This is a genomic window from Prevotella sp. C561, assembly GCF_000224595.1.
Classification (GTDB): domain Bacteria; phylum Bacteroidota; class Bacteroidia; order Bacteroidales; family Bacteroidaceae; genus Prevotella; species Prevotella jejuni.
The window spans coordinates 316,660-362,932 of sequence record NZ_JH114140.1 but is presented as its reverse complement, the minus strand read 5'-3'; the positions used below and the strand labels follow the sequence as shown (position 1 = coordinate 362,932).

Annotated in this window: 34 protein-coding genes and 2 pseudogenes; 18 read left to right on the top strand and 18 right to left on the bottom strand. The window is 41.1% G+C overall.

Annotated elements, in window-relative coordinates:
• Positions 1 to 67: 67 nt before the first annotated feature.
• Positions 68 to 253, top strand: a pseudogene (locus HMPREF0666_RS17855) (hypothetical protein).
• 63 nt (positions 254 to 316) lie between these two features.
• Here HMPREF0666_RS17855 and HMPREF0666_RS17215 read toward each other — a convergent pair.
• The 3 genes from HMPREF0666_RS17215 to rfbC form a co-directional block, all read right to left on the bottom strand.
• The gene (locus tag HMPREF0666_RS17215; RefSeq protein ID WP_009010828.1) at positions 317 to 484 is read right to left on the bottom strand and encodes a hypothetical protein; all 168 of its coding nucleotides are present in this window, start codon (positions 482 to 484) and stop codon (positions 317 to 319) included.
• A gap of 457 nt (positions 485 to 941) precedes the next feature.
• Positions 942 to 1,733, bottom strand: a complete 792-nt coding sequence (locus HMPREF0666_RS02960) for a DUF4738 domain-containing protein (protein WP_042855940.1) — start codon at positions 1,731 to 1,733, stop codon at positions 942 to 944.
• Between the two features lie 103 nt (positions 1,734 to 1,836).
• On the bottom strand, positions 1,837 to 2,391 hold the full coding sequence (gene rfbC / locus HMPREF0666_RS02955) for a dTDP-4-dehydrorhamnose 3,5-epimerase (RefSeq protein ID WP_009010825.1): 555 nt from the start codon (positions 2,389 to 2,391) through the stop codon (positions 1,837 to 1,839).
• Positions 2,392 to 2,493: 102 nt separating this feature from the next.
• On the opposite strand from rfbC, the gene HMPREF0666_RS02950 reads away from it, so the two are divergent.
• Both HMPREF0666_RS02950 and HMPREF0666_RS02945 read left to right on the top strand, forming a co-directional pair.
• Positions 2,494 to 3,525 carry an SPOR domain-containing protein gene (locus tag HMPREF0666_RS02950; RefSeq protein WP_009010824.1) on the top strand — a complete coding sequence of 344 codons (1,032 nt, stop codon included), beginning with the start codon at positions 2,494 to 2,496 and terminating at the stop codon, positions 3,523 to 3,525.
• A gap of 188 nt (positions 3,526 to 3,713) precedes the next feature.
• The gene (locus HMPREF0666_RS02945) at positions 3,714 to 4,247 is read left to right on the top strand and encodes an FHA domain-containing protein (protein WP_009010823.1); all 534 of its coding nucleotides are present in this window, start codon (positions 3,714 to 3,716) and stop codon (positions 4,245 to 4,247) included.
• Between the two features lie 332 nt (positions 4,248 to 4,579).
• Here the strand turns inward: HMPREF0666_RS02945 and HMPREF0666_RS02940 are convergent, their stop codons facing one another.
• Positions 4,580 to 4,966: a DUF1573 domain-containing protein gene (locus HMPREF0666_RS02940; protein ID WP_009010822.1), complete on the bottom strand. Its 387-nt coding sequence runs from the start codon at positions 4,964 to 4,966 to the stop codon at positions 4,580 to 4,582.
• Between the two features lie 294 nt (positions 4,967 to 5,260).
• On the opposite strand from HMPREF0666_RS02940, the gene aspS reads away from it, so the two are divergent.
• The 5 genes from aspS (at position 5,261) to HMPREF0666_RS02915 (ending at position 10,571) form a co-directional block, all read left to right on the top strand.
• Complete coding sequence (aspS, locus tag HMPREF0666_RS02935; protein ID WP_009010821.1) at positions 5,261 to 7,018, top strand: aspartate--tRNA ligase; 1,758 nt, start codon at positions 5,261 to 5,263, stop codon at positions 7,016 to 7,018.
• 245 nt (positions 7,019 to 7,263) lie between these two features.
• The gene (locus HMPREF0666_RS02930; RefSeq protein ID WP_009010820.1) at positions 7,264 to 7,545 is read left to right on the top strand and encodes a winged helix-turn-helix domain-containing protein; all 282 of its coding nucleotides are present in this window, start codon (positions 7,264 to 7,266) and stop codon (positions 7,543 to 7,545) included.
• A 63-nt stretch (positions 7,546 to 7,608) separates the two neighbouring features.
• The gene (locus tag HMPREF0666_RS02925) at positions 7,609 to 7,938 is read left to right on the top strand and encodes a hypothetical protein (protein WP_009010819.1); all 330 of its coding nucleotides are present in this window, start codon (positions 7,609 to 7,611) and stop codon (positions 7,936 to 7,938) included.
• A 126-nt stretch (positions 7,939 to 8,064) separates the two neighbouring features.
• Positions 8,065 to 9,132, top strand: coding sequence for a mannose-1-phosphate guanylyltransferase (locus HMPREF0666_RS02920; RefSeq protein WP_009010818.1), 1,068 nt, complete (start codon positions 8,065 to 8,067; stop codon positions 9,130 to 9,132).
• 407 nt (positions 9,133 to 9,539) lie between these two features.
• Positions 9,540 to 10,571, top strand: coding sequence for an esterase-like activity of phytase family protein (locus tag HMPREF0666_RS02915; protein WP_009010817.1), 1,032 nt, complete (start codon positions 9,540 to 9,542; stop codon positions 10,569 to 10,571).
• Between the two features lie 23 nt (positions 10,572 to 10,594).
• Here the strand turns inward: HMPREF0666_RS02915 and HMPREF0666_RS02910 are convergent, their stop codons facing one another.
• From HMPREF0666_RS02910 to HMPREF0666_RS02895, 4 genes are read right to left on the bottom strand one after another with little or no spacing between them, the layout of a single operon-like run.
• On the bottom strand, positions 10,595 to 11,281 hold the full coding sequence (locus HMPREF0666_RS02910) for an RNA polymerase sigma factor RpoD/SigA (protein WP_009010816.1): 687 nt from the start codon (positions 11,279 to 11,281) through the stop codon (positions 10,595 to 10,597).
• 42 nt (positions 11,282 to 11,323) lie between these two features.
• On the bottom strand, positions 11,324 to 11,968 hold the full coding sequence (locus HMPREF0666_RS02905) for a DedA family protein (RefSeq protein WP_009010815.1): 645 nt from the start codon (positions 11,966 to 11,968) through the stop codon (positions 11,324 to 11,326).
• 31 nt (positions 11,969 to 11,999) lie between these two features.
• Positions 12,000 to 13,193: a tetratricopeptide repeat protein gene (locus HMPREF0666_RS02900; protein ID WP_009010814.1), complete on the bottom strand. Its 1,194-nt coding sequence runs from the start codon at positions 13,191 to 13,193 to the stop codon at positions 12,000 to 12,002.
• A gap of 17 nt (positions 13,194 to 13,210) precedes the next feature.
• Positions 13,211 to 14,929: a glutamine--tRNA ligase/YqeY domain fusion protein gene (locus HMPREF0666_RS02895; protein ID WP_009010813.1), complete on the bottom strand. Its 1,719-nt coding sequence runs from the start codon at positions 14,927 to 14,929 to the stop codon at positions 13,211 to 13,213.
• Between the two features lie 755 nt (positions 14,930 to 15,684).
• Between HMPREF0666_RS02895 and HMPREF0666_RS02890 the strand changes: the two are divergent.
• A pseudogene (locus HMPREF0666_RS02890) lies at positions 15,685 to 16,948 on the top strand (Nramp family divalent metal transporter).
• 421 nt (positions 16,949 to 17,369) lie between these two features.
• Here HMPREF0666_RS02890 and HMPREF0666_RS02885 read toward each other — a convergent pair.
• Entirely contained in the window at positions 17,370 to 17,591 is a 222-nt protein-coding gene (locus HMPREF0666_RS02885; protein ID WP_009010810.1) for a hypothetical protein, read from the bottom strand.
• 120 nt (positions 17,592 to 17,711) lie between these two features.
• Here HMPREF0666_RS02885 and nth point away from each other — a divergent pair, with 120 nt between their 5' ends.
• Positions 17,712 to 18,359 (top strand): endonuclease III, encoded by a 648-nt coding sequence (gene nth / locus HMPREF0666_RS02880; protein WP_009010809.1) that lies wholly within the window; start codon positions 17,712 to 17,714, stop codon positions 18,357 to 18,359.
• A 48-nt stretch (positions 18,360 to 18,407) separates the two neighbouring features.
• Positions 18,408 to 19,118 carry a DUF2461 domain-containing protein gene (locus HMPREF0666_RS02875; protein ID WP_009010808.1) on the top strand — a complete coding sequence of 237 codons (711 nt, stop codon included), beginning with the start codon at positions 18,408 to 18,410 and terminating at the stop codon, positions 19,116 to 19,118.
• A gap of 94 nt (positions 19,119 to 19,212) precedes the next feature.
• On the opposite strand, the gene HMPREF0666_RS02870 is transcribed toward HMPREF0666_RS02875, so the two are convergent.
• On the bottom strand, positions 19,213 to 21,906 hold the full coding sequence (locus HMPREF0666_RS02870) for a valine--tRNA ligase (protein ID WP_009010807.1): 2,694 nt from the start codon (positions 21,904 to 21,906) through the stop codon (positions 19,213 to 19,215).
• Positions 21,907 to 22,051: 145 nt separating this feature from the next.
• On the opposite strand from HMPREF0666_RS02870, the gene mazG reads away from it, so the two are divergent.
• The 3 genes from mazG (at position 22,052) to HMPREF0666_RS02855 (ending at position 24,555) form a co-directional block, all read left to right on the top strand.
• A complete protein-coding gene (gene mazG / locus HMPREF0666_RS02865; RefSeq protein WP_009010806.1) occupies positions 22,052 to 22,933 on the top strand; it encodes a nucleoside triphosphate pyrophosphohydrolase in 882 nt (293 codons plus the stop codon).
• Positions 22,934 to 22,970: 37 nt separating this feature from the next.
• Positions 22,971 to 23,528: a hypothetical protein gene (locus tag HMPREF0666_RS02860; protein ID WP_009010805.1), complete on the top strand. Its 558-nt coding sequence runs from the start codon at positions 22,971 to 22,973 to the stop codon at positions 23,526 to 23,528.
• 112 nt (positions 23,529 to 23,640) lie between these two features.
• Positions 23,641 to 24,555 (top strand): ribonuclease Z, encoded by a 915-nt coding sequence (locus tag HMPREF0666_RS02855; protein ID WP_009010804.1) that lies wholly within the window; start codon positions 23,641 to 23,643, stop codon positions 24,553 to 24,555.
• 819 nt (positions 24,556 to 25,374) lie between these two features.
• Here the strand turns inward: HMPREF0666_RS02855 and ccsA are convergent.
• The 8 genes from ccsA to HMPREF0666_RS02815 all read right to left on the bottom strand — a co-directional run bounded on the left by ccsA (position 25,375) and on the right by HMPREF0666_RS02815 (position 38,796).
• Positions 25,375 to 27,540, bottom strand: a complete 2,166-nt coding sequence (ccsA, locus tag HMPREF0666_RS02850; protein WP_009010803.1) for a cytochrome c biogenesis protein CcsA — start codon at positions 27,538 to 27,540, stop codon at positions 25,375 to 25,377.
• Positions 27,541 to 27,619: 79 nt separating this feature from the next.
• Positions 27,620 to 29,317, bottom strand: coding sequence for a di-heme oxidoredictase family protein (locus HMPREF0666_RS02845; protein ID WP_009010802.1), 1,698 nt, complete (start codon positions 29,315 to 29,317; stop codon positions 27,620 to 27,622).
• A gap of 103 nt (positions 29,318 to 29,420) precedes the next feature.
• Entirely contained in the window at positions 29,421 to 30,782 is a 1,362-nt protein-coding gene (locus tag HMPREF0666_RS02840) for an imelysin family protein (protein WP_009010801.1), read from the bottom strand.
• Positions 30,783 to 30,829: 47 nt separating this feature from the next.
• The gene (locus tag HMPREF0666_RS02835) at positions 30,830 to 32,134 is read right to left on the bottom strand and encodes a hypothetical protein (RefSeq protein ID WP_009010800.1); all 1,305 of its coding nucleotides are present in this window, start codon (positions 32,132 to 32,134) and stop codon (positions 30,830 to 30,832) included.
• A 923-nt stretch (positions 32,135 to 33,057) separates the two neighbouring features.
• The gene (locus HMPREF0666_RS02830) at positions 33,058 to 33,810 is read right to left on the bottom strand and encodes an ABC transporter ATP-binding protein (protein ID WP_042855911.1); all 753 of its coding nucleotides are present in this window, start codon (positions 33,808 to 33,810) and stop codon (positions 33,058 to 33,060) included.
• Positions 33,791 to 37,150 (bottom strand): preprotein translocase subunit SecA, encoded by a 3,360-nt coding sequence (gene secA / locus HMPREF0666_RS02825; RefSeq protein WP_009010798.1) that lies wholly within the window; start codon positions 37,148 to 37,150, stop codon positions 33,791 to 33,793. The genes HMPREF0666_RS02830 and secA overlap by 20 nt, the downstream gene beginning before the upstream one ends.
• Before the next feature lie 94 nt (positions 37,151 to 37,244).
• On the bottom strand, positions 37,245 to 37,613 hold the full coding sequence (locus tag HMPREF0666_RS02820) for a hypothetical protein (RefSeq protein WP_009010797.1): 369 nt from the start codon (positions 37,611 to 37,613) through the stop codon (positions 37,245 to 37,247).
• A 19-nt stretch (positions 37,614 to 37,632) separates the two neighbouring features.
• Complete coding sequence (locus HMPREF0666_RS02815; RefSeq protein ID WP_042855909.1) at positions 37,633 to 38,796, bottom strand: DUF4105 domain-containing protein; 1,164 nt, start codon at positions 38,794 to 38,796, stop codon at positions 37,633 to 37,635.
• Positions 38,797 to 40,079: 1,283 nt separating this feature from the next.
• Between HMPREF0666_RS02815 and HMPREF0666_RS02810 the strand changes: the two genes are divergently transcribed.
• The 4 genes from HMPREF0666_RS02810 to HMPREF0666_RS02795 all read left to right on the top strand — a co-directional run bounded on the left by HMPREF0666_RS02810 (position 40,080) and on the right by HMPREF0666_RS02795 (position 45,562).
• The gene (locus HMPREF0666_RS02810) at positions 40,080 to 41,387 is read left to right on the top strand and encodes a hypothetical protein (RefSeq protein ID WP_009010794.1); all 1,308 of its coding nucleotides are present in this window, start codon (positions 40,080 to 40,082) and stop codon (positions 41,385 to 41,387) included.
• Between the two features lies 1 nt (position 41,388).
• Positions 41,389 to 42,039, top strand: a complete 651-nt coding sequence (lptC, locus tag HMPREF0666_RS02805; protein WP_009010793.1) for an LPS export ABC transporter periplasmic protein LptC — start codon at positions 41,389 to 41,391, stop codon at positions 42,037 to 42,039.
• A gap of 9 nt (positions 42,040 to 42,048) precedes the next feature.
• Positions 42,049 to 43,314: a hemolysin family protein gene (locus tag HMPREF0666_RS02800; RefSeq protein WP_042855907.1), complete on the top strand. Its 1,266-nt coding sequence runs from the start codon at positions 42,049 to 42,051 to the stop codon at positions 43,312 to 43,314.
• A gap of 100 nt (positions 43,315 to 43,414) precedes the next feature.
• A complete protein-coding gene (locus HMPREF0666_RS02795; protein ID WP_009010791.1) occupies positions 43,415 to 45,562 on the top strand; it encodes a peptidylprolyl isomerase in 2,148 nt (715 codons plus the stop codon).
• Positions 45,563 to 46,273: the final 711 nt, after the last annotated feature.

Genomic DNA, 46,273 nt, shown 5'->3' with positions numbered 1-46,273 from the left:
TATCTATACCTGTAATTATGCTTACGCAGATGTTTTCCAGACTGATTTTGGATAGTGCCTACAACTTATGGGAATGATATTGTGTATTGCCTCAAGTCACATTGTGGGGTAAGGGGATATTGTAGGCAGAAGTGGGTGCTTCAAGTTCAAATTATCTGCAAATTCAGTAATGAGAGGACGTGTAAACGCAATAAGAACCTTCAAGGGCTTAGTTGCGGATTTGAGGTTAAATAAAATATATGAGAACTGCTAATATCGAATTGAATACATTGTTCAATGCCGATGTCTTTGGCCTGAAAATGTACCAAGTTATTTTTTAATCATTACTTAGTCGGCTCTCGTTTCCGCCAACTATCTCCAGTGCTATTGCTTTAGGATACTTCATTAGCTTTCGCTTCTCAAACATCTCACTCAGTAGTCGCTGTTCGCGTGAGAGTGTTTTGGTAAGTTCTTCTATTGTTCTAAAGTGTGACAGTATGTCCATGTGCTTGTTTTATATATCAACAGTGTGACAGTCTTTGACTCTCTTATTATATTAAGGTGGAAATTAGCAAAACTTCTTACTGTACCAATCTTGCATGAGTAAGATTTTTCTTACTACTTGGTCAGCACCTTATACTTTAGGTATTAAAGCAGATACAAATATAATAATAACTTTTGAAGAATGTGGTCAATTCTCGATAAAATCTTAGTAACATACGGTAAACTTGCCCTATACGAGTCTTATCATGGGCATATTCGTATGATAAGAGTACTAAAAGTCAATCTTTTATGGCTCGTGATATAACATTAAAGTTATATGTTTACCAGTAAGTTATATGACATTCTCTTTATTTTAAGTTTAATAAGAGTGTAATAAAAAACCGCACTTAGTCACAATCATAACTAAGTGCGGATTAGTCTTTAATCTCCTTTTGATTATCCTTTCACGGCAGTCAATATTACTTCAGTTTCTTACTCATTCTTCCATCAGGCGTCACCCTCAGCTCGATAACGTATGTTGTGTCAGCATCAGGAATACCAATGATGACATAGTAGTAGAGAGCCTTGGCATCAGCATGGGTGAAATACATCTTACGAAGGATGCTTCGAGAGAGAAAGTCCTTCGGGATGAGCGACTGAAACTCTTGTTTACGGAAATCGTGTGCGAAGACTGGTGTACCGTGATTGTACAACCGCAAGGCTGCAACATTGTCCAGATACATGTTGTCTACTTCAACTCCATTGTCGTTGTACGTAGACTTCACTACCTTATCAGATGTCGTTTGCACATGTACCTTGCTCTCGAAATAGCCCAAGTCAGTGCGGATAACCGTGTCTTGCGATTGCTCTAAGAAAGTGTTCATCGCATAGACATGATAGTTGAAAGCTGAGTAGAGCGCTTTGTCATTTGTTTTTGTAAGTTTTACTTCATCACCATTTTGATTGGCAAACTTAAACAGATGAGGTGCTTGTTTCTCTATCTTATATCCATGGACATTCTGACCTTGCAGATAGATAGTGTCTTGATAGATCCAGAAGCGCACAGGCACACTCGCTGAGTCAGGGTAGAAAATACTATCACCCTTTACTAACATGGCAGGGTCACTATTCTCACCATTAGTCCATAAGCCCTGCAACATCTCTTTAGCCTGCTTGTCCTCGTTTTGTTGCTGATAGTCGGCTCCACGATTGCGACAGGCTGTCAAGAGAATTAACAACACCAATATGCAGGTAAATAACTTCCGTTTCATCTTTACAGATAGATAATAGAACACATTATCCATGCGTTCGTAAATGATTGATTTATGGCGGATACACAACCGTTGTGCCCGCTATTGATAAATCGATTGATACTTATTCGAATACTTTAGCCTCTTTCAAAGCTAAGCCTTTATTAAGGTCTTTGTCTGAAAGGATAACATCCTTCGCATCAATAGGCCATGTAATCCCTACGGTCTCATCGTTCCATTTAATGCTGGCCTCAGTCTTTGGATTATAAACATTGTCCACCTTATAAGTAAAGACAGCCTCGTCAGAGAGAACAAGGAAACCATGTGCAAAGCCACGTGGTACAAAGAATTGACGCTTATTGTCCTCAGATAGTTCTACCATGACATACTTGCCGAAGGTAGGAGAACTCTTGCGAAGGTCGACAGCCACGTCAACAACCTTACCTTTAATGACACGCACGAGTTTAGCCTGTGCTGTGTCGCCCTCTTGATAGTGCAGACCACGGAGAACACCATAGCTTGACTTAGACTCATTGTCCTGTATGAAATCTACATGGTAACCAATGTGTTGGTCAAATTCTGCCTGTTTGAATGATTCGAAGAAATAACCTCTTTCGTCATTAAATACTTTAGGTTCTATAATCCAAACACCATCAATTTCTGTTTTAATAAACTCCATAGCTTTATTTTTAGTTCTTATTGCAAAGATAAGAAGTTTTATCGATTATCAGAAGGATTATTTCCTTTTTCATATATTAAACAGGATTTTAACGTCACGGACTTGCCTCTTCCAAATAATTTATTTAATTTTGCAAACGTGATAAAACTCGACCGACATATTGAAATCCTGCTTTTGGAGAATGACTGTGTCATTGTTCCAGGCTTAGGCGGCTTTGTTGCGCATCGTATTCCTGCTCGATACGATGAGCAGGATGGGTTATTCCTGCCACCTTATCGTACACTTGGCTTTAATGCACAGCTCAGAATGAACGACTCTTTGTTGGTTCAGTCTTATGTTGATGCGTATGATTTAAGTTACCCTGAAGCGTTACAGCAGATTGAGAACGAGGTAGAAGAGATTTATCAAGCATTGGGCGAAGAGGGCGTTTTTGAGTTGAATGACCTTGGAAGCCTATCGAGGAACAGTGATGGTAACTTAGCATTCGAACCTTTCGAGAGTGGTATTCTGACGCCATTGTACTATGGCTTGAGTAGCTATGAGCTCCCTAAGCTTATCAGTAATAATCAGTCTGCTACCTCGATTGCTGATATTAAGTCGCAAAAGCAGGGTGTTGTTTTCGTTGACGATACTGACGCTACGAACAAACGACTTAGCATTAGCATGCGTGCAGTACGTAATGTCGCGGCTGCAGCGATCTTCCTTACAGCTGTCTTCCTTGTTGCTTTCCCTGGTTCAAACCGTAATGGCATCGCTGATAAGCAGCAGATTAAGAGCGGTGTGCTCTATAATATATTCGATTCTGACGACACCTCCAACACTTATAAGCAACTTGATGCACTGACTTCTAATAGTCACCCTATGGGTATAAAGCATCAGCAGGAGGCTACAATCGTTGCTTCTCATTATTGGTCAATCGTTATGGCAAGTCATATTACGGAGAGTAATGCGCGTGCCTTTGTAGCGAAACTGAAGAAGAACGGCCTTACTGACGCACGTGTCTATGATGGTCCTGAGAGTATAAAGGTGCTTTATGGTTATTTCTCAAGTCCTAAAGAGGCTACTGAAAGGATGAAGGTAATCAATAAGACTACTGAATTTAAGGAAGCGTGGGTGATTGAGATAGGGAAGTAAGAGCAATACTTGTTTGTGTAACGAGCGTTTACTTGATTATTTTCTTATTATCATTGTTTGTCAAGAAAGATATATGAATGAAGGCTAATCATAATCCTTTAATGTCTTAGTCTTATTCATTTTTCATAGCTCCTCTTTCTCTTTTTCCATGAAGTGAGGGGTGTTTTTATTAATAATACTTTTATTATATGAAGCGTGTTAGATGTCCGAAGTGTGATAACTTCATAACTTTCGACGAAACAAAATATAAGTCTGGACAACGACTTGTATTCCAATGTCCTCAGTGTGGGAAGGAGTTTGGAATCCGTATCGGTGTCTCTAAACTACGTAAGACACAAAAGGAAGAGAACAATTCGCCTATTGATGAGAATGTAGAAAGCCAATATGGCTCTCTTCATGTGATAGAGAATGTGTTTCATTTCCGCCAAGTCATCCCCCTACAAATGGGTGAGAATGTTATTGGTCGATACATGAAAGGGAATCCTATTAACTGTCCGATAGAGACGGTCGACCCGAGTGTTGACATGACGCATTGTACTATTACGGTTAGTAAGGACAAGAATGGCAAACTACAGTATGTATTGCGTGATGGTCCTTCTTATACTGGTACTTTCGTTGATAATGTTATCCTTGGCGACCGCGAACGGCGTGTGATAGAAGGTGGTACACTTTTTACGATTGGTGCTACGAGTATTATTCTTCAAACCCCAGACGGAGATTGATATAAGAAAATAGTTTACAGTCGAGAGGGTTGGTTGTTCTTGAATACCTACATGACGTCTCTTTTAATTGACTCTGTAACTGGCAGGAATACAATTAGTTGTGATGTCGGTTTGAGAGAAGGCTTAGTAAGGTTCAAGAAGGGCGTTAGTAAGATGCAAGAAGGGCGTCTTCTAAATGCTTGTCAAGGCTTGTCTTGAATGTTGTAAAGCCTTGTTTAAAATGTACTCGTGAATTTTTATTACAAAAGATAACGATTGAGCAATGGTGATAAAACAATAGAGCCAGCTTTTACAGATGCGTAAAAGTTGGCTCTATCATTTGTGTCTATAAGTTATTTACCCGTCATGACACCTTCTATATAGAGTCGTGTCATCTCCACTTTTCCGTTAGTACGAACGGTAATACTCTTCTTGAAGTGTCCAGGGAACTTACCTGTTCCGTTGTAAGTCACGTCAATCGTACCCTTCTGACCAGGAGCAATCGGACGCTTGTCATAGTTAGGTATGGTACAACCACAGCTTGCAACGATCTGATTAATTACCAATGGCGCCTTACCAACATTAGTGAATACAAACGTTGTCTTGTGCACTGGGTTGTCATCAGAGAATGTTCCGAAGTCGTAAGTCAACTTATCAAATTTAATTTCTGCCTGATTCTGTGCTGCTGCAAATGTCAGTCCGAAGACTAACATAAGTGTCATTAATAAGAACTTCTTCATGTCGTTTTAATTTAATTGATATTTATTAAGTTCGATGCAAAAGTAATCAGAAAGTTTATAGATACACTATAATTTTACAATAATTAAGGAGATATTGTTATTTTAATGACTTTCTATATGTTATCTTAACAATAAAACCAACGGTAGTCCTTTATATTTTTAATAAGGTGATACCCTTTTTTAATATAAAGTTCGTATCTTTGCAGTAGATTAATTAAACCGAACAGTTGGGGATAAGATTTCCTTTTTTGTTAATTGAAACGGCGAAATATAATAAAACATATAATATAAGGTATGTATAGAACAAATACTTGTGGAGAGCTGCGCCTGTCGGATGCAGGCAAGGAGGTAACCCTCGCGGGATGGGTACAGCGCGCACGTAAAATGGGAGGTATGACTTTTGTCGACCTTCGCGACCGCTATGGTATTACCCAGTTAGTCTTCAATGAGGCCGATAATGCAGACCTTTGTGGCGAAGCTAATAAGTTGGGACGTGAGTATTGCATCCAAGTTAAGGGTGTTGTCAACGAGCGTCAGAGTAAGAACAACAAGATTCCAACAGGTGATATTGAGATTATTGCTAAGGAACTGAAGGTGCTTAGCAGTTCTCAGACTCCTCCTTTCACAATAGAAGAAAACACAGACGGTGGTGATGACCTTCGTATGAAGTATCGCTACTTAGACCTTCGTCGTGAGGCAGTGCGCAAGAACTTGGAGCTGCGTCATCGTATGACGATACTTATTCGTAATTTCCTTGATGCTGAAAAGTTCATGGAAGTGGAGACTCCTATCCTCATTGGGTCTACCCCTGAGGGTGCACGTGACTTCGTGGTACCATCACGTATGAACCCAGGTCAGTTCTATGCACTACCACAGAGTCCACAGACTTTGAAGCAGTTGTTGATGGTAGCGGGTTTTGACCGTTATTTCCAAATAGCGAAATGCTTCCGTGATGAGGACTTGCGTGCCGACCGTCAGCCAGAGTTTACACAGATAGATTGTGAGATGTCATTTGTTGATCAGGAGGATGTTATCAACTTGTTTGAAGAAATGGCACGCCATCTTTTCCGTGAGATTCGCGGTGTCGAACTACCAAAACTTGAGCAGATGAAATGGCATGATGCCATGAAACGCTTTGGTTCTGATAAGCCTGACTTGCGCTTCGGTATGGAGTTTGTTGAGTTAATGGACGACCTAAAGGGTACTGGTTCATTCTCAGTATTTAATGAGGCTGCCTACATCGGGGGTATTGTTGTTTCTGGTTGTGCTGATTATAGTCGTAAGCAGCTAAATGAATTGACCGATTTTGTTAAACGTCCACAGGTAGGTGCTCAAGGCCTTGTCTTTATCAAGTATAATGCAGACGGTACAGTTAAGAGTTCTATTGATAAGTTCTATACAGAGGAGCAGTTGCTGAAAGTTAAGGAAACAACTGGTGCAAAGGATGGCGACCTCGTGTTGATTCTCTCTGGTAACAACGCTAACAAGACACGTGTACAACTGTGTTCTTTGCGTCTTGAAATGGGCGATCGCTTAGGACTTCGTGATAAGAATGTCTTTAAGTGTCTGTGGATTGTTGATTTCCCATTGTTTGAGTGGAGTGATGAAGAGCAGCGATTGATGGCAACACACCATCCATTCACGATGCCACACCCAGAGGATATCCACCTATTAGACGAACATCCAGAACAAGTACGTGCGAAGGCTTACGACTTTGTATGTAATGGTATAGAAGTTGGTGGAGGCTCACTTCGTATTCACGATACGCAGTTGCAAGAGAAAATGTTTGAGGTTCTCGGCTTCACACCAGAGAGTGCTAAGGCACAGTTTGGCTTCTTGATGAATGCCTTCAAGTATGGAGCGCCACCTCATGCAGGTCTTGCTTTCGGTCTTGACCGCTTTGTAAGTATCATGGCAGGTCTTGACTCAATCCGTGACTGTATTGCGTTCCCTAAGAACAATAGTGGACGTGATGTCATGTTGGATGCTCCTTCGTTTATTGACCAGAAACAGTTAGACGAGTTAGAGATTAAGTTAGACTTAAAGGACTAATCCTCCTATTTGGTTGATATACATCAAAAAAAACAAGGGGAGAGTCCTAAAGCATTCAAAATCTTTTACTTTTCGTCGTAAGTATTTGATACTTTGAATTATTTGATGTACTTTTGCAAATGATTAGTAACGTTCAATAGTAGATGATTAATATCTCTTTTAATGTTTATAAAAGTAATAGTTGCAGATAAAAACAAATTAGATAATATTCGATTGCTTGAACAATACTTTAATTGTGTATAACTATGACAGAAAAGAAAGAAGTTAAGTCTGCTCCTAAAGCAGTAAAGAAAGCTCCTGCTAAGAAGGCCCCTGCAAAGAAAGCAGTTGTAGCTATTAACGCAGAGAATGTTGGTTTTAAGGCCGGTGATGTTTACAATGCTCTTGCTGCCGAGGCTAAGGCTTTGACTGTTGCAGAGATTGTTAAGGCTGCAAAGATTAGTTCTGAAGAGGCTTATCTTGGTATTGGATGGCTCTTCAAGGAGGGTAAAGTGAAAGGTGAAAACGACAAGGTTACTCTTGCTTAATTAGAGTAATTATCATAACAAAGGAGGGAGTCTGTATGATAAGTGTATAGGCTCCCTTTTTTTATGCAGTACGATAAGGAAATATTACGGGTTCTTGCTGAAGCAGGCGACGAGGGACTTTCTGTACAGAATATCTCCCGTCATGTTTTTAATGCTTGTAACTCGTTTTTTAATCCTATCGATCAAGACGAGGTTCGTAGGTATGTTCAATCGTATCTTTTGAAGAATAGCAAGACTGCGAACGCTCTTTTAGCTAAGAATAAGAAAGGAGTTTATAAACTTAATGCTAATAATCAACTATCTGAGCAGCTACTTTTCCAATTCCATGATGAACCAGAGGTGTATAAAGAAAAACCCATTATAGATCAGAGTCTGAGCCTCTTTGATGACTAATAAATGTCCTTGTAGCTTCGAGAAATCCGTATAAACAGTACTAAAAATAAAAAGCTACATTAATTATTGCCGTTGTTCATTTTTATTTGTATATTTGCAAGCATATTAATTCATTGCTTATAAGTTATGGCGCAAACTGATAATCATCTCGTAATCATGGCCGGTGGAGTAGGAGGTAGGTTCTGGCCGATGAGCACTGCAGACTGTCCTAAACAGTTTATTGATGTCTTAGGAGTAGGAAGAACGCTTATTCAGCTGACGTATGACCGCTTTTCTGGTGTTGTCTCAGCGGACAATGTGTGGGTTGTTACTAATCAGAAGTATGTGTCTTTGGTTCATGAACAATTGCCAGAGATACCTTTGAACCATATTCTGAGCGAACCTTGCCGTCGCAATACCGCTCCTTGTATTGCATACGTGAGCTGGCGTATCAAGAAAGAGAACCCAAAGGCAAATATCGTGGTGTCGCCAAGTGATCATATCGTAACGAATGAGAATGAATTTAAACGGGTAGTCTCTAACTGCTTGAAGTTCACGGCTGAAACGGATGCTGTCGTTACCTTGGGTATGAAACCTACTCGTCCTGAGACGGGCTATGGCTATATACAAGCCGACTTGTCCACTGCCTCTGCCCGTAACCGTGAGATTTACCGTGTTGATCAGTTCCGTGAAAAGCCTGACTTAGAGACTGCTGAACAGTATATTAAGCAAAGTAACTTCTTTTGGAATGCTGGTATCTTTATCTGGAGTGCTTCGACTATTGTTAATGCCTTCCGTATTTATCAGCCAAGTATAGCAAGAATATTCGAGCGGGTTATGGACATCTTGGATACACCTGACGAACAGCGTGTTATCGATGAGGTCTATCCTGAATGTGAGAATATCTCTGTTGACTATGCTATTATGGAGAAGGCTGAAGAGATATTCGTGTGTCCTGCTGACTTTGGATGGAGTGATTTAGGTACTTGGGGTTCGTTACTTGCACAGTCGAAGCATGATATCTATGGTAATGCTGTTATAGGAACTGATGTCCATCTCTTTGATAGTAAGAATTGTATAGTACATACAACGGAAGAGAGAAAAGTTGTTATTCAAGGCCTTGATGGTTATATTGTTGCTGAACAAGAGGGTAAACTACTTATTTGTCGTTTGTCAGAAGAGCAGCGTCTAAAGCAGTTCACAGGAGAGGGATAGGCTCATTTGTGTTCCTTTCTATTGTTCAAGGAAAGGGAGATAAGGTCAGAGTTCGAGCATATCTTTTACAGATTTGATTTCTATTGAGCATGAATAGTTTGCGTAGGTACGAGTTTTATAAACTGGTCCTACGCATATCTTTTTTATTATAGTAGGTTAATTCTGAACGTTATCATTATGGACTTTATTCATTAAAGGGCTGTTGTAAGATTGTGTCTATCATTTGGTTGATTTTATTCAGTCGTTATATAATGTGATGATAAGCTTATGTATTCCTCTTATAAGGAGGTTCTTCACATAGAAAGGTGAGGGACGGATAGAGCCTATTAGTCCTTATCCTATATAATAGACCTTTAATGATTGGTTTATAAAAGAGTATTTGTCAGGTAACTTAAAAATATATATTTATGAGTATGATACTAAAGTTTAGGTACATTATAAGCTTTGTTTTATGTTTTCCCTTTACTGTCTTTGCACAGGTTCCACGGCTTGTAAGAGTCAATCCACAGCATTATTTCCAGCGAACAGTACCTAAGGGAAACTATAGCGGACTGACATGGTTGGGTGGAGACCACTATGCTGTTGTTTCTGATAAGGCTTCAGAAAGTGGCTTTTTCGTCTTTCGTATACCGATAGATACTGTTAGTGGTGATATTAAAGATATTGTTAATGAGGGCTTCCGTTCGTCGGGTGAGGTGAATAAAGACGAGGAGGGGATTGCTTTCTTCCCAAAGGATAGTACGTTATGGATATCTCGTGAAGCAGATAATACGGTTTTGGAATATGGACTTAATGGTAAGCAGACGGGTAGGAGATTGTTTATACCTTCTGTGTTTAGTACTGCTACGCCTGCATATAGCTTTGAAGCATTAACTTATAACGCTCATACCCATCGCTTTTGGACAACTTCTGAGAGTACGTTGAGGCCTGATGGCAAGCAAGCTGATGCAAAGAATCAAGTGAAGAATAGGCTTCGCTTTCAGAGCTTTGATGATAGTTTCGTTGCTAAAGAACAGTATGCTTATTTGATGGATGCGCCTGATAATCATCCTTCTGCAGCTAATTATGCAATGGGAGTACCTGCTATGGCGGCATTAGATAATGGATGTTTGCTTGTTTTAGAGCGTGAGTTCTTAGTTACACCAAGTAAGTTTGGATCGTATGTGGCCAATAAGATATATTGTGTAGACCCTATTCAATCAATGACTATCAGCCAAGATAAAGTGCTTGATACCGGTAGTCCTTATATGAAGAAAGTGTTGATTGCAACGTGGAAGACCTCTTTAAGTTTGTTTCATCAGAACCTTGCGAATTATGAAGGGATGTGTCTTGGCCCCCGCCTAATGGACGGAAGCCAAGTTATTGTGCTTTGTGCGGATAGTCAAGACCAGTATGGTGGAGTCTTAAGAGACTGGTTTCGTACGGTTGTTATTCGTTGACAGCTATGTGTCTAATACCGTTCTTACTTCATCTTCTTATGTAGCTTGCGTAAAGCCTTGTCTCTTATCTGTCGTACACGTTCACGTTTTAGGCCCATCTCTTCGGCAATCTCTGCCATTGTGTAGTGTGACCCAGTTAGTCCATAGATATAAGTAATGATGCGTTTCTCACGCTCGTCGAGTACATCCAACCCTTTTTGTATCTCATTACTAAGGATATCTTGATTAAGCTGGTCGTCTGTTTGCTTGGCATTCTCGTTCTCAAGGATGTGTTGAAGAGTAAAGTTATTGTTACTTCCTACGGGGACTGGCTGGTCAATAGACAGTGCTCGTGAGCGTATCTTCTCGTATTTATTCTTCTCGTTCTTAGGGAGCTTGTATAGTGTAGACTGTTCCTTGATAGCTTCCTCCATTGTCTTACGGATGTAAGGAGCCGCAAAGACTACAAAACGCACACCCTTCTTACCATCAAACCGTTGGGCTGCATACATCATACCGATATTTCCCTCGCTGATAAGGTCGTCTTCTCCCAATCCACGGTTACGGTATTGATGCGCCAAAGAGACGACAAACTTCAAATTAGCCTTTGTCAGTTTCTCTAAGGCCATAGCGTCCCCAATCTTTATCTTCTCGGCTAACTCTTGTTCTTCTTTATCTGAAAGGAGTTGCTCATGGGCTATCTCTTCGATGTATTTCTCGTTTGATGTCATAAAAAAAGAGTTTTTATTTGATGCTATAAAACCACATTCTACTTATTTAACCTGCTTGTTATCAGCCTTCTTCTTCTTGATATACCATTTGAGAAGGAAGTAAAGACAAACAATGATAACTAAGATTATCAAGCCAAACTTTATGTATTCTCCGTACTCTAAGATTTTCTCATTGAGCTGCTCCTCGGGTACAAAGGCATGCATATAGTGTCCTAAAAGAGCAAGGATACTGTGCCATGCACCCGCTCCAATGGTAGTGTAGAGCAAGAACTTCCAATAGTTCATCCTTGATAAGCCTGCTGGAATAGAGATGAGATGGCGAATACCTGGCAAGAGGCGGCCTGTGATAGTGGCAACCATACCATGTTTCTCAAAGTATCTCTCGCTTTTTTCAACCTTCTCTTGGTTCAACAAGCATAAATGTCCCCATTTACTATTTGCAAACTTATAGATAATTGGACGTCCAAGATACCATCCGGCAAGATAGTTTATAGTAGCTCCTACATCTGCTCCTAAGGTGGAGAAAAGAATTACCAACCACATATCAAGATTCCCTCCAGCGGCATGATAGGCCGCAGGAGCTACAACTAATTCTGAAGGAACAGGGATAACTGTACTTTCAAGAAGCATCAAGACGAAGATGGTGCCATAGTTGAGATGACCAAGCATGGATGTGATAAAACTCATAATAGTATGTTATTTCTTTTATTCTAATGGGTTATAAAATATTAAACGAGGGATAGTCTTGCGGATTTGTCCCTTCTGGATAGAGGTCTGAAAGTACGTCAATACATTCTTCTGGGTTCTTTTCTACAGCTTGACGCAGGTACTTCTTGAACTCTCTCTTCTTCTTTAATTCATAGCAACAGCGTGCAAGAAAGCCATAGCCAATGTCCCAATCATCCCCTAAACTTGGTAAAAGGGTGCTAAAGAGATGGTAGGCATATTCTATATAACCATTGTCAAAGCTTGAACACCCCATTTGGATGATTGCCATATTCTTATCTGGTGCCTCCTCTAAAGCCATCTGAAAATGTTGTTGAGCATTGTGTATATCCCTTTGTGAGAGGTATATATGCCCAATAGAGATGTCTACTAACGATTTATCCTGTTCATGACTTAGTTTCTTATAACGCTCGAAGTACTTCAGAGCTTCCTCATAGTTACCAAGCGCAAAGAGCCCATTTGCTTTATTCAAGATGGCCTCCTCATCTTCAGGATTTATGGCTATTGAGTACTCACTTGAGGTAATAGCCTCATTGATGTCGTTCCTTAATAGTTGACTCTGTGCCAGTTGATTCCAGTAAGGACCTGAGTAAGGATTGCTATCAAGTAATTCGTTCAAAATCAACTCACTCTCTTTATACTCTCCACGGCTCTTGAGGATGTGTGCACGAATCTCTTTGTAATCGTTCTCTTCAGTCTTATTTGAACGGTTCAACCACGTCTCTGCATACTCCATCTCCTCATAGTCAGAGAAGAGGGCAGCGACATCAAGGGCCATACCTGCTCTCTCCTCAGGGTCTATAATATCGTCATAAACATTCTTAAGGAAGCTATCAGCATCAGCAACCTTATTGTCAACGATCATTATCTCAGCCTTAAGGTATTCGTAGTCAGGGTCGTTCTTGTCAATAATCGTCTCTGCTATCTTGTTTGCGAGTTGTGGGTCCTTGTCGCACAGTAGTGCCATACGTGCTTTAAAGGTACGTGGGATAACGGCAAGAGGGTCTATTTTAATGGCCATGTCTATAGCCTCCATAGCCTCTTGATCATCACCCATATAATGAAAGAACTCCGCAATATCAGTTAGTTCCTCGGGGTCGAGGAACTCACTGCTAATATTTTTCTGCAGGTCTTCATACCTACGAAGCAACTGCTTGAACTTATCACTTTGATAGTATATATCCAACTCTTAATTTCCTTTAGTTATGCTTTAGCCTTTTTTGCCCAAGTATCTTTCAAGCCGACAGTCTTGTTGAACACGAGGTGATCAGGCGTTGTGTCTGGGTCGAGCATAAAGTATCCTGTGCGCTGGAACTGCAAGTAGTCGCCTGGTTTCTTCTCTGAGAGATACTGCTCAACATAGCATTCTGTGCGCACGGTAAGGCTCTCTGGGTTAAGAAGCTCACGGAAGTCACGCTCATCAGCAGATGGGTTTTCTATATTGAACAGACGGTCGTATTCGCGAACCTCAGCTTTTAAGCAGTGGTCAGCACTAACCCAATGAAGTGTACCTTTCACCTTGCGGTCAGCACCTTGCATACCGCTCTTACTGTCTGCATCGTATTCTGCTTGTATCTCAACGATGTTTCCCTCTGCATCCTTGGTACAACCGGTACATTTAACGATGTATGCATTCTTCAGTCTGACCTCTTTACCAGGTGTCATACGGAAGAACTTCTTTGGAGCATCCTCCATAAAGTCAGCGCGTTCAATCCATAGATTCTTTGAGAAAGTGATGGTATGTGAACCATCCGCCTCATTCTCAGGGTTGTTGATAGCCTCCATTTCTTCGGTCTTACCCTCTGGATAGTTGGTAATAACGAGTTTTACAGGGTCGAGAACAGCACTAACACGGGTAGCCTTCTTATTTAAGTCGTCACGTACAGCAGCCTCTAACAATGCAACGTCATTGAGGGCATCAAATTTGGTGTAGCCGATAGAGTCAATGAAGTTGCGTATAGACTCTGGTGAATAACCACGACGACGCATACCACAGAGGGTCGGCATACGTGGATCATCCCATCCCTTAACGAAGTTCTCATCTACTAATGTATGGAGCTTACGCTTAGACATTACTGTATAAGTAAGGTTTAAGCGGTTGAACTCTATCTGTCGTGGACGGTTATCAGATAAGTTATCATCAGTGCCATCGCTCTCCTTTAAGAAATCAATAAACTTATCGTAAAGAGGGCGGTGAGGCACGAACTCAAGTGTACAGATAGAGTGGGTGACACCTTCAAAGTAGTCGCTTTGACCATGTGCAAAGTCATACATTGGATAACAATGCCATTTTGTACCTGTACGATGGTGTGGTATTTGAATGATTCTATATATGATTGGATCACGGAAGTGCATGTTAGGATTGGCCATATCAAGCTTAGCACGTAGCACCATACTTCCTTCCACAGCCTCAGGAGTATTCATTTGTTCAAACAGTGCAAGGCTCTCCTCGATAGGACGGTCACGGTAAGGTGATGCCGTACCAGGGGTTGTTGGTGTACCTTTCTGTGTCGCAATCTGTTCTGCAGTCTGCTCGTCAACGTATGCCAAGCCCTTCTTTATCATCCAAATAGCAAAATCCCACAACTTCTCGAAGTAGTCACTTGCATAATAGATATTACCCCACTTGAAACCAAGCCAGCTAATATCATGAAGGATATTCTCCACATATTCATTATTCTCCTTGCTTGGATTAGTATCATCAAAGCGGAGATTACAAATACCATTATAGTTTTCTGCTACACCGAAGTCCATGCAAATCGCTTTCGCATGACCAATGTGAAGATAGCCGTTAGGCTCTGGCGGGAATCGAGTCTGAATACGTCCACCATTCTTACCTTTAGCAAGGTCTTCCTCTACCAGCTGTTCAACGAAGCTCAAGCTACGCTTTTCTTCATTGGTGTTGTTCTCTATCGTAGTCATATTTTCCTATTTATTATTATGCTGCAAAGTTACTTATTTTTTCTCGTTTATGATGCACTTTACTATAAATAATGGTGTTCAATCTGCAATGATGTTAAAAAATAAGTTTATAAACTCTTTGTTGTGTAACGCTTTGAAAGCCTAATTGTTGTTTCAGTAACGAAATGTAAGCTTTTCTTGTACCCTTTTTTTAATGTTTAATAAAGGTAAATAAGCTATATGTGTACGTTTAGTATATGTGCAATAACAAATGTTTCATTATTGATAAAAAAGTTGCATAAAAGTTTGCCCATATAAAAATAATGCTCTATCTTTGCATTCGTTATCCTGAATACAATCTTTTTACCTTAAAGAAACTAATACCTATTGAGATTGAATGCCCATCGCTGTGAAGCGTAGGGCATTTTTGTTTTTAGTAGTTTTGAAGCTTGTTAATTATGTTTACAATATTAAGTTTATAAGTTTAAGCTTGTTTAGAGTTACGCTTATAATTTTCTTTATAGTTTATTCGAACAGTTTGTTATTTTATACGTAGGTGTATAGTAGACCATTCAAAGCACATTTTAACGATTAATTTCATTCTTTTGTTACTTGGCTATTGGGCTGTAACAGAATGACTTTTGTTTATGTTTATTATATTAGTGAACGCACATTTTGAAAGTTGTTTATTCCCCCTTGTATTTTTTTCAATATTTCCTTTGTATCTTGTAGATTGTCATATAGAAATCGTATCTTTGCATACAAACTAAGAAAAGATGAAGAATATATTAAAAGAACTATGTCGTAAGGACCACCCACGAGTGTTGGGAGCCTTAGATATATTTAAGTTTATTGGCCCTGGTCTGTTAGTGACAGTAGGGTTTATTGACCCTGGTAACTGGGCAAGTAACTTTGCAGCCGGCTCTGAGTATGGGTATGCACTGTTATGGGTAGTAACCCTTTCAACGATTATGCTGATTGCTTTACAGCATAATGTGGCCCATCTTGGTATCGTGACTGGTCTCTGCCTTAGCGAAGCCGCTGTTAAGTATGCCCCAAAATGGGTTGGTCGTCCGATTATTGTGAGTGCCATTTTGGCCAGTATCTCTACCTCTTTGGCCGAGATATTGGGTGGTGCTATAGCCCTACAGATGCTTTTTGGGATAAGTATTCCTACGGGTTCGGTCCTCACAACAGTAGCTGTATTAATCATGTTGTTTACGAATAGCTATAAGAAGATGGAACGTGCCATCATTGGTTTTGTGTCGATGATAGGCTTGTCCTTTGTCTATGAGCTCTTTTTGGTAGACATTCATTGGCCTGCAGCCATAGAGGGAGCATTCGTACCAACCGTCCCTCAGGGGTCGCTTTTGATTATTATGAGTGTGTTAGGAGCCGTTGTCATGCCCCATAACTTGTTCCTTCATTCAGAGATAGTACAGAGCCGTGAGATTCATTTGAAGGGTGATGAGCGCATTCGTCACATGTTGAGGTTTGAGTTTGTCGACACTCTTTTCTCTATGATAGTGGGCTGGGCAATTAACTCAGCGATGATTCTTTTGGCAGCGAGTACGTTCTTCTCACATGGTCAGCACGTCGATGAACTTTCTCAAGCACAAGCGATGCTACAGCCACTGTTGGGTAACAATGCTGCAAACATCTTTGCTATCGCCTTACTTCTGGCTGGTATATCAAGTACGATAACCAGCGGTATGGCTGCAGGTAGTATCTTTTCAGGTCTTTTTGGAGAGTCATATAATGCGAAGGATACGCACTCCATTGTCGGGATAGTCCTCTCGTTGGGTGTAGCCCTCCTCATGATATTCTTTATCGGCGACCCATTTTAAGGGATTAATCATCTCTCAGATGTTTCTATCAGTACAACTTCCGTTCACAGTCTTCCTACAAGTAGGCTTGACATCCTCTAAGAGAGTGATGGGTAAGTACGCTAATAGCAAGTTGAACATGTGTTTCCTTTACTCATTAGCAGGTATTGTCACCTTTCTTAATATATGGCTCTTGATAGAGAGTGTGTCATAGTGTTGGTAGGTTATAAGATGGTTTTCATATAATAGTAAAATCAGTTTTTGTAAAATAAAATCATCGACTCGAAATGAGATGAGGCCCGACAGTGTTTCAATTAGGCCTTTGCAATGATGAAGAAGGGCGTTTTCTTGCATGTAGTTAACGCCCTTCTTTAATGTAGTTAGGCGTCTTCTTTAATGCTAATCACAACTGTTTGATTCATTGATGATTATGGTGATGATTTTACTCGATATAGTGTGGTAGTAAAGGGGGCGTTTCCTATCTTGAATGTAAGATATTTTCAATTCAATGAAGCATGTAGTCTATTGTGGTAAAGTTTCTTTATGTCGATTTTATAGGACAGGTTATAAAACAAAGAAAACGGGAATGATACAACGATATCATTCCCGTTAGTTATGGTATATGCTATTTAATCTTAGATAGACTTGTAGCCGTTTGTACTGTTATGTGCAAGCAAGTCTTTCAGATTTAGCTCTCTTCCACCATGTGCTTCGTAGGCTTCTTTCATCTCTTCCTCGCCTTCTGCCTCTTCTTCAGAGTGTTCGAACGTAACGCACTTATCCTTAAGTTCTGCGATTACCCAGCCAATCAGTGCGATGATAAGCAGTGCAATCAATCCTATCATTGGAGTTGTCATAATTAAATAGTTTTTTATTTCTGATGCAAAAGTACATTAAGTTTCGTAAAGAACCAAATTATCTCTAAGTTTTCAGTAACTTTGCAGTAAATATAGCTGTATAAAGTTAATAAGAACAAGATGACAAGAAAAGAAAGATACGACTATGCACTGAATTATTTCCGTAAGCATGTTGGACACGTGTCAACGGAGCTTAATTTCGGTTCAGCATTCCAATTGCTTTGTGCGACACTCCTTTCTGCACAGTGTACGGATAAGCGTATTAATGCAATTACACCCGAATTGTTCCGCCATTATCCTGATGCAAAGACAATGGCAACGGCCACCTCGGATGAAATATTTGATTATGTGAAGAGTGTTTCTTACCCTAATTCAAAGGCAAAGCACTTGGTTGAGATGTCAAAGATGCTGGTAGAGAAGTTTGGAGGTGAGGTTCCTTCTGACCCAAACGCACTCATTACGCTGCCAGGAGTAGGTCGTAAGACGGCAAATGTCATACAAGCTGTGTGGTTTGGTAAGCCTACATTGGCTGTCGATACGCATGTTTATCGTGTCAGTCACCGCTTGGGCTTGGTACCCTCAACGGCAAATACGCCTCGAAAAGTTGAAGACTATCTGATGAAGAATATCCCTACTGAGGAGGTTACGGATGCTCATCATTGGATATTACTGCATGGACGTTATGTCTGTAAGAGTGCGAAGCCCGATTGCGAACATTGCCCCTTTGATGACATGTGTCCTAAGTTATTGGAGAATAGTAAGCTGTAAGAAGACTTAAAAAGGTAAAGGATTAAAAGGATATAATATAAGAAGAATATGAATACAAAGAAGATAATGCATTTCTTGAAAGGTATTGCTGCGAACAACAATAGGCAGTGGTTTCAAGAACATAAGGCTGAGTATGACGCTGTAAAAGCCGACTTTGAACAGGGAGTCGACAAAGTTATAGCTTGTTTGGCAACCTTTGATGAAGAGGTTTCACACCTGACAGCAAAGGATTGCACCTATCGTTTCTATCGTGATGTACGTTTCTCACCCGATAAAAGTCCGTATAAACGCCATTTAGGTGCATACATCTGTGCACGTGGTAGAAAGGCATTGCGAGGTGGTTACTATCTACATCTTCAGCCTGGGAACTGCTTGATAGCTGTAGGTTGCTATTGGTTGCCTACAAACATACTGACGTCATGCCGCAATGAGATCATGGCGAATATTGATGAATGGCGTAAGGACGTTGAGAATGAGGGCTTTGTCAATTTGTTCGGACGACCCAATGAGGGCGAGTGGACGGACGATAAGGTTAGTGAGAAGGGTTTTGGACTTGCTGCCTTGAAGACTGTTCCAAAGGGATTCCCCAAGGACTATGAGTATCTTCAGTATCTTCGAATGAAGGACTACTGCTGTTGGGTGTCTGTGCCTGATGACTTCTTCGAGGGAGATGGATGGGTTGAACAATTGAAACACATCTGCAAGACGGGTAAGCCTATGATGGATTTTATTAATAATGTGGTAGATGATTATGAATAGAAACAAATAAAGAGGAACGCAAAGGCATTCCTCTTTATTTTTATACTTACTAAAACGCTTTGGCTAATGGGTGCATTAGCCAAAGAGATAGCGATTACTTCTTTCTCAATTCCTCAAGACTTGCCTTCAAAGCGGCAATCTTCTCTTCAGAATCGCTCTGCTTCTTACGCTCGCGTTCAATAACTGCTTCTGGCGCATTGGCCACGAACTTCTCGTTAGAGAGCTTCTTCTTGATACCTATGAGGAAGCCTTCAAGATGCTTGAGTTCCTTCTCCTGCTTCTCAATCTCGGCCGCAACGTCAATCAAGTCGCCCACTGGTACTGCGAAGCTGTCGGTTCCTACCATGAAACCAGATGCGTCACCACGCTTCTCAGTTACTACCTCGATAGCCTTTAAGTTAGCCATCTTGATGATAACACTGTTATAAGCTTCATAATTGTTCTGGTCGATTACGTCCAGTTCTAACTCTACCTTTGGTGCGATGTTCTTCTGATTACGTACCGTTCTCACGCCGCTGACGATTGCTTTAACCTGTTCGATGGACTCGATAAGTGCCAACTCTTCCTTGCTTGGAACGTCAAGTTTGAGTTCATCACGCATGATGCTCTCTCCGTCTTTACGGTCGTAGATGTGTTGCCAAAGCTCTTCTGCGATGAAAGGCATGAATGGATGGAGCATCTTCAACAGTGTATCGAAGAACTTAAGAGTAGCTTGATAGGTGGTCTTATCGATTGGCTTGCCGTATTCAGGCTTGATCATCTCTAAGTACCAACTTGAGAATTCATCCCAGAAGAGGCGGTAAACAGTCATTAAAGCTTCTGAGATGCGATAGCTCTTGAACTGTTCATTCATCTCAGCGTTCACTTCCTTCAACTTTGCATCAAACCATTCAACGGCAATCTTGTTGGCTAATGGCTGTTCAGCATCGGCTGTTTCCCAACCTTGAACGAGGCGGAAAGCATTCCAAATCTTATTGTTGAAGTTACGACCTTGCTCACAGAGAGTCTCGTCGAAGAGGATGTCGTTGCCTGCAGGAGCAGACAACATCATACCCATACGAACACCATCAGCACCATACTTCTCTATCAACATGATAGGGTCAGGAGAGTTGCCAAGACTCTTACTCATCTTTCGGCCGAGTTTATCTCGTACTATACCTGTGAAGTAAACATGCTTGAATGGGAACTTGCCACGATACTCATAGCCTGCCATAATCATACGTGCTACCCAGAAGAAGATGATGTCTGGCCCCGTAACAAGGTCGCTGGTAGGGTAGTAGTAGTTGATTTCTTCGTTGTTAGGGTTATTGATTCCATCGAATACAGAGATTGGCCACAACCAGCTTGAGAACCATGTATCCATACAGTCGCTCTCTTGTTCGAGGTCAGATGATGTGATGGAAGGATTAATCTCCTGTGCTAACTTCAATGCTTCCTCAGCCGTTTCTGCCACAACAGTAGCGTTCTTACCCTCAGTGTCCTTGAAGTAGTAAGCTGGAATACGGTGTCCCCACCATAGCTGACGACTGATACACCAGTCCTTGATGTTCTCTAACCAGTGGCGATAAGTGTTCTTGTACTTCTTTGGATAGAACTCTATATCATCGTCCATAACTGGTCCAAGGGCAATGTCAGCAAAGTGCTGCATCTTTAAGAACCATTGTGTAGAGAGCTTTGGCTCGATAGGTACGTGCGTACGCTCTGAGTATCCGACCTTATTATCATAGTCTTCAACCTTCTCCATCAGCCCTGCTGCCTCCAAGTCCTTTGCTATCTGCTTACGTACATCCATACGATCCTGACCAACATAAAGACCAGCTGCCTCAGAGATCGTACCATTATCGTTGAAAATATCAATTATTTCCAATCCGTGTTTCAATCCAAGTGCATGGTCGTTAACGTCATGTGCAGGTGTAACCTTCAAACAACCCGTACCGAACTGGATGTCTACATAGGTGTCTTCGATGACTGGGATGACACGATTTACCAATGGAACGATAACATGAAGACTCTTCAACCATGTGTTCTTAACGTCCTCTGGATTGATACACATAGCTGAATCGCCCATGATAGTCTCTGGTCGAGTGGTTGCTACAACGGCATAGTAACCCTTATCATCCTTGTGTATTACATTGCCTTCGTCCTTGCGCTCAACCTTAGCTTGGTCTTCTTTTGCAACATAATACTTAAGGTGATAGAGCTTAGAGTGTTCATCCTTGTAGATTACCTCTTCATCAGAAAGGGCCGTCTGGGCCTGTGGGTCCCAGTTAACCATTCGTACACCACGATAGATATAACCCTTCTTATAGAGGTCGCAGAATACTTTGATAACACTCTTACTACGAGTGTCATCCATCGTGAAGGCCGTGCGGTCCCAATCACATGAGCAACCAAGTCGACGCAACTGCTTGAGGATGATGCCTCCATGCTCGTGTGTCCAATCCCATGCATGTTCGAGGAATTGCTCACGGGTGAGGTCGGTCTTCTTTATACCTTGCTCTGCGAGACGGTTCACAACCTTTGCTTCTGTAGCAATACTTGCGTGGTCGGTGCCTGGTACCCAGCATGCATTCTTACCTTCCATGCGTGCACGTCTTACCAAGATGTCCTGTATCGTGTTGTTAAGCATGTGTCCCATGTGGAGCACACCTGTAACGTTTGGTGGTGGGATAACCACGGTGTAAGGCTCACGGCCATCTGGCTTAGAACTGAAAAGCTTGTTGTCCAGCCAGTACTGGTACCATTTAGACTCCACTATCTGTGGGTCGTACTTGCTTGCTAATTCCATTGTTTCGTATATTATTATTTCTTTATTATCATTAAATTAACGGTGCAAATGTACAAAAAATCCGCCTAAAAAGCGTATCTTTGCAGCAATAATAGTACGTTGATAAGTACTTTAACGTTTATGTTTAACTTTAAACATCAAGACATTGCATACTAAAGAAGAGAAACTGAAAGCCTTTGCACGACTTTTAGACGTTCAGGAAAGACTCCGTAAAGAGTGTCCATGGGATAGTAAACAGACGAATGAAAGTCTTCGTCCTAACACAATAGAAGAGACGTTTGAGTTGGCTGATGCGCTCTTAAAAAACGACTCGAAGAATATCTGTAAAGAGCTTGGAGACATCATGGAGCATGTTATCTTCTATTCAACTTTAGGTGAGGAAAAGGCCGAATTCGACGTTGCTGATGTTTGTAATGCGCAATCTGATAAGCTCATGTTTAGGCATGATTTCATCGATTGGACGGGTTGGAGCGTGTCACGTCCGGACATGGTCGTAAATACTACTGGGCAGGTTGTCTACAAGGATGAGGTTTTGCAAAATAGTGAAGGCTCACAAGCGGATGCGCCTACTACTGCGCCTCAGGTGGAGACTACTTGGGAACAGCGTAAACAACGTGAACGTGATGGTAACACCTCTGTGCTTTCTGGGGTGCCAGACTCGCTGCCCAGCCTCATTAAAGCTTATCGTATTCAAGACAAGGCACGCAATGTTGGCTTTGATTGGGAGGAGAAAGAGCAGGTCTGGGATAAGGTTTATGAAGAGTTAGGAGAGCTGAAAGAGGAGTTAAAGAGAGGAGATAAGCATCGTTCGACCGAGGAGTTTGGCGACTTCCTATTCTCGCTTATCAACGCCGCGCGCCTCTATCATATCAATCCCGACAATGCGCTTGAGTTTACCAATCAGAAGTTTATTAAACGATTTAACTACATTGAGGAAGCTGCTAAGGCTAAGGGAGTTATGATAAAAGACTTAACGCTTGCAGAGATGGACGAGTTATGGGAAGAAGCAAAGGCTCTCAACAAGTAGAACAGCTACGGATTTAAGCTATAAATAAGATATAATTATGAGAAAAACCTTTTATTTTATCATGTCTTTGTTTATCCTTGTGATGGCTTTCTCATGCAAGGATAACAAACCAAAGTCTGTTTTGTCTGAGGTTGAGGCAGCTGGTGATTCTGTTTCTACGGGTGACAGTACGGTCTATGGTATTATGGTTGAGGGTGGAATGAACTCTATTGTCCTACTTACAGACCATGGTGATACATTGGAGTACCTTGTTAATCCGAACGATACTTTCGAGGTTGTTAAGGGCGGAAAGATTGATGGTGACCGCTTTGCTATCATTGGCTATAAGGAATATGGCGACCATTTCATGCGCTCAGCAATCAACTTAACGACATTGTTAGGCAATTGGACCAGCCTTGATCGTAACTTTGAGATTAAAGAAGATGGAACGGTAACATCGAGTCTTCAGTCTGAAAAGAATCCTTGGACAGCCTGGAAGATATGGAATGGTAAGTTGGTTCTGTCTAAAGATACGTTTGATATCGAAAGTCTTGGCGCTGACTCTTTGTCATTAGAGAACAAGTCAGGCTTGTTTGTGTTCACAAGAGGGAAGTAAGTACTTAGCTTTGTTTCCTTCAAGTGATTGTTTAAGACGATTATAATAGTGTTTCTCTTCATCCCCTTCTCATGTTCGAGTGGGAGATGAAGGGTGTTTGATGAGTTTTATTATGGAGCCATTTAAAGTACATATCCTTGGTTGTGGTAGTGCGTTACCAACCTTACAGCATAATGCTTCTTCCCAGATAGTAGAGCTTAGAGAGAAGCTCTTTATGATTGACTGCGGTGAGGGAACACAGATACAACTACGTAGATCGCGCATACACTTCTCTAAGATTATCGCAGTCTTCATCAGTCATCTGCATGGAGATCACTGTTTTGGTCTGCCAGGAATGATTTCCACCTTCGGTATGACAGGTCGAACGGCTCCTTTACACATCTATGCTCCAGCTGCCTTCGAGCCTATTCTCGACCAAACACTGAGTTTCTTCTGTCAAGGATTAGAGTTTAAGGTGGTATTTCATGCTGTCGATACAACGCAAAATAAGGTGGTTTATGAAGATAGAAGTCTGACGGTTGAGACCATTCCTTTGCAACATCGCATTGATTGTTGTGGCTATTTATTTCGTGAAAAGCCTATCCTCCCACATATTCGTCGTGATATGATAGACTTCTACAAGATACCGATTAGCCAGATAAACAATATTAAGGCGGGAGCTGATTGGGTGACTCCGGAGGGAGAAGTGATAGCTAATAGTCGGCTGACAACCCCTGCCGAACCAGCTCGCAGCTATGCTTACTGCTCTGATACACGTTATATAAAAACACTACACGAGCTTGTGAAAGGTGTTTCTACGCTCTATCATGAAAGTACATACTCCGCCGAAGATGCCGAGCGTGCACGGCTCTATTGGCATAGTACATCTCAAGACGCTGCAAAAGTGGCTCGTGATGCCTCAGTCGGAAAACTGCTTTTAGGTCATTTCTCAGCCCGTTATAATAACGAATCACAGTTGTTAGAGGAGGCAAAGGAGATTTTTCCAAATAGTTATCTTACTCGTGAAGGTGCTACCTTCGATATTTAATTAGTCAATACCTCATATTGACGACTACTCCTCATTGTTCTTTCTTAACGTATAGAAGGTGTTGTCTTAGCCACTATGATATCTTTCCAGCCTTAATCCCTTATCTGTTTGTCAATAATTTTCGCCCTTCTTGAATCTAATATATGCTCTTCATGCTTAAAGAAAACGCCCTTCTACGTTCAAGAACATGCCCTTCTTGGATGCAGAAGACGCCCTTCTTGAAGCAAGAAAGGCATCTTCTTTAATGCAATATGTAATTGGTTGATTTATTGATGGTTATGATGTCTACTTTAAGAGATGATTTATACTTGTTTTGAGGGCGTTTAACTCAACTTTATGTAATGATTTTTTACAACGTTATTAATTCTCCTTGTATACAGAGTGTTAACTGATATTGCATGGATGAGTAGGTTGGCTAATGTAGTGGGGTGTATTCCTTTCTCACAGATAAACACTGATTTGTGCATGTAGGAAGCACTCGGATGTAGGTTGTCTTCATCTCCCCACTTGTCAGAATAGGAGGAGAGTGATTGTTGGAATAGCTCCACAAAAAAATAGAGAGTAGACGCTAAGAAAATAAGGGGCAATAGCTACATCGCTCGATAGGCTGTGTGAATGCGAAAAACAATGCTGTTTCTAATTTTAATAGGCTGCTTGAAGCAGACAAAAGATATTATTACTCATGTATAAAGCACGAAAAAAGGAGCATACTAAAGATAGTACACTCCTTATAAAGGATATAATGATAAAACTTGTCTCTTTGTTATACGTATTTGTGAGATGCCTTTCAATCTGCCTATTATGACTTTATTAAGTCATTTAAGCATACGAATGCATACCACCCAGAATGTAGTTAACACCGAAGTAGGTCATTAGGATGCTAAGAAAAGACAGTAGCATAAAGAAATGATATTTCTCAGGTTTCCTTAACGCAGGCAATGAGTTGGTGTGAAGTGGTATCGCATAGATTAAGAAAGTAATCAGTGCCCAAGTCTCCTTAGGGTCCCACCCCCAATAAGTTCCCCAACTGATATTTGCCCAGATAGCACCTATAAAGATGCCTAATCCTAATGTTGTGATAGCAGGATAAAGGAATATTTGCGACAAGTCGGTCAGTTGTTTGTTGACTGATATGACGCTTTCTCTCTTACTGTTGCGGGTGAAGAAATAGGTTATTGCACTAATAAACGTGAGAGAGAGTAGTGCGTATGACATCATGATAATACTCACATGGATACTTAACAACGGACTATTTAATACAGGCATACGTGGTGTAATACTTGGATCCATCTCTCCGAGGTGGCTCACAAGAAGCATAAATCCACTCATGATAAGTCCGAATGTCGTCATAAGTTGTAACTTTCTTGTTGTCAGAATAGACACAATCATGATTAACCATGATAACAAGAGCATTGTTTCATAGCCGTTGGCAAGCGGGATAGTACCATTAATAATCCACCGAAGGGCCAATGTGAAGGTGAGAACACACCATGAGAGTGCCATCAATCCAGTGAAACATCTGTAGCGTTTCTTCCTTGTTATGAACAGAATAGACAGTAGACCAGCTGTTAAGTTAACGATAAAAAGGATGGTTGCAAACGGGTATTGGTTGTAAATCCGTTCTGCTCTAATGGCCGTGTTAGAAGGGATAGTGTTGCCACCATAGGTGTATTGATATTTTCTCAGCTTCTGTATGAGTTCGTTCACCATATCTGTTTTCCCCTGTCTGGCCAATTGTCCTGCTAAAGGAAGGATAGAACGCATATATTGCTGTTGTGCCTTATTCATGCTCTTAGGGTATTTGTCATGTGGTGAGAACCAATCGACAGTACCCTGCTTAGACATATAAGGGAATACACGCAACGTGTTTCCTTGCATAAGCTCCATGAGTAGCATCATCTTATCGTCGGTATCCAATAGCTGTCTTGCTACGTTGTCATTCTCTTGACTACGTGCTTCTTGGAGGTAAGGACCGAGGATATAGCCTTGTTGGCCAAATAGACTCATTGGTGAAACATACTCTTCTAAGTTCAGTTTGTCGCGTAGTTCGGAGCCTTTTAGTCTTAGGATAGGCTCTCTCATCCACTCTTTTCCCCAGAACATAAAGCCTGTCAGAACTTGAGTAGGAGTAAAGTCTTTGTAAGTCTTTTTGCCATAGAGTTTCTTTGTAAAGTCTATGGCGTAGGTTTCCATAGGACATATTCGTCCGTTATATACAATGAGTATCTTACCAAACTCATCGGCCGTCTGTCGTGGTAATGAGGGCTGCGCATTTGCTACAGAATATCCCATCATAAGCATGACTATCACTACCGCTTTCTTTCTAAGCAATCGACGGAAGTTGCCCTTAGGCTCAATAAGCATTGCGATAAGGCCAAAAAAGAGTAGGGCATAGCCAAGATAAGTTACTGGGATACCGTATGGGTCGGAATTGACAGACAGATAGCTACCCTTCAAATCTTCGTCGTAACTACTCTGATAGAGGCGTGTCCCATATCCTGAATAGATGTTATTCATAGAGACTTGATATTGTTCTTTCTTACTATTCTCGATGATTGTGATGATTGAAGCATAATCCATAGCTGCCATGTTACCTGCATGATAAGTGACGTTGAACTTATTCAATAGAATACTGAAAGGTAGCTCGGCTTCATTCCCATCCTTTGTGGTATAGGTGTTGACAACCTTTCCTTGTCGCAAATGAACCATCCCTTTATGAGAAGTAAGGTGGGTTAGCAATGCACCAAGGAGGATGATGACAAAAGAAAGATGTAAAAGAATAATGATAGGACGGCGAACTTTTCTTTGGATGAAGTAGACTATGCCCGCAGCAGTACCCATGGCCCATAGTAAACAGAACCACCATGAACCGAAGATATTGTCTGAAACATAATCAAGGCTCGTGTATTTCCCTATGATTGTCCCCGTAGCCATCACTATGATAAGGAGTATATAAACAATCTCAAGTGTCTTTTTTGTTCGCATTTGTTAGATGATAAAGAAGAAGATGAGCCTTTGTAGACTGCATCTTCTTCTTGTCTTTGTTTTTGTAAATAATCGTTTGTTAGATAGAACGTATGAACTTAACTACAGCGTCTCTATCTTTCTTTGGCAAGTTGTAGAACTTGATAGCTGCGTTATAAGCCTGGCTGTTCTTGCTATAAGCGTGCCACATGATTGCCTCAATCTCATTACGAGCACGAGCATCGTGTAGACGGTCTTCTACACCAGAGTTAATTAGTGAAAGACCTCGGCCCCACAGTGGAGTAGTGCGGCACCATGAGCCATGGATGTCGTTCTTCATGTCGAGCTTATGCTGGATGAAGTCAGAGTATGGATAAATCTTCTGATTAGCATACTTAGGCAACTGCTTGTTGCCAAGGATTACTGAAGAACCGTGGTTATCAGCACCTGTTGTCCAAGAGGCCTTGTGACAGTGTGCACAACCTAACTCTCCAGTGAAGAGTTCCTTACCACGCTGTACGTCCTTGTCGTTCAAGTTTCTTGCACGTGGAACAGCGATACCTCTATGCCATACCATGAATGCGTGATAGGCATCATCGCTCACCTCTGGTTTGAAGTTGAAGTAAGGATTGTTGTAGAGGTTTACGTTGTCGCTTGGTGAAAGCAAATAACGAACAGCCTTCTTGATACCTTCACGAGTTCCATCGTTGTAGTATGGATGTACGTAAGAGTTTGGATTACTACCATGCTGTTGGATGTAACTAATCACGTTCTCGTTCTCTGACATTGCTTTTGCCCATGGTTCTGTAGAACAGATGTGCTTGATGTCTGAACGAAGAATATTCAACTCGTCCCAAAGAGCAACGTCGTTCTCAAGACAACCATCGAGTAGGTCGTAGTTGAAACGCTTTACGAACTTATTGCCAAAAGCATCTTCTGCCCAAGCCTCAGGCTTCAACTGCTTTGTTGTATTGTCCCAGAACTCTGGGTTCAACTCTACAAAGCGTCCCTCTGCCTTGTATTGTTTCTCCAAGTCTTCATTAGAGATAGCATCAATCAAACCAAGTCCTTGGAAGTTACAAGATGCTATCAAGCGTACTTCATAATTGCTTGGTACTGGGTCAGTGTTGAATGCTGACTGTGGAATAGATACTGATGGATAACGAAGATTAAACTTCTCACCATCAGGGAACTGCATTGGTAATCCACTTGGCATAGATGTTACGTCATGCCATGTGATGTGTATTTGCTTCGGATCAACAGGAGGCAAGAACGGCTCGACGGCTTGCAACATCGTGAAGGTTGTGAGCTGATTGATAGGAGTACCATTGTTGCTGCCTGGAGCATCAGGTGTATAAACAGAAACGATGTATCCGTTGCCCTTTACTGGCTCCATGTCATTGCGGCTATGACCGTGAGCATAACCTCCAGAGTGGCAATACTCGCATGAACGACGGGATGCAACAGGGCCCCAACCTTTGTATGGTTCGGTGCTGAGGGTGTACTTAGCACTTGCCATCATATCTCCTTGGTTGAAGAGATCGGTTAGTCCTTGTTCGTCGATAGCTGGTGTGTTGTCCTCATAACCACCTGCTGCGGTGTTCTCTGTTGTACCAAGTTTGCCACCTGGGTACCATTCGTCTGCAGAGAAATTACCTACAGCCTGACCAATGTACTTTGTCTCAGGTTCTGATGGTTGCTGTGGATTGTCTGGCGTAACATTGTCGTCAGAACATGCAGCAAATGCACATAAGAGTGCTCCAGCAAGTAAGTATTTGCTATAGCTGTTGTGTCTCATAATGTTTTATAGTTAAATTTACGTTTGAAACGTAGCCTTGTCCTAAAGAAGACAAAGCTACGTTTATTATTTATATTTGCTTTTCAGATTTGCAAGAGTTGGATTACTTGTCTGTCTGTTGGTTTATCCATGTACCAGCAGTATTAAGTGCTTCATTCAAGGCATCAACCTTATCAATGCAAGTCTTAACCTGTGGATTACCTGGTTGGTCAATGAAAGCAATGCCACTCTTCTTAGCTGTCTCCAAGGCAGCGATTGCCTCGTTAAGAGCATTGTTCAATTCATTGTACTTAGGATAGTTGTTATTCTTCAAGAAGTTCATGATAGAGTATTTAGCTGGGGTAGAGATATTCTCTGTACCACGTACGCCATAGAGTGAATTCTTGATAGAATAGATGTTATCCTGGTAGTCTTGGAATGAACGCTTACTATATGGTGACTCGATGTAGTTAGCTGCGTCGTCTTGAGTACCAGTGCCTGTAGCCTTACGATAAGCCTGACCAAGTTTTTGTGAAGCAACTTCTTCGCAGATACCAGAGCATCCGCCAATGAATATATTGTTCAGTGTCTCATGCCATGAAGCAAACATACCATTCTCAGTAGTGGCGAACTGTGAGTAATCACGGTATGGAATCAACTTTGGAGAAAGTCCTTTGTGGCGTGTTCCATTAACTACCCACATTGCATCAGCAAGCTGGTTCACGTGAGAAGTTGGTATACTTGTACCTAACCAACCATATTCCAAGAGGTAAGTCATGTTACGGAGGTCACCAGCAACAGCTGCTGCAAAGGCTGCTTCGTTCACTGTACTTACGCTTGTAAGGCCTTGTTCTGTCTCTTTCTCAGCATTGAAATCTGCTACAGTACGGTTCTTACCATTACGGAAGAGAACAAACTCCAATCCGTGGAAACCTAACACAGAGTCGAAGTTACCATTGTTGTCATAAACATACTTGGCTGGGTTCTCACCATTGATACCGGCAATAACGTTTGCATCATTCAATGCTCTTGTCAACTGGTCATGGTCGAGTGGCCATGAGTCGATATGTGGGTCGATCTCATTGTCAGAAGCAGCACCATAGAGGAAAGACTCACTCTGCTCCCAATCTCGACGTGCTCCTTTGAAAGCCTCACAAGCTGCATCGATGTCATTCTGGGTCAAAGTACCTGCTTTACGCTTCTCATAAAGATTCTGGCAAGCCTTGTAAAGAATGTCAGACTTCTCTGCTAAATCTAAATATGTAGGTTTAACAACTTCATTAATGTAGTTTGCAACAACCCTACCCATCTCTGTTTTGTTAGCGTTTGCGCTACTTTCGCTTTCAGCCTGGCTTAAAGCAGATTGCTGTTCAGGTGTAAGAATTGTTGTGTTAATAACTTCATCATCATCACTACTACATGATACGAAGCCTGTAGCTAATGTTCCTGCAAGGAGGAACATAGCAAGTTTTGTTACTTTTTTCATTATAATCCCTTTTTAATTATGGTTATACAATCTTTATTCTTTGCTTTTTAGAGAAAGAAACCTTCGTAAGCTATACCGATGTTAATAGAAGGTTCATCGTTGTAACCCTTCTTCAGATTGCGGTAGTTGTACTCTGCCTTGATTGCAATCTGTGGGATAGGGTAATAGTTGATACCAGTTGCAAGAACGGTTCTATTAGTCCACTGCTTGGTTGTCGCATGGATGTAAGAGTCATAGTGTTCGATATGTCCGAAGACATAGAGCTTCTGATTGTCCTCACGCAACTTGTGTATCTGGGAGAAAATATCATAACCTACCTCAAACATCATAGCCATTGCATGACTTCCGAAGTATTTACCATTACCTGACTCGTATGGTTTAACATACTGAACATTAGGGTATGAGAGCTGAGAAATCTGTTTCGCATTACTTACATAACCATAGTCAATGTTACCTCTTGCAATCCAGTTATATTTATTATAGGTGAAGTCTAAGCTACCAAGATAAACATTACCCTTAATCTTCTTCTTCTCTCCCTTCTCACTATCATGTGGAACGTTGTTGTGCATAGCCTGTCCTGCATAAGCACTAACACCAATGCGTAAGCCAGGGATAGTGTAGTTGTCTACGCGAGCGAGGAAACCATACTTATTAGCAACCTCAAACTCGAATGGATTTGACGTACCTTTCTGAATCCAATTGGCGCGACTGAAATGATAAGCATCCAATCCAGCAATCATCTGTGCGACGTAGCTAAAGTCGCCTGTCCTACCCCAGAAGGAAATACCTGTCTGATGCCATGTACTTGGGAGGATAGTGTTCTCTCCCTCAGGACGATAGACAGTGAAGAAATTTAATGGCTCATGATGAGCGTTCACTAAGCCGAATGGCACAACGATATGACCAGCACGGATATTGAAAGCTTTGCTAAATGATTTCTGCAACCAGAACTGTTCGAGTTCAACCTCGCCACCTTTCTCCGTTTCATGTTCGAACTCAATAGCCTCATCTGCCTCGTATTCGATAGCAGAACCAGACCCGCCATGTTCAAACTCAATCTCAGAACCTAATGACCATCCCTTCCCGAAATCGTAACCAAGGTAGATAACGGCATGTGGAATATCAAATCTTCCATGACTTGGGTCCTTCTTGTAAAGGCCAGGTGTCGTATAACGATTTCCGTTATCACTATAAAAGTTACGTGAATAAGCAGCTTCGCCATATCCACCAAGGCTTAGTTTATTTCCCTTGGCATGGTTCATTACAGAGTCAGCTGCGTTTACTTGTGCTTGTGCTACGGCTGCACTTGATAATAGTGTAGCTAAAATAATACCTGATGTAAACTTCCTCATTAGAGTTATTATTTAGATATTTATAATTTGTATGCAAAGTTATAATATTATGAAAGAATTGACAATACCTAAAATTGTGGATATTCTTTGCCTTTAATGAGAAACGTTATCTACCTTATTGGGTTTTACCTTCATAACATGTAGGTATTATTGGAATTGTTATAAATAATATTTTTTGTAATAGTTTACAACGTTGTTGTGTTTAATTGATATAAGGTGTTTGAAATCAATGGATATGTTGTAGGGTGTGATTCTCCGAAAACTTGAATAAGGATTAAGCCTTTCTATAGAACTACTCAGTCTTGAACTATATGGCATTTGTTTTGGGAAAGAACACTGTTTAACCTGTTGAGCCATACTAACATGGGTTGTACATAGTCTTATTACTTACGAACTTCTTGGCTCTCAATGATATATCACGATCGTGGTTACTATTTATGCGACGTGTGTTAATGCTTAAAACAGCAGTTGAACAAAGGTAGAAGCGTGCAGAAAGTCATTATAATAAGGTATAGTAAGCTATACTTGTCTATCTAACTTGTATGGAGAAGTCTTATTAGATACCAATAGTTTGCTATATTTCTCATGTTAATACACTACAATCGGTATGACTAATAGCCTTGAAAAACACTGTAATTTAAGAAAAGAAAAATAATTACATTTAATCATCAAAATATCATGTAGTTAAATGATAGATATGAGTAAAATGTAACCCCACAACAAGCAGATAACCAATAAGTTATGATAACGTTTGAAGAAGAGGCCTAATTAGGTGCAAGAAGGGCGTTAACAACACGCAAGAGAGGCATGTTCTTCAAGCTTGTTAGGCGTCTTTTAGAAGGCAATAGGGCATGTTCTGTGATAGAGTAGGGTTGAAAATGTTTTACAGATTATATGGTTTTTACCTCTTATAGAAGCCATTTCTATAAGAAGTAATTCTCTAATTCTTTTATTGTTGTTTCGTTTATCTTATCTATGTCTTTAACGATTGCTCCCCTCTCCATCAGTACTATTCTGTCACTAATATCCGTTGTGTGGTGTAGGTTATGGCTGGAAATGAGAATAGAAGCCTGATGTTGTTGTCTATACTTAGACAGTAAGTCCTTTAGTTGGTTCTGACTACTGGGGTCAAGGAAGTTGAATGGTTCGTCAAGAATTACAAATTTAGGACAGTGAAGGAGGGTAGCAGCAATACCAACCTTCTGTTTGTTGCCTGCAGAAAGCTCCCGAATATAGGTTTTCCCGTTAAGGATATCTTCACTAAGAAAGGGAGAGAACGACTTTATTCTTTCTTCTAATCTTCCTTCCTCGATGTCATTGACTTTACCAATAAAGGTGAAGAACTCTCTTGGCGTAAGGAAATCAATAAGGAAACTCTCATCGAGATAGGCAGAGACATAGTTCTTCCATGACTCTTCAAGATGAGAGACTCTTGTGCTACTAAGGCTAAGTTTGTCTTCACGCTGATTGTTTGTCTCATCCGAAAGACAGAAATTAACCTCACCGCTATCGGCTTTTATGAGGTTCAGAATCAGTCGGAAGAGTGTAGTCTTACCAGCACCATTATTCCCAACAAGTCCAATAATCTCGTTAGAAGGGAAACAAAATTCGGGGATAGACACAGCTGTCTTATCCCCGAAAGTCTTTATAAGGTTATTAACGAATATCGCGACCATGGCAATTCTTGAATTTCTTACCGCTACCACATGGGCATGGGTCGTTAGGACGAGGCATCTTGTCAGCACGATATGGCGTGTGGTTCACTTCTTGTGCCCCTTCGCGGGTGTCATGCTGAGCTGCAGCAACCTGATTAGGGTCGTTAAGTTCAACCTTCTCCTCCTTGTACTGCTGGCTATGTTGCTCTGGAGCAGCTTCCTGAATATCCTCAGCAGGCTGCATCTCAGGTATCTGACCGCGCATAAGAACACTTGCCGTACGGTTGTTCATATCGTCAATCATGTTGTCCCACAGCTTTACACTCTCCAGCTTAAAGATGAGTAATGGGTCCTTCTGCTCGTAAGATGCATTCTGAACAGAGTGACGTAGGTCGTCTAACTGACGTAGGTTCTCTTTCCAATCATCGTCGATGATATGGAGGAGGATTACCTTCTCAAATTGTTTAACAACCGATTTAGCTTCGCTCTCGTAGGCTTCTTTTAAGTCACAAGGAATGTTGTAGACACGTTGTCCATCTGTGATAGGAACCATGATACGCTCGTACATTGCCCCTTGGTTCTCATACACCTCTTTAATAATAGGCCATGCAACAGTTTGGATACGCTCAGTCTTACGTGTGAAGGCGTCCATAGCAGCTTGGAAACTGCGTTCAGCAAGTTCTTCAGTATGACCTGCAGCAAGCTCCTCTTCGGTGAATGGGCATTCCATTGCAAGTACTTTCAAGAACTCTTCTTTGCATCCTTCGTAGTCATTGCGCTCGATAATGCTTACACAACGGTCCCAGATGATATTAGAAATATCCATACCAATACGCTCACCCATCAATGCGTGACGACGCTTCTCATAGATAACCGTACGCTGCTTGTTCATGACGTCATCGTATTCCAACAGACGCTTACGGATACCGAAGTTGTTTTCTTCAACCTTCTTCTGGGCACGCTCGATACTATTAGATATCATTGAACTCTCAATACGTTCACCATCTTCAAAGCCGAGGCGGTCCATTACCTTAGCAATACGCTCTGAACCGAAGAGGCGCATCAGCTTGTCTTCAAGTGAGACATAGAACACTGATGAGCCAGGGTCGCCTTGACGACCAGCACGACCACGCAACTGACGGTCTACACGGCGGCTTTCGTGACGTTCAGTACCAATGATTGCAAGACCACCAGCATCCTTAACTTCCTGCGTGAGTTTGATGTCGGTACCACGGCCAGCCATGTTAGTTGCGATGGTCACAGCACCGAGTCCGTCTACAGAACGACCAGCCTCAGCTACGATCTGAGCCTCCTTAAGGTGCTGCTTTGCATTCAATACCTGGTGAGGAATCTTACGCATGTTAAGCATCTTACTTAAGAGTTCACTAATCTCAACGGATGTTGTACCCACAAGACATGGGCGGCCTTGATTTCTCATAGTCTCAACCTCGTCGATGACAGCCGCATATTTCTCACGTGCAGTCTTATAAACACGGTCTTCCATATCCTTACGTTGGATAGGACGGTTCGTAGGTATCTCTACAACATCGAGCTTATAGATATCCCAGAACTCGCCCGCCTCGGTTGAAGCAGTACCCGTCATACCTGCAAGCTTGTGATACATACGGAAGTAGTTCTGTAAGGTGATGGTAGCAAAAGTCTGTGTTGCAGCCTCCACCTTTACGTGCTCTTTGGCCTCAACAGCTTGGTGTAAGCCATCGCTCCAACGACGACCTTCCATGATACGACCCGTCTGCTCGTCGACAATCTTAACCTCACCGTTCAAGACAACATACTCATCGTCCTTATTGAACATGGTGTAAGCCTTCAGAAGTTGCTGTAAGGTGTGTACACGCTCACTCTGAACACCATAGTGAGCCATCATTGCATCTTTTCTTTCGATGTATGTCTGCTCATCAATAACGTGGTCATCTTTCTGCTTCTCAAGTGCGGAAAGCTCTGTTGTAATATCTGGTAAGACGAAGAGCTGATCGTCCTTAACCTGATTAGCCAACCATGCAGTACCCTTATCAGTAAGGTCGCATGAATTCATCTTCTCGTCTGTTACGAAGTAGAGAGGCTCAATAGCCTTTGGCATTTCGCGGTTGTTATTAGCCATGTAATACTCCTCTGTCTTCAGCATACCAGCCTTGATACCTTCTTCAGAGAGGTATTTAATGAGAGCCTTGTTCTTTGGCAGTGCCTTAAATGAGCGATAGAGGGCAAGGAAACCTTCCTCTTGTAATTTCTGGAAAGTCTCTTTGTTGTTAGCATTCTTCTGTGCTTCAGCCAACTTATGGCGTGCTTCAGAAAGAAGCTCAGTAGCTTGCTTGCGCTGAACCTCATACAGACTCTGAACCAATGGTTGGAATTCTTCGAACATCTGAACGTCACCCTTTGGTACAGGACCACTGATAATAAGTGGTGTACGAGCGTCGTCAATCAGCACAGAGTCGACCTCATCGACGATAGCATAGTTGTGCTGGCGTTGTACAAGGTCTGCTGGTGACACTGCCATATTGTCACGTAAATAGTCGAAACCGAACTCGTTGTTAGTACCGAAGGTGATATCAGCTTGATAAGCCTTACGACGAGCAGGCGAGTTAGGTTGGTGCTTATCGATACAGTCAACTGAAAGACCATTGAACATATAGAGTGGTCCCATCCATTCAGAGTCACGCTTTGCCAAATAGTCATTGACTGTCACGACGTGAACACCGTTTCCTGTGAGGGCATTCAGGAATACTGGTAGGGTAGCAACAAGCGTTTTACCCTCACCTGTAGCCATCTCAGCAATCTTACCTTGATGTAGAACGGTACCACCAAATATCTGTACATCGTAGTGAACCATCTCCCATTTCAAGTCATTACCACCTGCTGTCCAGTGATTATGGTAGATAGCTTTATCGCCATCAATGGTAATAAAGTCCTTTGAAGGGTCGGCTGCCAACTCGCGATCGAAGTCTGTAGCGGTGACAATTGTCTCTTCATTCTCTGAGAAACGGCGTGCGGTATCTTTAACAATAGAGAAGGCAACAGGCATAACCTCGTCGAGTGCTTTCTCATAATTGTCCAAAGCCTCTTTATCAAGTTTATCTATTTGATTGAAGATAGCCTCACGCTCTTCAAGAGGTGTCGCTTCGATCGTTGCACGAAGTTCTGCCATCTTCTCTCGTTGTTCCTTACCTGCGTCCTGAACATACTGTTGTATCTCCTTTGTTTTGGCGCGCAATTCATCATTGCTAAGTGCTTTTATCTCTGGATATGCAGCCTTAACCTTGTCAACGTAAGGCTGAATAAGCTTCATATCACGTGTTGATTTATCTCCAAAAATTGCCTTTAATATCTTATTGAAATTCATTTATTCTAAATCGTTTGTTTATTTATACGTGAGGTAGTTACCACCTCTTATTATATTACTAATTCCAAGCAAGCTAATATTAAATAGTTGCTTGTTACGATAAAGAATATAGATTGGGGGCACGAATCTTAATTCCACTCCTCGACGAAGGGTTTGGAAGGAATTGTTCTAACTTTTGGTAGTTATTTGATTTAGCTTTGAAATCAGTAGGATAGTTGTCATATAAGTCTGCAACAAATACTGCTTTGTTTTGTGCAGGTTCTATTTCTTCGTCCTTCTTAATCTGCTTAAAGGCCTCAAGAACAGACAATATATCTTGTTCAACGCCCTTAAATGCTTGTTGATGACAGAGGTCTTCGATGTTAACATCACCCAATGCTATCTTTAGCACAGACTGATAGCTCTGTGCTTCTACTCCTGTTGTCGCAAGAACGACAAGTAAAGCGGTGATGTATTTATTCATTATCTTTTATCTCTTTGAATTACTTCACGGTAGTAACCGATTTGCTAATTCGTAAATGTACTATGCAGTGTAATAGCAAGAATGATGCCACAATTATTATTGGAACGGGTATTTCTTGGATAAAACGTCCGAGAAGTCCTATTATAATAAGTATTCCCCATATCTTCCACCACAATGTTTTCTTCCTTTTAACGGTAGGATAAAGAAAGAGCAAAGGTAAAGGATTGAAGAAGAAGATGATGAAATTCAAACTAACACACGGGTGTTGTGAGAATATCATTATAAAGAGAATAATACCAATAAGCCCTGATGTTAGCATTAAAACGGCATCCCAAAGCCAGTAAACACGCTGTTTTCGATAGCTAAAGAGCGTTATTATGATGCTGATGGTTGCAAAAAGAAATGCAACAAAGATTGGAGAGAGTAGTGACGAAGGCTCTGCCTCTGTTGTCTCAGCTGGCAATAGTTCGTTAGTTTGCTTTACTAAAGGCTTCCCGTTATAGGTTGCTTTATCGAAATCAAGCCTTAAGTTCTCTGGTAGAAACTGCTGTTCAGACTTTGTTGTCTTACGGTCAGCATTCACACCCAGTAGGAGGTCTTCCCCAAACTGTGACCACTTATCTTTATAGTTCCATTCATGTATCATAGAACGGAACGTTGCATCTGGTTTAGCTGGCGGATAAACGACCCTTCCATGCAGATGGTTGACTATCATGTCACGGGCCCTTGTAGTGCAGTTGTCAAAGAAGTAGTTGTAACGATAAACCACATTCTCTGGCTTCATGTTCTCCTGTAAAGCCTCATAGATAACGTCCTTGTCCTTAGGTGATAAGTTTAGAACCTGCTCTACAACGCCTCGTCCCTCGTAACTATATTGTGCGAGGAAATCATCCATGGCCTGTATGCCCATGCGATAGTCGGTCATTCCAAGTACAAAACGAGGAATAAAGTAGGTTTGATCAAGGGAGAATATACCATAGTTAATGGCCAAGTCTAATCCTTTCCCCTTGTCATAATAGCGAATGGCGGTGTGTCCATATTGCGCCCAAACCTCTTTTCCAGGCGAACAAGTTAGGAGGGATATTTGAATACTATCGTTATTATTCATAGACTGAGCTCCTGCCGTAATATTAACGACAGACAAGAGAGCAGTCAAGACAATATATAGTAATCCCTTCTTCATTTCCGTCGCAAAGTTACTAAAAAAGCATGAGAGCACAAAGAAAGCTTATTAAAAATTATTGTTGACTAATAAAACTTATTAAGCAGCTTGTCTTCTGTAATGTTCAGTCGACATTTTTACAGTCTTTCAAACAATCCTCATTATTCTCTTTGGCCTCTGCTTGTGTGCAAAATTCAGCGTAACTCCGTGAGAGATGAATGTGTATTACTGCATTTGTTGCTTTTATCATAGAGTATTTTCAGTAATCACTTCCTATTTCAAAGATATTTGTTTGATTGTAAAAAATGATTACATGGGAGAGGTTTAAGTATCTTCAAAGGATTGGTATATCTTTTCTTTAGGATAAGTTTATAACATTCATATAATCAGGATATTATAAGTAGCGTTTGAGAAGATGCCTTTCTTGCTCCAAGAAGGGCGTCTTTAACGTGCAAGAAGGGCGTTTTCTTCGATGTTGAAGAGCATCTTCTCATTCCATTCCTACCCTCTTCTCCGAATCTGTAGGGTGTGATTATTGAAATATCCTTACATTTATAAAGATTATGTTGAGTATTTCTTCGTTCCCCTCGGTAGCCTAATTTGAATAATTCGATGAATATTTATCGCAGAACAACACAGAAATCTTGCTTATAGGCGTAGCTTTACAAAGGTCTTTTCTGGCACGAAACATCACAGAAATTAAAGCTAAGATGAGTGATATTACGTTGTACTTTTTTAGGCTTAATGGTTCTTCGAGTACTCTCGCTATGTATGAAAAGACGCTGTTTGGGCTGTGGTCTCTTTGAGTCGTAGAGCGCCCATAAACTTTTGTTAGCAGTTTATGAAAGCAGTAACCTTATAATCTACATTCGGTTCCATTCTTTCTTATCGATCAGTGATAACCCTTGCCTTTTCAAACATATCTAAATTACTTGCTCGTAAGAGACGAATTTCTTAAAATCAATTTTCCTGTCATTTCTGTCATCTTAAATGTGTGCTTAATTGCTTATAATACAATGGATTAACATTAAATGTTAAAAGTGACAGCAAATAAAAATAAAACTTATTTCGTTATATGAGCTTTTATATTCGACTTCATTCGGTAGGCTTTACCACTACAAACGTTTAGTGCGTCTCCGACTAACGAAGGTAAGAAATCATAACTTTTGTATTGGAAATATTTATTGAACATTACTATTAAAATTCAAAATCCTTTATTGTTTTTCTGCAATATAGATTTTTTTTAATAACTTTGCGCCAATATATCGTTAAGACATATCGTCAGAATAAGAAAAAGAAAGCGAATGAAAAAGATAATTGCTACAGCATTCCTTGTAGGACTTGCTTTACAAGTGTCAGCTCAAAGTGGTACGAACTCTCCATATAGCCAGTATGGATTAGGCGCTTTGGCTTCTCAGGCAACAAGTTTTAATCGTGGAATGAACGGACTGGCGTACGGCTTTCATGAGCACAGCCAGGTTAACTACATGAACCCTGCTTCATACGCTTCAGTTGACTCTCTTTCGTTTATCTTCGATGCTGGTGTAAGTCTTCAGTTGACTAATTTTGAAGAGAAGGGAAAGAAGATCAATGCCCAGAATGCTGATATTGAATATGTTGTTGCATCGTTTAGAGCGTTTAAGCACGTGGGTGTGAGCTTTGGTCTCTTACCTTATACAAATGTGGGTTACAACTTTAGTAACACGCAGAATGTAAATGCTTTCCCAAGTACATCGTCTCCTAATGCCACCTATTCTAATACGTATAGTGGTAATGGTGGTTTGCATCTCGTTTACTTGGGTGCGGGTTGGGAGCCATTCAAGGGCTTCTCTTTTGGTGCGAACATAGCTTATTTGTGGGGAACACTAAATCGTAATTCTACTAATTCATATAGTGATAGTTACGTAAATACCCTTTCTAAGAACTATACAGCGCAGGTGAAGAGTTATAAGGCCGACTTTGGTGTGCAATATACTTATCCTATTGACAGAAAGAATGAGTTGACCTTGGGTTTAGCCTATTCTCTTGGACACACGTTAAACGCAGAACCAGAGTGTGATTTGATATCAACTAACTCGCAGACAAGCGTTTCGGATACAACACGTTATGTTGTTTCAAAGGCTTTTGAACTCCCACATACGTTCGGTGTTGGTTTGATGTTTAATCATAACAATCGTCTAAAGTTCGGTGTTGACTATCAATTGCAGAAGTGGGCTAAGATTAGATACCCACAACTCAATACTGTTAATGGTACGACAAGCTATAGTCTTGTTGATGGACAGTTTAATGATCGTCACAAGTTGACGCTTGGTGGTGATTATTGCAAGGGCGAACGTTATCGTGGTTTCTTTAGTCGTATGCACTATCGTGCTGGCTTCAGCTATGCAAGTCCATACTTGAAGATAAATGGACAAGACGGTCCACGTGAATTATCAGCAAGCCTTGGTGTAGGTATTCCTATCATGAATGCCTATAATAATCGTAGTATGTTGAATATTAGTGCAGAGTGGGTAAACCAGAGTGCGACAGGTCTGATAAAGGAAAATACATTCCGTATCAACGTTGGTCTGACCTTCAATGAGCGTTGGTTTGCTAAGTTCAAGGTAGAATAATATGCGTTCAAGCCTTTATTCTCTTATAATATGTTTGGTATTACTTACGGCGAGCTGTGCCATAGTCTCCTGTTCAGAGGAGCATGAGCATACAGCTCCTGCTATTCATGACCGTGACTCGGTGCCGGTTATGACGACGTATGGTGTCAATACGCTCATTTCTGACTCGGGCGTAATCAAGTATCGTATTGTTACTGAACAATGGGATATTAATCAGAATAAAGATAACTCTTCACGTTGGACTTTCAATAAAGGAATCCTACTAACACAGTTTGATTTGAAGAAGCATGTGGTAGGTTATATCCAATGTGACAGTGCTGTCTATTCCGATAGAGACCGTCGTTGGCAACTTCATGGACGTGTCAGAATCCTGACAGCGCAGGGATTGTCTTTTTATAGTAATGAATTATACTGGGATGAGAGGAATCATGAAATGTGGTCGTACACCTATTCTCATCTTAAAACGCCTGATAAGGAGTTAGAAGGTAATTGGTTCCATAGCGATGAACAGATGACGAATTATGAAATACGTCAGACGAAAGGGTGGGGTATATTCTCAGATAAGGATATGATGTCGCCTGCTGCTCCTCCTTTTGCACCAATGGATACCACGCACGTTGACAATATGAAAGGTCCAGTAGTTAAACAATAATTATAGAAATTGGATATAGATTTAATCATAGGAATAATCATTACGATGGCACTCTCCGCTTTCTTCTCAGGAATGGAGATTGCTTTCGTTTCGAGTAATCGTCTTCTTGCCGAGATGGATAAGGAGAAGGACGGTATTGCACAGAAGTGTTTGACCATCTATTACAACAATCCAAACGGCTTTGTGTCTACTATGCTTGTAGGTAACAATATAGTACTTGTTATCTATGGTATCTTCTTTGCGCAAATCTTCGATACTACGCTATTTGCTTCGTTTGACTCGGCTACACGCGTGGTGTTGGATACGTTATTATCTACACTTGTCATTCTTTTTACAGGTGAGTTCTTGCCAAAGACTTTATTTAAGAGCAATCCGAACCGACTACTTACGTTCTTTGCTCCTTTGGCGTATATCTTTTTTATTATCCTTTGGCCTATTAGTCGTTTTGCGACCTTCCTTGCTCGTGTTCTTCTGCGTTTGGTCGGTGTAAAAATAGATGAGGAAGAGAACGATGGTACGTTTACGAAGGTTGACCTCGACCATCTTGTGCAGAGTACAATAGAGAATGCTAAGAACGAAGACGATATCGAAGATGAAGTAAAGATATTCCAAAATGCTTTGGACTTTCAAGACACGAAGGTGCGTGATTGTATGGTTCCTCGTACAGAGATTAAAGCTGTCGAAGAGAGTTGTAGCTTGGAAGAATTGCAGCAGATGTTCATCGAGAGTGGTAACTCTAAGATTATTGTCTACGAAGGAGATATTGATCACATAAAGGGATATATTCATTCCTCTGAGATGTTCCGTTCGCCAAAGAATTGGAAAGACCATATCCGTCAGTTGCCGTTTGTTCCGGAGACGATGGCAGCGCAGAAGCTGATGCAAGTTTTCCTACTTCAAAAGAAGAGTTTAGGTGTAGTTGTTGATGAGTTCGGTGGTACCAGCGGTATTGTGTCATTAGAGGATATCGTTGAGGAAATCTTTGGTGAAATAGAAGACGAACACGATAATACAAAGTATATTGCTAAGCAGATAAACGATAAAGAATATGTTCTTTCGGCACGTTTAGAGATAGATAAGGTAAATGAGATGTTCAATCTTGATTTACCAGAAAGCGACAATTACATGACTGTTGGCGGTTTACTGTTGCATGTCTATCAAAGTTTCCCGAAACTGAACGAAGTTGTTACAGTTGGTCAATATGAGTTTAAGATAATCAAAAAGACGATGACTAAAATAGAACTCGTACGGCTAAAAGTCAATGATACAGAGTAATTTCTAAAAGAAAAATTATGATACTTGCCCATTTTTTTGTATTTTTGTGCGCAATTTGTCATACTGAATAGAATAATTAAAATCAAATAATAAATCTAAAATGGCAGTATTAGGAAAAATTAGAAGCAAAGGGGCTATACTGGTAGGTGCTATCAGTCTTGCCTTGATTGCATTCTTGGCTGGAGATGCGGCCCGCTCATGTGAAGGTATGAAGGGTGAGTCGCATCAGCAAATTGGTAAGATTTTGGGCGAGAATATTAGCGTCCAGGAGTACCAGAAGTTGTTTGATGAATATCAGTCAGCAATTAAGTTTACCATGCAACGTGATAACCTCTCTGAACAAGAGCTTAACCAGGTAAAGGACCAAGTATGGCAGCAGTTGGTAAGCAGTCGTGTACTTGAGGCTGATGCAAAGAAGGTTGGTCTCACTGTTACGGAGAAGGAAATTGAAAACGTATTGAGTGAGGGTACGAACCCAGTGTTGACGCAGACACCATTTGTTAACCAGCAGACTGGTCGTTTCGACGTTAATGCACTCAAGCAATTCTTTGATAGTTATAATAAGGCCAAGGCAGCTAAGTCTCCAGAGCTTGATCAGATGCAGGCTGTCTATGACTATTGGCTCTTCGTAGAGAAGAACTTACGTACACAATTGCTTGGTCAGAAGTATCAGGCTTTACTCGCAAGTTGTGTTCTCTCTAATAAGGCTGAAGCTACGATGGCTTTCAAGGACAACAATGAGGAGAGTCAGATTCAGCTTGCTTCTTTAGCTTATAGCTCTGTGAAGGATGCTGACGTTAAGATTTCAGATGATGACTTAAAGGCTAAGTACGACGAACTCAAGCCTGCTTTCCGTCAGAGTGTTGAGACGCGCGACATTAAGTTTGTTGACTATCAGATTAAGGCAAGCGCTGCCGACCGTAAGGTGGTTGCTAAGGAGATGAATGATTTCCAACATCAGCTTGCAACAGCTACCGATCCTTCTGGTGTTATCAGTAAGAGTGGTTCTGAGATTTCTTATCTTGGTCTTCCTGTAAGTAGTAAGGCTTACCAGCAGTATCCTGATATTGCTTCAAAGATTGATTCTCTTTCTGTGGGTACAACTGGTGTGTTCGAGAATAGTCAGGACAATACGTTGAATGTTATTCGTGTATTCTCAAAGGCACAGTTGCCTGACTCAGTACAGTTCCGTCAGATTAGTGTTGGCGCTGCAACTCCTGATGAGGCACGTGCAAAGGCTGACTCTATTCAGAAGGCTTTGGCTGGCGGTGCTGACTTTGAAGCTCTCGCTAAGCGTTACGGTCAGACGGGTGAGAAGGCTTGGTTTACTGGTCAGCAGTATGAGATGGCACCAACTATGAGTGTTGATAATCGTACTTTTGTTAATGCTTTGCTTAATGGTGAGGTGAATGCCACTCAGAACCTTGCGCTCACACAGGGTAATGTTATTTTGCAGGTTCTTGACAAGAAAGCTTTCACAACTAAGACAACTGCTGCTATTATCAAGAAGCCTATTGACTTCTCTAAGGATACACGCAGCAATGCTTATAATAAGTTCTCTGAGTTTGTTGCTAAGAGCTCTTCTATTGCTGAACTTGAGAAGAATGCTTCTAAGTCTGGCTATCGTGTACAGTCGCTTAACGACCTTTCTACTGCTGAGCATTATGTTGGTGGTATTCAAGGTACACATGATGCACTTAAGTGGCTCTTTAGTGCTAAGCAGGGTGAGATTTCTCCACTCTACGAGTGTGGCGATAATGACCATCTCTTAGTAGTTGCTTTGACAGCTGTTCACCCACAGGGTTATCGTCCTTGGGATGATGCACAGGTTAAAGAGGTTCTCAAGCGTGAAGTAATGAAGGACAAGAAGGCCGAGATGCTCATGGCAAAATTGAAGGGTGTCAACTCTATTGCTGCGGCTCAGTCAAAGGGTGCTAAGGTTTCTACGGTTAATCAAATTACATTCTCTGCTCCAGCCTTCGTTCAGGCTACTGGTTCTGTTGAGCCTGCCCTCTCTGGTGCGGTTGCAGGAACAGCTGCTGGTAAGTTCTCTAAGGCTCCTGTTAAGGGTAATGCTGGTGTCTATGTGTTCCAAGTAGTGAAGAAGGTTATGCGTGCTGGCTCTAAGTATAACGAAGCAATGGTTATGCAGCAGACTGCTCAGATGAATATGCAATTAATCAGCAACTTCATGCAGGATCTTATCCTCAAAGCAAATGTTGTTGACAACCGTTACCTCTTCTTCTAAGAGAAATCGTAACACCTTATATATATTAGACGGATGCACGGCAAAAGTGCATCCGTCTTTTGTGTTTATATCGTCTTTCTTTTCTTTTATATAGCTTGCTATATTGCTCTCTATTCTTTTATGTAGCTTGCTATATTGCTCTCTATTCTTTTATGTAGCTTGCTATAGAGTTTTCTAATCTTTTATATGGCTTGCTTAATCTTTCTCTTAAATGACTTGTTCCCAATTAGTTTAATGTTTACAAAGCCATGTGCGCTGAGCGTTGCGAGTATTGTCGATAGTACGCAAGTAAGGAGCCTTTTCTGATGTAGTTTTGTTATCAGCATGTGTTCATTAGATAATTACAAGGACAAGATACTTTGCTTGACGGTTTTTACTAAACGGCCTACTTAGCATATTGCTTTTGCTCGATGTGTTCGACGGTCTTAACGTTAAAGATTGGCTAAGTAATTCGATTAATTTTTATATTTTTTACTATATCCTTGTTTGTTTCATATATTCTCACTACCTTTGCGCCCAGTTAAATTAAAATTAACTCGCAATAACGATGAGAGTCATAAAGAATATAAATTCAGCAAAAGTTTGCACCTTAGGAAATAAAGGTGTAGACTCGATTTGTGCTGTATTAAATTCTTTAACGAAGAAAGATAGAAAAAATATCGCAAATTATTTGGTAGTTCCAAAATAATTTTGTACTCTCTCTCTCTCTCT

Coding starts and splice junctions, on each gene's coding strand:
- HMPREF0666_RS02925 (WP_009010819.1), top strand. CDS start 7,609: ATGCAGTACGATAAGGAAATATTACGGGTTCTTGCTGAAGCAGGCGAC.
- HMPREF0666_RS02940 (WP_009010822.1), bottom strand. CDS start 4,966: ATGAAGAAGTTCTTATTAATGACACTTATGTTAGTCTTCGGACTGACA.
- HMPREF0666_RS02945 (WP_009010823.1), top strand. CDS start 3,714: ATGAAGCGTGTTAGATGTCCGAAGTGTGATAACTTCATAACTTTCGAC.
- HMPREF0666_RS02920 (WP_009010818.1), top strand. CDS start 8,065: ATGGCGCAAACTGATAATCATCTCGTAATCATGGCCGGTGGAGTAGGA.
- secA (WP_009010798.1), bottom strand. CDS start 37,150: ATGAATTTCAATAAGATATTAAAGGCAATTTTTGGAGATAAATCAACA.
- HMPREF0666_RS02830 (WP_042855911.1), bottom strand. CDS start 33,810: ATGGTCGCGATATTCGTTAATAACCTTATAAAGACTTTCGGGGATAAG.
- HMPREF0666_RS02810 (WP_009010794.1), top strand. CDS start 40,080: ATGAAAAAGATAATTGCTACAGCATTCCTTGTAGGACTTGCTTTACAA.
- HMPREF0666_RS02855 (WP_009010804.1), top strand. CDS start 23,641: ATGGAGCCATTTAAAGTACATATCCTTGGTTGTGGTAGTGCGTTACCA.
- HMPREF0666_RS02910 (WP_009010816.1), bottom strand. CDS start 11,281: ATGACATCAAACGAGAAATACATCGAAGAGATAGCCCATGAGCAACTC.
- HMPREF0666_RS02960 (WP_042855940.1), bottom strand. CDS start 1,733: ATGAAACGGAAGTTATTTACCTGCATATTGGTGTTGTTAATTCTCTTG.
- HMPREF0666_RS02860 (WP_009010805.1), top strand. CDS start 22,971: ATGAGAAAAACCTTTTATTTTATCATGTCTTTGTTTATCCTTGTGATG.
- HMPREF0666_RS02845 (WP_009010802.1), bottom strand. CDS start 29,317: ATGAGACACAACAGCTATAGCAAATACTTACTTGCTGGAGCACTCTTA.
- HMPREF0666_RS02885 (WP_009010810.1), bottom strand. CDS start 17,591: ATGACAACTCCAATGATAGGATTGATTGCACTGCTTATCATCGCACTG.
- HMPREF0666_RS17215 (WP_009010828.1), bottom strand. CDS start 484: ATGGACATACTGTCACACTTTAGAACAATAGAAGAACTTACCAAAACA.
- HMPREF0666_RS02930 (WP_009010820.1), top strand. CDS start 7,264: ATGACAGAAAAGAAAGAAGTTAAGTCTGCTCCTAAAGCAGTAAAGAAA.
- HMPREF0666_RS02875 (WP_009010808.1), top strand. CDS start 18,408: ATGAATACAAAGAAGATAATGCATTTCTTGAAAGGTATTGCTGCGAAC.
- HMPREF0666_RS02905 (WP_009010815.1), bottom strand. CDS start 11,968: ATGAGTTTTATCACATCCATGCTTGGTCATCTCAACTATGGCACCATC.
- rfbC (WP_009010825.1), bottom strand. CDS start 2,391: ATGGAGTTTATTAAAACAGAAATTGATGGTGTTTGGATTATAGAACCT.
- HMPREF0666_RS02815 (WP_042855909.1), bottom strand. CDS start 38,796: ATGAAGAAGGGATTACTATATATTGTCTTGACTGCTCTCTTGTCTGTC.
- HMPREF0666_RS02895 (WP_009010813.1), bottom strand. CDS start 14,929: ATGACTACGATAGAGAACAACACCAATGAAGAAAAGCGTAGCTTGAGC.
- HMPREF0666_RS02795 (WP_009010791.1), top strand. CDS start 43,415: ATGGCAGTATTAGGAAAAATTAGAAGCAAAGGGGCTATACTGGTAGGT.
- nth (WP_009010809.1), top strand. CDS start 17,712: ATGACAAGAAAAGAAAGATACGACTATGCACTGAATTATTTCCGTAAG.
- HMPREF0666_RS02840 (WP_009010801.1), bottom strand. CDS start 30,782: ATGAAAAAAGTAACAAAACTTGCTATGTTCCTCCTTGCAGGAACATTA.
- HMPREF0666_RS02915 (WP_009010817.1), top strand. CDS start 9,540: ATGAGTATGATACTAAAGTTTAGGTACATTATAAGCTTTGTTTTATGT.
- ccsA (WP_009010803.1), bottom strand. CDS start 27,540: ATGCGAACAAAAAAGACACTTGAGATTGTTTATATACTCCTTATCATA.
- HMPREF0666_RS02870 (WP_009010807.1), bottom strand. CDS start 21,906: ATGGAATTAGCAAGCAAGTACGACCCACAGATAGTGGAGTCTAAATGG.
- lptC (WP_009010793.1), top strand. CDS start 41,389: ATGCGTTCAAGCCTTTATTCTCTTATAATATGTTTGGTATTACTTACG.
- aspS (WP_009010821.1), top strand. CDS start 5,261: ATGTATAGAACAAATACTTGTGGAGAGCTGCGCCTGTCGGATGCAGGC.
- HMPREF0666_RS02835 (WP_009010800.1), bottom strand. CDS start 32,134: ATGAGGAAGTTTACATCAGGTATTATTTTAGCTACACTATTATCAAGT.
- HMPREF0666_RS02820 (WP_009010797.1), bottom strand. CDS start 37,613: ATGAATAAATACATCACCGCTTTACTTGTCGTTCTTGCGACAACAGGA.